This is a genomic window from bacterium (assembly GCA_037143175.1).
Lineage (GTDB): Bacteria > Verrucomicrobiota > Kiritimatiellia > CAIKKV01 > CAITUY01 > JAABPW01.
The window spans coordinates 1-45,058 of record JBAWZF010000023.1 but is presented as its reverse complement, the minus strand read 5'-3'; the positions used below and the strand labels follow the sequence as shown (position 1 = coordinate 45,058).

Genomic DNA, 45,058 nt, shown 5'->3' with positions numbered 1-45,058 from the left:
GAGTATTTGAGCCAGAAACGCCAGATTAAAGGAAAATTAGATGCGTCTGCCCTGCATTTCTAAGCGCATTCGAGTCAATCCGGTTGGTTGCACGACGAAGAGTTGATGTGGGGCGGATGTCCCCATCCGCCTGTCTGTGGATCCAACTGGCAACAAGGCGGATGGGACATCCGCCCCACAACGAGAGCCAAAACGCAGAGATGCGCCCATTCCAGAAGTCTCGACTATAAAAATGGGATCCATGATTTCACGGACGTCTGAAGCCGGACCCCAGAACCCCCACAACGAGAGCATACCCCGGTGCTTTTACAGCGGTAACACGGTACTGGGACAGACCCCTTTGCCGCATTTTATCAAGATTTGATTCATCAGCCATTTTGGAGAAATTACTAAATTGAAGGCGCGGAAGATATAGGGGAATACATAATCAGACGAGCCTCATCGGGGTCTTTGAATGCGTTACAGTTAGTCAAAGCGTTGATCGCCTCATCATAAGACGACATTGGCAAACGCGACGAGAAATCCTGAACGTAATCCATAGCTCTAACCAGGGGTACGGGGTTGCTGGAGCGGGAGAGGGCACGAAGTGCCAGCAGGTAATCGTCGCGGTAAACGGTTGGCATCACGATTCGGCTGAGCCCCCTATGCACCAGTTCCGCGTTCATCATCAACCGGGCAACACGTCCATTTCCGTCAACAAATGGGTGAACCTCCGCGATGAGAAACATCATGAAGATGGCACGCGGCAAGCCCGGCGTGATCGCGGAGGCCATTTCAAACCCCTTTAACAGCGTGCCCTGGACTAGACCGGGATCCACGAACACAGTCTCTCCGGCACGATTTCCATCCTCCTTGAACTCGCCCGGTGCCCTGTCAGGACGGCCTTCCATGATATCGTGATGCCGAGATTTCAAAATCCGGCAAAAATCGTCAAACGTTTCGGAAACGGACCGACTCTGCCCAATACTGGCGGCCACACGAAATGTGCCCATGACATCATGTGCATCTGCGGGACGGTTTCGAGGCACCTTATTGTGAAAGACAATGTCATAGGCTTCGGAAACCTTGAATTCGGTTCCTTCAATGTAGTTCGAGAAATAGGCCTCGAAAAAGGCCAGAAGCTGGCGTTCTCTTTCGGTCGTGCGGACTTCATTGCGGACTGGCAGTTCTGCCTGGGAGAGCGCTGTGAACAACGTATTGAAGAGATCCAACCGAAAAGAATCGTACGGCATCCCCATGGATCTTGCCCGTGCCGCAGGCGAAGAGAGCACGTTGGCCGGCCGTGTTCGCAGGATCGCCGCAATCAGGGCATTCAGTTTCCGGAAAGGTTCTTCCATGTGCAACGGCCCTGCCAGTTCACGCGCCGAATCACGCAGCGTATTCAAGGCGGCTGTCCCTTGCGCCAGACAAATGCGATCCAATCTCTCTTCGAGTTCCACTTTGGACAGGATTTTAGCAAGACCAGACCTCCCACGTGCGATCTGGAGATTTTCCAAAAACGACCGCGGCCGTGAGGAAATGAACAAACCATTCATAAAGGGTAAATCGGTACTCCCCGGTCCAGGCCCTTTCATTAAGTGAACACGGATACCAGGTAGTGCGACATGCCGGGTGTACGTATAGGTCAGAAATACATCCCCAGAATCCGTAGGGCGCCCTTCGAGTGCTGAACGATGACTCAGGAGCGCACCCGAGAACAGATGCCCAAGAATCGGATAAAGATTCCGCTTCACAATCTGATAGTCGCTGTCCGTGAAGTTCGATGTGTAGAGTTTTGGCGCAATCTTGCGGAGGCGACCAGATTTTACCCACCGACTAATACGCTGTGACAGAGTGCTGTCAGACGTTGAGAAAACTATTTCTGGTAGAATATTTCGCATAATACACGTATGCCGCGCCGTAATTGTCAAAAATATTATATATTAACTGCGATTGTGTCAAATAATTCAATATAGCGCCCCTCCCACAAGAACCCTCACCCTTGATAAACAAAAAAGGGTCGGATTGAACACTCAGGCCCTACTTACGCGAACCATCCTCATGAAAAAGCAAATCACCCAAGCAGATCATGCGGCAAATTAAAGGCCCGAATTATCTGAGAGAGGATCCGGGGCGATATATCGCGCCCACCATGGCGGGGAACGGGTACGGAAGCGGGACGACCGGCAAGGCTTTTGTGGTAGAGCATACAGTGGCTCCCCTTCCCTCGCCGCTCATGTATCTCAAATTCCCGATTATGATCCTTCAATCTGCGAACCAATTCGTGAAACTTGAGCGGCTTAGGCACAGGCCACCGCCCGGGAAGACGCGGAAAAGGCATTCCGCCTAGCCTTAGAGCGCAACAAAGCGACTTCCTTGGGCGTAATCTCAATGACTTTTGCGACCGCCTTGACGCGCAACGTATGGCCTTCCTTGGTCAAATCCTTGATACTCTGCTTATTGGCTTTCTCCCAGCGGGTAATAATGTCCGCCGGAGCTTCGCGCTGAATCATTCCCGTGTTACCCATCTGGATCGCGAAGGTAATCTGGGCTTCCATGGCATTCCGAAGATCCGCCATAGCCTTATTCGGGCTATTCCCCTCCCCGATCAGGTCGGTTTCAAGCGCATGGGCCACATAAGTCCCATCCCGTTCCTGATAAAGCAACACCCTGCTTGTCACACTGACATTGTGAATTGTGGTCATTTGGTCTTTTCCTTATAGCTCTAATAATTTTGCATATTTCTCGCAGGGGTGTCAATTCAAGCAGAAATTCAGAAGGCGGTTTTCAATACCCCACACACACCAATTTCACCATTCTGTCTTATTCTGTAAATTCTGTCTAAAAATTCTTTTCGTCTCCAAATGTCTTCAAAGTATAATCATTCACCATTCCAGAAGTCTCGACTATAAAAACGGGATCCATGACTTCACAGTCGCCTGGAGTCGAACCACCGTGGCCACCCAGGAAGGGTGCAGTCCCAACACATAATCAATCACGGCACGATATTGTTCAGTGACTTTTTGCTGGGAGAACTGGTGGCCTTCCCCGTTGCAACTTGAACAAGTCCCCTTAAATGTTTTCTTTCCGTCGCAATTTCGACACTTCAGCGTGCCTTTGCAATCAAGACACTTCTCTCCCATCCCTGTAAATTCCCCCGTATTCCGGATATCGCCACCAGAACCACTCGGCCTTGAATTCCCCATAAAAGTTGAACATTCCCCAGAACCCCCACAACGAGAGCATACCCCGGTGCCTTTACAGCGGTAACACGGTACTGGGACAGACCCCTTTGCCGCACAGGCAGGACACGAACCGTAAAATGAAGCCTCAGAAAACTGGCTTGCAAACCATGACGCAGGAAATTGCTGACAAACCTGCTTGCAATTACGATACCCTACTTCTCGTTGCCCCAGCCCCACCTTACGGATTGCCAAAACCCCCAAAAGCCCGCTTTTCAAGGAAACATTGCTAGCCATTATCATGAGCAGACCCGGAAATCTGGACGATATCGTATTCTTTATCCACCTGTTAGATGCCCAGGGACACACGGTGCATACCTTCAACTTCCCCCTCTGGCAAACTTTCGCCCTTGGCTCGCTGAATATCCCGTTCCGGTTTCAACCACCCGACCAAATACCTCCAGGCGCGTACGAACTGCAACTGGGTATGTACAATGCACGAATCGAAAAGCGACTCGCAATTGAGGGAGAAGGTTTATCAAAAAAAGAACGCCAGAAACGTCACCACGTCTTTAGCCCCATTACACTGACGGAATGACACGCTCAAGTAAGGGACTCCCTCTTCAATGTGGGAGGCGCAGTCCCCTGCGGCGACTCTTTCGAGCCTGTCGCGGCACGGAGTGCCCCTCCCACATTGGGCTCCGCTCCTCCCCATTGCAGTAAGGCTACACCCTGAAAGCTCCTAACGACTTTAACACTAGCAAGATATGGCCTGAAGCGATCATGGTGGCGACATGATTTTTGGTGAACCGATTCTGCCGGATATGCCAGGTAAACAGGCGACGCAGAATAACGAGATCCGCTTCTTTAAGTAAGGCAGGATCCCGGACATAGGTCATGGCCTCCGCCTCCCAGTTCTCCCAATCGAACCGGACGACGAACCCATTCTTATAGCAGGCATCCATGAAACGGGAGACCAACTTCATAAAATCTTCGTCCGGCCAATTATCCTCATCAACAGGAATCTGTCCGGCGGGGCAAAATGATGGATCCTCAAAAACAGGAATGAAATCAAGAAGGTTTGCCAACTGTTGCGGTTCAATCCCCTCAGATTCTTTAATGGAACAAGTTTTCATGGGTTCTTTCTAGCTAAAGCTTGCATCAGTTGACTTGAAGACAGTTGTCCTGGAGCGCTGGGCACGTCAAGATAACCATACGCAAGACAGGCCCCTAAGGTCGGAAAAAGAGTTCTTGTTTTAGTGCCCAGGCTTCCCATGCCGAGAATACAGATAGGTCGCACAGTGGTGATCTCAAGGAGCTTTTGCAAGGTCTCCACATCGACCTCAGTATTGATCATGGTCGTTATTTTGGGGATCGCATTCGGGATGGCCAGGATCTTATCCAGAATTCTCTTCAATACGGCGTAATCAGGGGTTTCTTGAAAATTATGCGAAGAGACGACCACGCACTTCCCGAGTTCCGCAGCCTGCCGACAGAGTGGCACACAAAGTTCACTGGCGAACTCTACGTCAATACAGGAGAGGTTGTTCAGTGCGGAGGAGAGAAAGGGTAACCGCTCAGCATCAGGCTTGACCCAGTTCCCCCCTTCAGAAGCTAACCGAAGAGTAAGCAGGACCGGGACCCCGGCCTCCTCAATCGCCAGACACTCTCCCAGCCACCCAGGAGTATCCGTGCCGACCTGATCCAACCTGACTTCCACCACATTGCAGGGGTAGTCAGCACCACTACGTTCAGAAGGAAGGGAGCTTCTCGAAGAAAGTGTTCCCACTACCAGCGGAGGAGTTCCAAGAACCAGTTTTCCAATGTGGTAAGCCATCATGAAATTCCACTTTCACGAACCATCCGCACCTGTAGGCGCCTTCCACAAGCGGCGGCAAAACGAGCCAACGTTTCAACGGATACATTTACTCCAGACTCAATCCGAGATACCACGCTCTGCGTCGTATGCATCCGACGGGCCAGATCGGCCTGGGTAAGCCCTGCTTGCGTGCGGATCGTCAGCATCTGTTGCGCCACTTCATATTCCACGTCAAACTCGTCCGAGATCCTCTGGAAGTCCGGATGCGCACGAATGCCCACCGCCTGCGCCTCGTGAGCCGCACGCATACGTTCCAATCCCCTATTTATCTTCGTCATAGTCTCCATCCTCGATTATCCGCCTGACTCGCAGTGCCTGCGACAGTTCCCGCTGTGGCGTCTGTTGCGTCTTCTTAACAAAGGCATGCACCCCGATCACGCGATTACCCATGTAATAGAAATACACAATCCGCACTTGGCGTCCTCGCCTCAACCGCATTTCGAACAAATTCCGGTCGAGTTTCTTGCCGAACGGTTCAACCAAATGCCCGTCAGATTCGATCCGCTCGACCAACTTAACGTATTCGACTTGAATCTCCGGTGGCTGCGTCTCGATGAATTCGCGAACCTTCCGTGTCGCCGAATACAGTTTCTTCATTACGTGTCCAGTATCGCACATATGCTATATCCCGTCAATTCTCTTGATGTAGATAACGCATAATAATGCGCCTCGCCCCCCCCTCCACCACCCTCACTTTTTCCAGGTGAGATCCATCACCCACTGCTCTCGATCATACTAATATAACTATAACGTATCTAGTTATATTTATATGATTAGATTTTGAATGCAGGGGATGAGTTTAGGAAAATGCATACAGTTTTGATTCAGATCAGGATTATCTTTCCTGCTGCTAAATGCAGCCGCCGGGACGTCGGCTGCCACCTTCGCGTGCTTTGCGACTTTTGTGCAAATACTTTTCAAATCTCTTGATTGGCCTTTGCTCAAAAAAACGGAATCCATGACTTCACAGTCGCCTGGAGTCGAACCACCGTTGCCACCCAGGAAGGGTGCAACCCCAGCACATAATCGATCACGGCCCGATATTGTTCGATGACCTTTTGCTTAGAGAACTGGCATCCCTCCCCCTCACACTTGGCACAAGTCCCGGAAAGTGTTTTTTTTCCGCCACAATACCGACACCTCATCGTACCTTTACAGTCGAGACATTTCTCACCCATTCCTTGAAATTTACCAGTATTCCGAATGTCGCCACCAGAACCACTCGGCCTTGAATTCCCCATAAAAGTTGAACATTCCCCAGAACCCCCACAACGAGAGCATACCCCGGTGCCTTTACAGCGGTAACACGGTACTGGGACAGACCCCTTTGCCGCACAGGCAGGACACGAACCGTAAAATGAAGCCTCAGAAAACTGGCTTGCAAACCATGACGTTGGGAATTGCTGACAAACCTGCTTGCAATTACGCAACCCTACTTCTCTTTGCCCCAGACCCACCTTCCGGATTGCCAAAACCCCCAAAAGCCCACTTTTCAAGGACACATTTCCAGGATCTACTGTTATCGCCAACTGCGCCAATGCGGCAGCCCTCACATCGTCGCCAGCAGCCTTTCGCAAGTCCGGCAGCAGTTCAGTCGCCGTAACCCATTGTCGATATTCAGATAAATCGAAATAGCAAAAAACGCCCAAAGGAATCAATATTAGCAACAATATCAGGAACAGTTGCCCGACCACCGTACCAAAGTTGTTTTTACGCCTTACTTTTTCCCCCAGCATGCGCGAAGGAAAATAATCCTGACGCGACACACCCGTTTCTTTGGGATCACCATTGGCAGCCTCTTCAGACGTATTGGAGGCTCCAACAACGGTGCGGTTGCGAAGCGACAGTTTCATTTTCTCAAGATTAGGACTGTTGATCATAATGAGAATTGCTTCGTACAGCTCGCAAAGGCCCTACCATAAACCAAAAAGGGGCAGGGCGAATTTGTTTCGCACTGCCCCCATACTAACTGATTAAGAATTACGGAGAGTTGGTCGAAGTACTACTTGATACCGTTATAGTACTAGAAGAACCGGCTATTCCTTTAATATCCCCCGTCTTACCTCCATCTTCTACCCAAGTACCAAGGATAACGCGATCAGACAAGGCAAAGGACGTTTTAATCGTTGTGGAATCACCACTCACTGAACTAACCGATGAGACACTTGCAACTGTCCCCTGAAAATTTCCAACTAAATTGACATACATTCCGGACTTACTTTTTCCTGATGCCGAATACGGTGCAATGACCTGATCTCCATTAGCAGGCGTACCACCTGTCGAACTAGAGGAAAGCCCACCCGTCGTTCTAACATCACCCATACTACCGGAATACACACTGCCATTATTGTCAACAATCGAAATCTTGTTGCCGCTCTGCTGAACATTAAAAGCATAGATGCTGACACCACCAGATGCACCAGAACCACTGCTACTACTCGACCCACTGCTTGTGGCGGCACCCGCCGCACTATAGTTTATCGATATAGACTGAGAAACAGGCAGACCTGGAGCGGCAAACTGCAACGTCCAAACACCTGTATCGTATTCAAAATGACCACCAGTAACAGGAAAGTTTGTCGGTCCTAAAACATATGAACCTTTCATAGCGCCAGATCCATCATCAAAGGCTGAACCGGAAACACCTCCGAAAATGATCGTGAAAGATCCAGGCTTAACCGAGCCATGCGATGTTTTTCCGGAAAGTGACACTCTGTTTGCGCCGGTGTTGCCCCCATCCTCTCCCGTATAGGTGTTATAGGTTACACCACCAGATGATGTTATAGGAGTAGAACTTGCGGTTGTCGAATAATCGCTAACCAAGTACCCACCTGACCCTCGATATGAGCCGCTAAAATTAGCAATACTCGAACTATCATTCCACGAACCCTCATCCCCACTTCCACCCCACTCACAGCCAACCAACGCAACGCCCATCGCTATTACCAATGCATTTTGAAACAGGTGCTTCATATCTATCTACCCTCTTTTTAGTTGAATATTTGCAAGTTACGAAAACGTGTCATACAGGTCAATGGTTATCCCAATTACTTCACGACCACACGGTAAAACCGCGACATTACTTTAGGAGCCTGATCCACAAAGTCATGTACGCCCTGCCCACTTCGATAACCGCCTATTGCTGAATGCCAGACTCTCAAATCATCACTATACTGGACTTCATAGATCATGCCTACTCTCCCAAGCCATGACAGCGAGAACTGCCCTTCTGAAGGCATTATAATCGCCGTCCGGGATATAAATGGAAGCCCGGGGATTACCTCTCCAGCCGCCGACGCCCGAGACATCTCCAAGGCCCCATCATTCGGGTTAATCGGATTAAGTCCATGGCTAAGCTCATATCCATCTGATAATCCATCACCATCCGTATCCCACTTCATGGGATTCAAGTCCACCCCAAGAGGATTCAATACGGGGGCATAGGGGTTATAATCACTAATATCCGGCGAGGTACCAGCTATACGGTCAGAATAACACACTTCATCAAAGTCGCTTACCCCGTCGCCATCCGTATCACCATTCACAGCGGTAGGATCAACATCCAGTGGATCAATCTCGTAACACCGGATTAACGGTATGTTTGTGGTACCCCACCAAGTCAGGTTCGCCGAGCTTTGATCATAGGCCCCCTTTCCTAGTGTTCCGTAATACATCCACTCCCAGCCGTCCGGTAACTGATCGTCGTCGGTATCACGATCTCTAATTACAATCTGCATCCCAGACTTCTGCACGCCTATGCTAGCGGACACATCAATTTCAACGGGGACCTCCCCTCCATCCATCGTCCGCTCCTGGACAAACCCCACAGGTTCCCATGAATCAAGCGTCCGATTCCCATTTAGGTCAATAAACGCTCGAACGTAAAAGGTCTGGCTATGAAGCCCCTTGATACTGTAGGCCCCTTTGCGCGAATTCGCTCCGGCACTCGGATCGTTCGGGAAATTGGTCGCACAGAAATAGGTAATTTGAACCTGTCCATCAGCCACTCCGCTGAAGCCTTTGTTTTCATAGGCCTGGACAATAATCGTCAAACGATTGGATGTAAGTCCTGCTCCATACCCATGCGCAACCTTACCAAAATAATACACATCCCCGGAAATCTCGGATTTTCCACCATTGGTCGGGCACCGGACATCCAAATTAAAAGCACTCCATGGGGATAAAACCGACAATGCAGGTGTAGCTGCCTGAACCCTTACCCAGTACCGCGAGTTGGCCCACACCGAAGACGCATAATTGCTTCCCACAGGAATATAATTATCCCCGGCGTAGAAGGGCAGTGTCACCTTGCAAACCCCGTTAGCATCTCTGTAAGGCACAATGTTAGTCGTATTGATAATCACCGCATTGGTAACTGCAGCAATCTGCAATCTATAGCTTGTAGCGTTAAGATCAGCCTTAAATTCAAGCTCGTTCTTAGCGTACTGATACACCGTGTCATGAGGCGTGACAATTGAAGGTGTACTCAACGTGACCGTCGGAATTTCGGTAGCCAACACCACCGCTAAAAAGTGATTGAGATCATTCTCATACACTTCAAAAGATGGAAAGACTGGCCCGAAGCCATAACGACCACTAACCAGGTAATCCCCCTCATGCAAGTAATTCCGGGGCCCAGTAATAACATTCGTCATTCCAGGATTACTTGATATCACAATATACTTAGTCGCGGTCGCGGACGCGACCCATGTAACCCGCGAATAACCCGGCATCGAATCGGTCATGCCGATTTCCACGTTGTTGAGCGCACCGAATCCGACATTAACGGGATTAAATTGCGCAAGGCCAGCTGGTTCGGAATCAGGCTCAAACTTGCTATTGCTGTTCCGATCCAGATAGGCGAACACATAATTATTGCCCTCCACCAGATGCCCCGAGGTAAGTTTAGAGGTCTTCACATAATCCCCAGTCATTTCGAGGGTGGCAATCGGCCACCCATCCATAGCCGCCGTCTTATAGAACGACAACTTAAGCTGACCGCCTGTCGTGTAGGTATAATTGGCCGCAACGGGTGTTGCCGCTGTAAAAGTTGCACCAGCAAGTGTCAGATACCAGCCCCCGGTCTCATAATTAATGGCACCGGAGACCGTGCCCCCACTATAAGTACCAGCCAGTACACCGTTTCCGTTATCGGTCGCAATCGCCACCCCAGCCACCATAAGCTTCAAGGAACCTGCCGTGATATTCGCAGTCTGGAGTATTCCGGATATATAGGTAGAACCTGCCGCAGCAGTCGCCGCCGGTTCTCCCACAATGGTACTTTGGCCTGCACCCTGTGAGGTCGACGCCTCAAGAAGCGTGTTGCCAAAACGTCCATAGTATCTTCCATGGATTTCTATTGCCGGCCGAGGGAAACTGCTGGCAACAATGGGGTCCGTTCCCGCAAGGTACTCGGCATAACTGCTCCATCCATCCTCATCGGGATCCAGTGAGGCATCGTAATAAGCCGGGTCAAGTCCACGCTTGCCTGTGGTCAGACAAGGCCCTTTGTAGAGGTTCTCCCAAGCATCAGGCATCCCATCTCCATCATCATAGATTTCGCCATAAGTGCGAGCCCCCGGACCGGTACGACTGTCGTAGTCATTAAAACCGTCGTGATCAGTATCTGTGACGTCAGGATCCGTCTTCGCCCAGTACTCATACAGATTGTTCAAGCCATCCCCATCGTTATCGCCGTAGGGATCGACATCAACACCGAAGAAGAATAGTTCCCACCAATCAGGAATGCCATCGGCATCGGCATCGTTCTTCATCTCAATGAGCGGGGCAGCATTCGTGCTGAACACACACCCCTTCAGAGCAAACGCCCAATCCAGTGGTTGCGCGAAGTCCTCAGTGCCATAACCCTTCACCTGTCCTGTAAGTTTGTTGGTGATGGTGGTGTTCTGTCCATCGTCAAACAAATAGTAGGATCTAAGTGTTTTCAGGGATTTTCCAGTGCCCTCGGTTTCCAATTTAAATCGAAGTTTACTCAAAAAGACCACGCTGTCATATGCGGTATCACCGGTATCGGCAATCACGAACTTGAGCGTATGAAGTCCCGGCTTCAGTGTCTTACTGGTGGTAAGCAACGGAGTCAATCCATCGTATTCGAACGGCAAACTCACCTGCATTTTACCCACACTTGCCTGATTGGCTGGATTCCACACATCGTTGTCGAGCTCAAAGAAGTTGTTGTTCACTGAGACGGGCTTATCGTTTTTGTCAAACGAGATGTTCACCCCATCCAAAAACACTCCAAAATCATCATTGAACGCCGTTCCCACCCATTCAGGAAACTCTTCCGAGCCAAAAAGGAAATCAAAGCTCACACCTTTAACCGACGAGTCGGACTTAAACGTCAGAGTCAACGACACGGCATCATGGGACGTCTCTCCTGCTAACAACGTCGTAAGATCCGCATCACCTGCTGTCCCGAATGAAGTTGTCTTTGAACCTGAAGTGTTGCTGGCTACTTCGGCATCCTTGACTTTACCCGAGCTCAAGATCACCCCTTTTCCAGGGCGAGACATCTTATTCGGTAATTCAGGGAATCCAATAAATGAACCTGCGGCTTCAGCAGCTCCCTTAAGACTGGCACTCAGTTCGGAAATTCCCGAGGGCAAAGCCTCACCTAAGAATGCATCAAATAACGCATTTGCTGCACTGTTCGAATAGACCGTTACCGTAATGGTATTCTTGATGTCCTCCACCGGTTCCCTGTACGTCTTATTGTACCAGTCAAGAATTTCGGAGTCAGTTCTGGCGACACTCCAGATTCTGACTTCATCAATGAGCCCTTGGAGCCCAGCACCCATCGCAGTCGTCCCCTCGCCCGACGCGCAGGTATCGATAGCTGTCAAGTTCGTCACCACGCGACCATTTACATAAAGCGTGAAACGAAGTGATTCGCTGCTGAAGGTTCCCGCCAGATAGGTCCAACTGTTAGTGCTCAGCGGCACACTTGCACGCTCCTTGTATAATGCCCCGGCAACAGAGGAAAATTCCACCACCGGGTAATTATTCTCCAGGCGCAAGGCGAAATTGGTTCGTCCATCACCCAGTGTTCGCATCACCACTGCACCTGTTTCGTTGGATGTCTGAGGCTTGACCCATGCCTCAATGGTCCAACTCCTCATATCAAACCGGTCGGCATCCCCTTGGAACTTGGCGGCAGGCACAACCTGGGCCACCCCATTCGCGACCATGCTCTTTGGCATCAGTGGACTCCGGGAATCCACCGGACTGGTCACACGTCGACCATCAGCTTTGGCAATGTTACGATCCACTTCAACGCCGTCAGCCGTGCCATCATCGTCCGTATCCGGATCGCCGGGATCCGTTCCATAGACATTGATCTCGATTCCGTTACTGAGCCCATCGCCATCGGAATCTTCATCCATATCCTTAACGCGATTACCATCACTATCCTGACTCCACGGATTGATCCCGACCAAATATTCATTTAAGTTCGACAGGCCGTCTCCATCGGAATCCGAGGTGACATCATCGGGAATAAGAGGATCAAATCCATACTGTTCTTCCCAGGCATCCGCCATCCCATCGCCATCAGAATCAAAGCCAGTCGTGGCGGGCACGGTGCCGTTATCCCACATCGGAACATCCTCGTCAGCCTGCGCCCAGCGTAACGGCAACAAATCATTCGCCACATCGTAGAAATCAAGCACCCCGTCAGGCGCGGTATAATATCGATAGCCGTACGGATTGGATGAATTCCAGAAATTCGCATATTGCCCGATCACATTGGTGCCATTCATCAGGGAGACATACCCATTGGTGGAGCCAATATCGGTGACCGGCATTTCCGGTGTATGCGCGGCGGCATTCTGAATCCACGGCACCATCCGGTAGTCGGAATAGATTTGCGAACGTTGCGAGGATGCACCCCAGAATCCTACTGTCCAATCTGATGGGAATATGGCGGTAGCGGTGGAATCAAACCCGACGCCGGTTCCCGTCGTGGTCGCGGCATGATCAGGATCGGTCAACGCATCAAAGCTGTAGAGATAGAACAGACTTGCTGACGCCGATTTGCTGGCCAGCACATCAGCCTGCTTCATCCTGATCTTCGAGCCTGCCAGGATCTGAGCACCATCCCGGACGCCGTCCCAAATACGGACTTCATCAATCCAGCCCTTGAAGAAGCGCTCTGGCTGAGGCTGTGATCCAGATCCTATCCTTCCATCCGGATTCGCATCCGCCGCCCCCACCACAATTGGGGCGCCATAGATGTGCCAGGAGGGATTAAACACGCCGTTAGCGGGTAATTCGCGGAAAATATCTTGCCGGGCGATCCTACCATCGACATACAGAGTAAAGACCCCGCCCACCAAAGGATTTATGGTGTCCGGCACTTGATAGGTTGCCGCAATATGCGTCCAGTTAGTAGCGGACAGCTTCGCCGAACCAGTGACCCGGGCTTCCGGAAAAATAAGCTGGGTTCCATTGCCATTATAACTGGCGTAGGGATAGCCATCGGCATTCAGCGCAATCCGGAAATTTAGGCGGATTCCTTGCACAAGACTCATCGGGTTGCCACTCGGCAGCATGATGGGACGTTCCACCACCACCTGATCCGTGCCGTTACTTGGAGTCAGCGGCCGCACCCATGCTTCCACCGTGAAACTGCGTAGGTAATCTCCGGAATACCCGATCACAGATGTCCCCGGCAAATAACCGCTCTTCGGGTAAGTCACGCCAGGCACATATCCTGGCAGAGTACGAGCATAAGCATCCTGACCTTCGGGAAGATAGAGCGCTCTCCGCTTCACCGGACGTTCGGGACTCATCGGATCCGTTTTGGTCACATTCAATTCCTCGTAATCGCTGCGTCCGTCTCCATCGGTATCAAACCCCTCATTACTCTCGAAATCAAACGCGTAAGTGGGCGGAGGCAATTTTCCAGACCAAAGCCAAACAGAAACATTAGGCCTGTAGTAGAGGTTCACCCAACTGGAGTCAGACCCCGTATCGGTCATCCACAACGGCGAAGGATCCGTATGATAACGCGGGGATTGTTTCTGGTAGTACCAGAGCGGTGCTTCCTCGGTATTCGGCAGACCATCTCCGTCGGGATCCGCCTCCGGTGTTCCTGCAATATAAGGCTTGAGGCGGTAGTCGGCCGCCACGGCCCCTACATACACGCGTGCATTGACATCGCGAGACGTTACCAGGTCAAACACGCCATAAGTTGGATTTAACCCATGATAGATTTCGTAATAATCATCCATGTTGTCTTCATCCGAATCCGCCATCGTTGGTCGGCATCCCGAATAGGCAAGAACCGAAATTCCCTTTTTCGGATTGAACAGAGGGATGTAACGCTTTTGCCACCAATCCCAACCCTTTGGCACGCCCTGGAAGAAAACGGCGCTATTGTAGAAAGGTTGACCATAAGTCCATACATCATGCTGCCAGTGATAGATGGCGCAGGAATAATATTCCTGATAATTCTTCAGGCGGTCGCCATCTGGATCCAGAAAGGCATCACCCAAAGTGCCATCAAGCCCCGTCGCATATGATGCCTCATAGGGATCCGGCAAGGTATCTTCGTCCGTATCAGAAGAAGTGGGATTCAGCCCGCCGCCCGTATAGCATACTCCATTCCAGACGCCTACCGCGAAAACCTGCGTGGATATATTGTTGTCTGCATCGAACACCAGATTGGTGGCGGCTAAAGACGTTCCGTTAAAGAGTGGCTTTTCCGCGCCATCCTCGATCCCATCCCCATCCGTATCCTTGCCATTGGGATCGGTCGGGAAAATCTTATTCTGCCAGGCCGTTACCGGCGTCAAGGCGGCACGGTTGGTGCTGGAGGTATAAAAACTCTGGAACTCTATTAAATTGCTGATTTTATCATCGTCCGGATCCAGCGGGGCATCGGTCGCCAAATTCGGATCCAAGCCCACATAGTTTTCCCAGCCATCCCAGATGCCGTCCCCATCGGAATCATAGTTGAACGGATTCGTGGCGTCATCCGCCTCAGTGCCCGGGCTGATCTGCATCATCCCGTTCGGTCCCCACAATTCTTCGCGATTGGAGTATTTAACGGTGTTCGGACTTGGCGTTGAGCCTTTCGCAGGTATGTCTGAGGCAACGGGGTAGACTTGATCCACCGCAACTCGGGGGTCGAAACCGTTCAACAAGTAGACTTCGTGGTTGCGCCAGGCGAGGTCATTGGTTGGATTCGACTTCGCCATCCAGTCGCCATCGGGATTATCCAGGCCATCAGCAAGCGTATGCCCCGGGGTAACCTTGCCCCAAGGATCATACCCGAAAATCACTTCGTAGCCGTCAGGAAGTCCATCCTGGTCAACATCCCATAGAAACGGATGGGAACTACGCTTGGTAACCACCCCTGCGGCCGCCAAGGCAGGGGGGATGGGGGGCGCTCTACCATCAATCACAATCGTGTGCGGGGCGGCAGCTATGCCCGGAGAAAATGCATTCGCCTGCCAAGCCCCGTATTCGCGATCGGCAGTATAGTAGTCCTCTGAAACCTTGCCCGTTTTATAATCGTACAGCACATCATAATCGGGCCCGCCACCGACAAGGGTGTCAGTCCGGTTTGGCTTGAAAACGCGAGTGGAAACACCCCACACGGGAATGGCATTGGTGTAATAGATCGGCACCTGATTCGTTACCCCAACAAGGTAGACCTCATTGGTGCTATCGCCGCTCCAGCTCACATTCGTACGGCCCCAATGCTGCCACTGATCCCAGGAGTACTCATAACCATCGTCAAAATTGTCGGTGTCGGAGTTAGCAGAGTTGCCCTTGCTTTGGTCATTAGAATCCACTTCTCCGGCAGGCCCAATATACGGAATACGCACAACCACATCAGGCCGGGAGCCGGTCGTGCCCAGCGGATGCTCCGTAATCGTCACACCATTCGTCACTATCGGAAACACACTGTTGGTTGAAACAGTAAGGAATGCGTAAGGCTTTACCCCATCGGGCCCCTCATACTCCTCGATGTTCATCAGAGGTTGCGTGGGCTGCATATATCCATCGGTGGTGCTCCAATGGTAGTCATGATCCGGATTACCGCTTGGGCCGTTATTAACTGATTTTATTCCACTATCAACGCCAGCAGGGTAATAATCTTTTGAGGCCTTGGCTTGATCAGTGAGATTGGTGGGATCCACGGAATAGACTTCATAGGCATCATCCATCCCATCGCCGTCAGTGTCAGCATTGATCGGATTATAGTACGACCCATTGTTGGTGTTGGACAATTGATACTCTTGGAAGTTCGAAAGCCCGTCGTTATCCGGGTCCGCGCCAGGCGCCATCGCACCGGACGCACTCGTGGGTAACCCAAAATGGTTCAAGAACGCCTGGTATCCAGGATCGGTACCAACGACGGCGACATAATAGGGGTAAATGGTCAAGGCATTGGTCACCGCCATCAAATCGACGTTGCCGTCGGTAGACGGATAGTAAGTTGCCCCACCAGGCATGACCACACACTTTTCAGGCGCATAATTTCCGATAGCCGCCATATGCGCAACGATGAGTTCATTGGAATCAACCCAAACAGGGGATTCCAAATCGTGCCCACTCACTGTTGTCACACCATTTGAGTTCGGGCTTATGCTCACCTTAAACTGAGTCTTCCACTTCCAATCCAGAGAAGTGTTGGTTTTCACCGTTATAGTAACCGAGTTAAAAGCAGGCCCCGACTGATTTGTTGGATTGATACTTCCCGTACCTCCAGCCCACCCATCACAACGCGATCTCTGAGTCTGAGCCGGCGGCGATGGTGTCTCTTCGGTAAATTTTGCGACAGATATATTGGTTTGTGTCCCGCTGAGTAGTCCCTTAACAGAGTTGTCGATATTCAAATCCGATGGGCCGGTCACAAAGGCTTGCGAGATGGTCCATGTGTTGCTGAAATTGGCTGTGACCGTTCTTCTGGGTCCACTCATGACCACCGTAATCGGATTGGCATTCCCAGATGCATCACCGGTCCAGTTTATGAATTCGTAACCGGACTGGGCCGTGGCCGTAATCTGATTGCTCGTGCCATTGAAATAGGTGTTGGTAAACGCGGTAAAGGCACCATTAGTCCCAACAATCGACACCGTTCCGCCATTAGAGGGACTGGCGGAAGCGACCAACTGGATCATATTATTCGAAAAAATAGCTGTCGCCAAAATGGTATTCACCTCGCCTGTCGAAACAATCCTTACCGAGATCCCTTGATCACCAAGATAAGCAGCCTCATTGGTATAATCTGCTCCATAAGTACCAGGATCCAGGGTAATATTTGTGGATCCTAGTTTCCACGCACTAAAATAATACAAAGGGTTAGGCGCCACATATGCGAGATCAAAAGAATCTCCGGGATTAACCATCACATAATTGGTCACCACGCTGTTAATCGACACTCCTGCCGCAGATATCGGTGACACAGCAACCCTGTATCTTTTCTGCGCCATAGCGGACGGGACAGGCAATAGACCCGTTATAATCAGCATCAGAGCCAGACTTCCACCAAAGGTGTGCATTTTTTTCATAGAACCAAGTTTGATTGAGATCATATCATCACTCCTTCTTATCATCCCGCATTGCGGTCAAATTGTTAATAATCGCCAATGCCTCATCCGCAGCCATTTTCGATTTTAGATATTCGTCGTTTTTCGCAAGAGATCGTTCATAGGCGGCTTGGGCATCTCTCACCTCGATCAGGGCTTGCCCCACCGCAGCATTGGAAAGATTGGCCGCCAACCGCATCTGATTGAACCGGGTAAAAGCTTGATTAAAATCCCTTCGAAGCACTGCCAGATCCTGTGTGGCTATGTTCATCCCCTGCCTGCGGCGGGAAAGGGCATCATCCAGTTGCCCCCTTGTCCGGTCAACCTCACGCACCACGTCATCATAACCTGAAATGGATTTCTTACACGTCTCCTCGTATCCGGAACGAACATTCATCATACTGGCATAGGCGTCCCGCACGGCCGGATCCTTTTCACGAATTTCAACTTCCTTCTTGTCTAATTCCAGTCGCTTCTGCTCATAGGGGACCTGTTTTCGCGCCAACTCCTGCTCAATCGCCTTCTTTGCAAACGCCCGCTGTCTTTCCCTCACCGCCTTCTGGCTTTCCGGGGTGCTGATGGAATTCTGTGGCGCCCGGTAGTGGGGGGAATTTGTGTCGATCTGGCGGACAATCTGTACCATGCCAGTGGAAGGGAGCGGCGTGGGGGCAATTTCAATGGTCCGGGCCTTTTTTTCAACCGCCTTCGGTTTTTCTGACCGGGAACAAGAGACAGAGACGGATAGGCAGAGCAATAGACAGGCACCGAGAACGGTGTCACGCAACGGCATTAATAACTTTCTATCTTTCATTCTTCCACCTTACCGCCGGAAACAGCGGCTTCTGCAATGTAATGTCTTTTTATTGTTGACCATTTTATCAAAATTAAAATTGTCTAATGTCAAATTCCTGTAAAAACATCAAGGGGTATTGGTCCACACTACCCTCATGAACTGCAAGCGATTAGTGTTCACAAACACATTGGTAAACGAACAAGGTCCATTTATCGACGATGTCACCGTCACGCCATCAGCCCAATTGTTCTGCACCAGATTCGTCGTACTCTGAACGCAATAAATGTAACCCGATCCTGCAGTCCAACTTAACACGGCTGGCTCAACCCCGATCGACAGAATGCTCAAAGGGATGCCTGGATCCATGCTGGCACGGAATTCCCCGATATTCCAGATACCATCCCCGTCCGCATCCCCAAAAGCATCAGAGGGGAGATCAGGATTAAACCAATGCTGGATTTCCCAGACGTCATCCATGCCATCCCCATCCCCATCCAGCGTCACCGTCAACCGCATCACTCGATTGGGCCCGTCGACCACGTACAAGTCCTTTCCTTCAGGACCCGGAACCGCGCAACGGGGAAGACTGATAGCGCCCAATACCGCTCCTGCATTGGAATACACGCCCACCACATGGACGGTTCCCCCCGTGCCCAGCACCTGAATCCGGTTATTGTAGTAGTCCGCAACATAGACAAGGCCTCCCACCGAAGGCTGGGCATCCCACACCCTCCAGAACGAACCCGTCGCCGTTCCAGATGCCGTCCCAACCGCAGGATAAGACCACTTATGACTGCCTGATCCATCAAATTTCTGAACCCGGTTATTGTCGGCATCTGCTGCATAAATCGATCCATCTTTCCCCAGCCCAACACCCAGAACATGATTAAATTTTCCAGCCGAGGAGCCAGCGGTTCCGAATTGAGACTGATAAATACCGGTCGCAGAGAAAATCTGGATCCGGTTGCTGCAGGAGCCGCTCTCCTGGCTGTCTGCCACAACAATCTCGCCCGTGGGCTTGAACGCCACCGCAAAAGGATCCTTAAACGAACCAACGGCGGCGTTGGTACTGGCAAAATTGAACAAATTCGACAGCACCCCATTCGTGGCCACAGAGAATACCCGAATCCGACGATTGGCTGTATCAGCCACTGCCAGACGTGCCCCGTCTAACGTCACCGCCACCCCGCGTGGCTTGCTGAAATTGGTATCACCTTCATAGCCCAAACTGTAAAGAAGCGTCGTCAACTCACGATTCCAAACCTGAACCCGTGAGTTTTCCGTATCCGCAACGAATACATGATTTGTACTGACGGTAACCCGGTCCGGATGATTGAAGCTTGTGACCGCCTTCGCCGAAGTGACCCGACTTCCCAGCGACTGAATGGGTAGACGTGGATCTGTCCCATTCAACACGCACCACCCATCGGGCAATGAGTCACCATTGCTATCACGATTAGTTTGAATCGGCGTCCCAACCGTCCAGACCCCGAAATCAATGAGTTGCGCGGCGGGATTGGTAATGGCAAACAGAGGTGAATCCCCATAGGCCACGGAGGATTCAAACGAGGACGAATCCCAAGCCCTGACATAGATCAAGTCATTGGAGCTAAGATTATGGAGAAAATTCTTACGAAATGCGCCTAGGCCGGGCGAACTTCCCTCCCCAAACCGCCCCCAAGGCAGCAACATATCCGAGCTGTAAAGCAACACATCGTCGCCCATCACCTGGCCGTTGGACAGGGGCGCATCATTGATCCGTCCGGATCCTGCAGAGATGACCTGGAAGAGGCATGAGGTCGCCCCGCCATCTCCCTGCAACGTTCGCCCCAGCCAATCCTTTATCGGGCCCAGGGTGCGCACGGTCACCACATTGGTTCCCCCCGAGATGGTAACCCCGTCAACGATCAAGGGCAGCCCTTCTAAGTTCCCGGGCACCGTCCCGATCATACCCTGATGGTACAAGATGACGCGGGGAGAAGGAAAGTTCTCCGGGGCCGCAACCTGCAATTGCACCGGCATCGGCGCGGTCGCAAAATCACCAGGCAAAATCGTGCCATAGACCAGCGGGTTCCCGCCAATCACCAGGACATTGGTATCAGGCGAACTTACGTTTCCATTCACATTCGATACCTCCGCTGTGCTGGAATTATAGATATTGATAACAACCTGCGTAGTTGTTCCTGCAGGGATATTGGTCGGGGTGTAGGAACTAACCCAGAGCCCGGGAACTCGCTGGCTCGTTATCTTCAAGTCGTCCACATACATTCCCGCCCTAGCCCCACTGGAATCGCTCGTTGCACGGAATCGCACACGGATTTGCCGATTGCCGAATTGGGCATCATCCAGCGCGATCTGCTGACGGATCCATCCCGCAGACATTCCTGAGTAGTAACCGCGCGGAGTCACATTTATCCACGCCGTCCCATTGTACACTTCAACGAAACCGAAGTCGGCGGGCCCCGACACGTATTCAAAATTATGCCACACATAAAAATCTAGCGTCGGCCCGGTCCCCACCTGAATCAGCGGAGACATCACCCAGGCGCCCATGCTGTTGGGATACTCACCCGTCAGTACCGTCCCCCAACAATGAGAGCCGCTGACCGTGTTCGACGGTCCGTCTACATAATTAGTAGAGGGAACGCCCCACTCCCAGGCGCGCGTAGTCAACTGGGCAAACACCTGGGTTGAGGCAATCCATTGTCCCGGTCCGAGCTCAAAGTTATCCGTAAAATCAGCCTTCTCGATCGGCACCACATAAGTTGCAGCCACAAGCGCATCATTGGAATTGGCCACCGGCGCCACCATATCACCCACGGCATCGCTCAAGACATTCATGGTGACCCGCCCGAGGCTTGCCAGGTTGATGACGTCAACAAAATATCGCATGCCGCCACCAGTAATATTGCCTACAATGATATTACTCACCGTGGAGTCACTCAATGAAATCCGGTCACGATTGAGGTCGAGTCCATCAACGGTTTCGTCGAATTTAATCTCGAAGGTGGCTTTCGCCCGCGAGCCACCCCATGTGCGCAGAGTCCCTGCAGGCTTTTTGGTATCGAGCGTCGGGTACTGCGTAAACAATAACGCCCGTTCATTAGCCAACCATCGCTCCCCATCAAAGGAATATTTCCGGTTCAATATCCCAAGTTCATCCTCGATCCCGATGGTGGCATCAATCCCTGATCCCACGGTTCGGTTGGTTTCAGCCACATCCTTGTATTGTATTACAATATCATTGTTAGCTCCGTTCGTAACTGAAGGATCCCAGGGGATACGTATTTGAAAACTGAAGGTGGCCGTCGGCTCGGTCTTGTGGGGAACATTGAGCCAAGTCACGACAAGCTCCTTTGCGACCACATGTATTACTGTATTAGTTACCTCATTGGTCTCCCCGTGGATTACCTCATTGGTTATTATGGTAGAAATCAAGTTGGTTGTGGGAAGTCCATAATAGACCTGCCCCGGGGCCGCCGCCCCCTCCACAACACTCCACAGCGGACAAATCATACCATTGGGCGCATCCATGTTCCGCAAATCGACATTCTTGTCACTCGCCATACCATTCGATACAAAACCGGCCATGCCATAAGCTGACACGTAAATATTGCTGTAGAGGCTGTCGTAGTAGCGAACAGGGAACGGAATCGCCTGAGAAGTACTGACTCCGGAACTTACATTCAGGAGCGTGTGCCCCCCTGCAACGGGATCCACCCAATCATAACTGATCGGACAGATGGTATAGTTATTGCCCACGCGCAAAACAATCTGACGTGTGGTATTGCCCACTCCGATGTTATTAGTAATAATCAAGGTGGCGCGATAGATGCCCCCCGTCAGAGTCGCCGCCACGGACTGATTGATGGAAACCTCCACAGAGCCCATCTCCCCCGCCACCAGCGGGATAGTAGGGGTTAAAATATCCAGCCATAAAGCAGGACTATCCGTCGCGACAGACCAAGTCACATTTGAGTCCGCCGGATTAATAACGGTATAGACCTTATTACTCGGAAGATAAGGACCACCACCTGGATCACCCCCGCTACCAAAGTCATCCTCAGGAATGACATAGTCCGCTGTACCAAGCCCCACTGCAACCCAGGCCAATTTGACAGAAGCTACCGCATTCGTTGTATCACCGAGTTCATCGGTCTCCATAGCAGCGTTCAACCACGCCTCACTGGCGGCAGTATAATCAGTATGAGGGGTTATGTAGCCGGTCAAAGCAAGATAGGCCAATTTTTCTCCTACAGATCTGCCAAGTCCAGGGACATTGTAAGTAATGACACTATCATTAACGCCATACCCACCTTCACAGAGCAGGTAGAAGAAAAAGTTCTGCACACTGCTGTTATAGTGCACTCCGCCCGAATCCAAGTCTCCGGAATACCAAAAGGTTCCCTTATATCGGGTCGGCTGCATTCCCGCCACTCCGACTGTATTACTGTTGGCAGGGTTACGCATATCCCGCATAGCAGTTGATGACAGCCAGCAATCTTCACCTATCAGCCAATCCGCCGTTCCCGCTACCCGGACAGGGTAATTAGATCCTCCATCCAGCTGGGAATCAAACTCCACCAACGCCCCGAAAATATCGGAAAAGGATTCATTTAAAGCCCCGGACTCATAAGCATACACCAGTCTTGCGCTGTGCTCGGTAACCCCGTGTTGGAACTCATGGGCAGCAACATCCAATACGGACAACTCACGGGAAGTTTTGCCATCCCCATCCCCGAAGGTAAAATAGGTTCCATTCCAAAAAGCGTTAGCGTAATTTTCAGAATAATGAACATCCACACGGGCCATCCCGCCCACATTATCAAAACTGTCACGTCCATGAACCGTGAGATAGTAGTTTTGAATATTTTCAAAAGCCCTTGCGGCCGACATTTCACCATAGTCTGAAGCAGCCCAGTCAGCGGTCGGCCGGTAGGCGTAAGTGAAGGCGTCAGGGGCAAAAGCATAAGGCCCGCCCCCGGCATTTTTGACATACCACCGGTTGACAGCACTATACATGTACCTGAGTCCATTGCTCTCCTTCCAACCTTGAACAGTGGTTGAGTCCATGCCTTCACGGATCAACGCATAACCCGTGAGAACCTCCGGCACCCCCACAGCGGGCGCCGCTATTTCTGGAATATCGTTGTAGCGTAACAAAATGGATCCATCTTGAGCATTAATCCAGTAACGCCATCGCCCCACATCGACAGCCTGCTGTTCACCATAAGAAACCACCAGCTGGTATGCCAGTAAAGGCACCACATCGCGGGCATAAATCACAAGGGACGGCCCTTCTGTCAACCGCCCGTCATTTTTACCCATGGCTTTTTGGTCCGCCATTGCAACAGCAGCCGCCTCATCCGGTGTCAACACCGGCGAGATGGCAACGTGATCCATCGCCTGATAGACCCCGTTAACCGAACGCGCCGTGCCTTTTCCATCAAAATGAACCACCATCTGGCCACCAAAGACAGGGAGCCCTTGGTAGGTCTGGTTCAGTCGGACATGGCGGTAACCCGTCGCACTTGACTCGAGGGACTGAAAAGAGAACTCCTGCCCCGCATTCTGGATCCCGTAAAGCCCGGCGACTGCACGCATCACGTCCACAGCCTTGGCACTGAAGTCCGGAGCTGCGGCGACGCCCACGCCCTTGCCTTTAGGCGCAGACGAGCCCTGAAGAAGATCAGCCCCATGCACCGAGGCGGGAATGCCACGCTTGGTGTCCCAGTTGATTCTGAGCAGGGGATTCTTCTTAGCCTCGGCCATCCTGATTTTCAGTGCGGCGACGACCGCCGTTTCAGAGGGTTTGTCACCACCCGCAATCACAAGCGAATGACTATCTGGCATGAGGGCGAAAGAGAGAGAGGCAGCCCCCAAAAAAACAAACCCCGCAATCCAGAGTTGAATAAACTGCAAACGTGTCAAACGAGCATAAAGTGTCACCGAACAGCCCTCCATCGTGGCGCCTTGCAAAAAATAAATCTTATCTGGATACAATTATTTTTGAACTTAACACTACTTATCTGTATCTTCAATAAGTAAAATCAGACTATTAAACGTAATATCGACAGCACCCCCCCCATCCCTATAGCCAAATCCTCGCCCACTAGCAGGATCACGATTTATGAACGCCTACTGGGCCCCACAATGGACGCGGCTCACGCAAGGTTCGCCCTCCAAAAAGAAAGATCGAGAAGATAAAGATCATTCTGCTGGAGGGCGAACCTTGCGTGAGCCGCGTGGGCAGGGTGTCAAATACGGGTTACTACAAAGAAGACATGTCCTTAAGCGAGAATTTGGGCCTATGGCCCCCCCTTGTTAATCAAAATAAATTCATATAGTATATAGCCCATGAGCAAATCAAAAGTCGCTATCCTCAGGACGTCACCAGCCACCGCGCTGGCGGATTATCACCGGGTAATGAATCTGGCCGGGTACCAGAATGTCATTTCCAAAACTGCCGACACCGCCCTGAAAGTGAATATCAGCTGGCATTTCTTCTATCCGGGAAGTTCAACCACCCCCTGGCAATTGGATGGCGTCATCCGGGCCATGAAAAAGGACGGCTATTCGACCTCAAATATCCATGCTTGCCATAACCGAACCGTTGTCATTGACGCTCATCTCGGGGAACGTGAAAACAAGCAACTCAACGTCGTCCAAGCCCATGGGCTCCGCAATGTCCATCTCTATGAGGGAAACGAGCCTTGGATCAATGTCCGGGATGCGGTGGGCTCAATTGCTGATAAGTTCCTCTGCCTGAACGAGGTATATCCAAATGGATTCATGATTCCGAAGCGGTTTATCGGGGAGAACATCATTCACCTTCCCACGGTAAAAACCCACGTTTTCACGACCACAACCGGTGCCATGAAAAATGCCTTCGGCGGCCTGCTTAATGAACACCGTCACTGGACGCATCCTGTTATCCACGAAACACTTGTGGATCTGCTAAGAATCCAGCAGAAAATCCATCCGGGCATCTTTGCCGTCATGGATGGCACGTTCGCAGGGGATGGACCCGGCCCCCGTTGTATGATTCCGCATGTCAAAAACGTGATTCTGGCATCATCGGATCAGGTTGCGATCGATGCTGTTGCCGCTAAACTTATGGGCTTCAACCCTTTACAAGACATTAAGTTTATCCGATTGGCGCATGATGCCGGGCTTGGCTGCGGGGATATTCGCGATATTGAGATTGTGGGCGATCCTGACGCATTGAAGGAAGATTGGCATTTCGTCGGTCCTTTCAAAAAAATGACATTTGCCAGCAAGATGCAGCATAAAATCTATTGGGGCCCCCTTCGCAAACCTATCGAATGGTCGTTAAAGACTGTTCTGGCGCCTTGGGCTTACATTGCAAGCGTGATTTATCACGATTCGTTCTGGTATCCCACCCATCAGAAACTGGTTCATGACATTTTGCATAGTCCCTGGGGCCGGCTATTCCATAATTGGGACAAAGTGGCCATCCCCCCGGATGACCTGACAACTCCCGGCTGGGCGAATGTCGGGGAAGATCCGCTGGAGTTGAAACGGGATAGCTGGAAGTTATTCAAGAAATCCCTCTCAATCCTCGGCACCTGCATCAAAGAGGCGCCGGAATTTGCGGCGAAGAAGAGAAATAAAAATAGTTAATCGTTATCTGTTATTGGTTACTGGAAAGAATACACTATGCCCAAAGTTCAGAATTCCTTTTCAAAACCATTAACTAATAACCAATCACCAATAACAATTCGCCCCCTCCCCATGTCCCGCCGCGAAATGGAGCAGCGGGGATGGTCCCAATGCGATGTCATTCTGGTGACAGGTGATGCCTATGTGGATCATCCGTCATTCGGGGTACCCCTGCTTGGACGGTGGCTGGAGTCCTGCGGCTACCGTGTAGGCATTATTGCCGCACCTGACGCAAATGATGTGGAAGCATTTCGCGTCCTCGGCCCACCCCGCCTGTTCTGGGGTGTCACAGCCGGGAATCTGGATAGTCAGCTCGCACGCCTGACAGTAATGCGTAAGCGTCGCCGGGATGACGCCTACCTACCCGAAGGGGAGGGAGATCTCCGCCCACCTAATGCCACCATCGTGTACGTCACCCGGGTGAGACAGGCGTTTAAGTCAGTGGGCAGTGGGCAGTCGGCAGTAGGCAGAGGGCAGAGGACAGTAGGCAGTGAACAGAAGGTTCCTGTCATTATTGGAGGGATTGAGGCGTCGCTGCGGCGTTTACCTTACTATGACTATTGGACTGACAGCATCAAGCGCTCCATTCTTTTTGACTCCAAGGCCGATCTGCTGGTTTATGGAATGGGCGAACGCGCCATCGCTGAAGTCGCCCACCGCCTCGAGCAAGGCGACTCTCTCACCGGCATCCCAGGTACTGCTGAAATTAAAAGAGTTGAGCGTGGCGACCTGAGCGGCGTTCTGCCAACTGCCCACTGCCCACTGCCCACTGTCCTCTGCTCCCTCCCCTCCTACGAAATCGTCTCCGCCCCGACGGCCGAAGGAAAAATCGCCTTTAATGCCATGACGCGTGAGGTTCTCCTTAACGCCGCCACCGACAGACCCCAGACGTTCATGCAGTCACATGGCGACCGGCAACTTGTTGTTTATCCCCCGGCCACCCCGCTTCACACCAGAGAACTCGATACCCTCTACGCCCTGCCCTTTACCCGCAAGCCACACCCGGCTTATGCAGGCAAACGCATTACCGCATATGATATGATCAAGGATTCCGTGACCACCCACCGCGGGTGCTACGGCTCCTGCGCCTTCTGCGCCATAGCCGCACATCAGGGAAAAACCATTAATTCCCGGAGCCGCAAAGGCATTCTTGACGAAATCCGGCATCTGGCCTCGTCACCCGACTTTCACGGCACGGTCAGTGATCTGGGAGGGCCAACCGCCAATATGTACGGCACCTCCTGTAGTCGGCATGGAGCCAACTGCAAGCGACCAAGCTGTCTGTCACCGGATCTCTGCCCTAATCTCATCACGGATGCGAGCGCCCAACTGGAATTGCTGCGGGAAGCCCGCACGTTACCGGGCGTTAACCACGTCTTCATCACCAGCGGCATCCGCTTCGATCTCGCGTTGGCCCAGGATTCACGCGGTTACATCGCAGAACTGGCCCAGCATCACGTCTGTGGCCGCCTGAAAATCGCGCCCGAGCATGTTACCGCCAACGTCCTGCGACTGATGCGGAAACCCGGCGTCCAGGCTTATCGCGGATTTGTAAAGCGGTTCAAAGAGGCCGATCGGGCGGCTGGCAAGGCGCAACAAGTGATTGAATACTTTGTCAGTGGCCATCCGGGCTGCACCTTAGCGGACATGATTGAACTGGCGCTCTATCTCAAGAAAGAGAATATCCGCGCTGAGCAGGTTCAGGATTTCTATCCGGCTCCGCTGACAGTAGCTGCGGCCATGTTCTATACAGGCCACGACCCCATGACTGGGGAAGCCGTTTATGTGGCCCGCACCGATAACGACAAAGCCATGCAGCGTGCCCTGCTCCTTTGCCACGATCCCAAATTCCACCGCAAAGCCCGCGAAGCCCTGATGGCCGCCAACCGCGAAGACCTGATCAAAGTGTTAGGGTGTTAATGTGTTAGAGGTTTAGAAGAAATTTATCATGCCAAGCCCTGCCCTCTGAAATTTCATCTTTACTGATTTTCAGTAAAACCGTATTTTTTTATGAATATGATCCTAGAACTTAATTCCCGCGGCACTTTAACGCTTCCAAAGGCCATGAGGCACCTGCTCGGTTTAGATCATGGTGGAAGGATTATTGCAGAGACATCGGAACAAGGAATATTGTTGCGCCCTGGCGTAGCATTCCCCATTGAATTATACACCAATGCCCGGGTGGACGAGTTTGATGCTGCCGATGCCGAACTTGCAAAACATTTGAAACGGCGAAAAAAATGAAGGTCTTTGCCGATGCCAACGTTCTGTTCTCGGCTGCCGATCCCAACAATGCCACCAGAATTTTACTGGATGCCCTCTTCCAACACGCAACGGTTGTAATCAATGAGCATGTCTGGGAAGAAGCCCGGCGAAATGTTGAAATGAAACGACCCGGCCTGCTAAACAGCCTTGAGAAACTAAAGCCGAAATTTCACCTCAGTTCACAAATGACTACCGTCACGGACTGCCCGCTACCTTGCTTGCCGATGAACTGAGTCGCAAGGGATGGATTGCCTAATTGAGTGATTTCAGAATTCCACACGCAACCACGCCTTTGATCGCCACATTCATGGCCTCCACCGCTTTTGGGGTCAGTGTTTTTGCAATTGAATTCTTTGCTGCCCTTTGGGCAATCCCTGACTATTTTCCCTTCGCGGCCTTGCCCTCCTGCTTTGATTTGGCCAGTTCGACGAAATCCATCGTTGGCAGTAGAAATTGACCATGAACGGATTGTGCCGTAATTTGCGCCACCTGGGCACGGAGCAGTCCATACAGGATGGCGGCGCCATTAACGCGAAGCGTATGTTCCGCTTGGTCAGCTAAACATGGCTCCTTGAAGGAAAAAAAGGCACGCCCCCTGATCGAGACTCCATAGGGAAAGAATTCCTTTTCCTTTTTCGACTTGGGTTTGACCTGAACTTCGAGGGTTAGTCGATATTTACCCGGCTCTTTCAGGTGTGGCGCTATGTTAATCGCAGAGGAAATGTCGCCCGTATGAACCACCAACGAGGAATCAAACGCCTCGTTCTGAGCGACGGCAACACTTTCAATCTGGTAATGGTCAAGCCGAAAGAGGCAGTTCATAGCGTGTACCTTTCGCATATTGGGCATTTTCGTCCGGAGTGGGATCTCCGCCCAGGCCCTCAATGGTCGCCGTTTCTACCGTCCGAATGGCTGACCCGCCGGATTCGCCTGTCACCGCGAGAAGGCTCACTCTGGCATGTTTGGGAATCAGAATGCATTCCCATTTCAAGTCGAGAACGAAGGCGAGCTTCGCCAAACTCTCCAGACTAAGATTAGCGTGACCGCGCAAGATTTTGGTCACATAGGCAGGACTTACCTTTAACCGACGCGACAGTTCACTGCGAGTTATGCCGGAGGCTTCCATGGCATCAATAATGCGTGCGGCCACTTCAATGACAAGGCCCTCCTCATAAAACTCGAGGTGTTTCTGTGCCCGTTTCAATCCTTCCGCAAAAGTGTATCCACCGCTTTTTCGTACGATCATGGTATTCAAGGCTGCCTCCTGGGCTCTGCTTGTTTCTCATCCCGATGTATTTCAAACCCTAAACCTGCTTCCTTACAGGAAAAATAGCTACGTTTACGACTCATGGCGGTTTCGATTTCCCTTTTAGGCGTCTTCTGCCCCTGTTTATCAAAAGCATGTGCGCATATGACAACCCGGTTGTCATCGTAGAAGAAAATCACGCGTGGCCCCTTCTTAGCCTTCGCCTCATAGAGCTCATGCCCCAAGTCATTGAATTCATCCTTTTTTCTGGATGATCCACGCTCCGCCAGTTGCAGTAACCTCCGCGCAATCTGGTCATGTGCCTGAACATTGCGCTGTTCCAATTCCTCCAGATATTCGGCCACATTTTCTCCCTGCACGATGGCGTACAAAGTAAATGCTGAACCTTCCAGCAGAAACTCCAATTTCATATTTAACCTATAGGTTCAATGTCTGCAACATTATTCAATGCCTTTTGTTTCGATCCAAGATCCACATTAAATCACAAATGACTTATGTGTATAGTACTTATTTAACTATTAAATCACAGGAGGTATACTGGCAGAAACGATCACCACCAGTCGTCCGTTTTTTCGGACAACTGAAATTTTCCGTTCGGCGGGATTCAGAAAGGGTCTGAATCATTTTCCGGAATGCGGCGGCTTACCGTCCGGAGCTTTCATTCTGAACTGTCCGTTTTTTACGGACAGTTCAGAATAACCTTCACCAGAGATTAAGGATTAGCTTTCAGTTTCGCTTCCTCATCGATTCCGGGCGGGAACTGAATGTCGAGGTCTTCGACAACAGTGGCTCGATTTTCTCATGGAAAAGCATTCTGGTCATGGTTTATCAACTCCCAGAAAGAATCTCATTTAGCGGCAGAAAGATAGTTATGCGTTCACCAAAAAACGACCCTTCTTTTAATGAACGCGGCCGTTACATTGGTGCCTGATCACCACCCACTCCATCAGCAGGGACTTTGCCGTCAGGAGCTGGCTCATCCGCGGCAATGCCTTCTGTTTGGGGATCTGCCCGAGTGTTGACTTCAGGTGATTCTGGTTCGGGTGGTGATGGCGGGGGGATATTCTCCAACGGAGTTATCACGACTGGCGGCGGCTCAGGAGCCGGTGCCTGTGTTTCCGGCTCAGGGGGAGTAGGAGTTGTTGAGTTGATAGGTTGCTGGTTGCTGGGAGTCGAGGCTGAGGCAGGAGCAATGACCGGACCAGGCTCCACAATCGGTGTCGGCTCGATGAAGACTGGGGCCGGTTCCGGCGGCGGTGGTTCGGGCTCCACCGGGGTTATCACCACCGGCGTTGGCTCGCTTTCAGGTGCCGGTGTTACTGGCGCAGCAATTTCTGGCTCGGGTTCCAAGACCGGGGCAACCGGTTCGGGCTGGGGCTCTGATATTGGTGGTGGCGTGTAGGCCAAATCAGCTTGAACAGGTTCAGTGATTATCGGCGTAGGTTCCGGTGTTGGGGTCACAGTAGGGGCCGGCTCGGGGCCGGTGCCGCTGGGGACAGCGGCTACTACACCAGAAGACGGCGTGAGAACCGGCCCGGGTTCCACGGCGAGGATCGGCTCCATAAAGTCCGGTTCTGGGTCGCGGCTCGGATAAACCTCGCTCTCCAAAGAACTGTCTGCCTGCGGTAAGCCTGTTAAACCGTCCGAGCCGGATCCTGCTGGAGAAATAGGCGTGACTGGGGCAGACAACGGTTTAGGTTCCGGCACGATCGGGCGTGATGGCGGTGGTGTTGGAATGACCGACGTCGCTGTCACCGGAGTCGGTGGCGTTACCACAGGAACAGGCAGCGGCGTAGTCTCCGCCTTGCTCGGCGCTCCTTGCTCCACGCTCCCCGCTACTACCACCTCTCCACGCAGTGTTGCCAGTATGGTTTTGCCCGCCGCCGGACTCAGGCCAATGACAGGACAGTTGCTAGCCGCCATCTTAACCGCAACCGGCATGGCGGCAGAACTGCACACCAAACCGGCGACCCCGTCACGGAGCAGATCGGCAACCTGAACTGAAGCGGCATTGGGATCGGCAGGGACCATCACCAGAATAAGCCGGTAGCCAGCCGTAGTGATCAATGGTTCCAGTTCGGGAAGCAGCATGGCCGCTTCGGCCAGCCCGGTTACGGATAGAACGAGACCGATAAATGAACGTCTTCCCAGCACCATGTCCCGGGCCATCCGGTTAGGTACAAAACCGGTTTGGCGGATAACCGTCAGCACTCGCGCCTGAGTTTCCTTACTTATCCGTAACTCACCAGCCCGCCCATTGAGCACCTGAGAGACCGTTGAAACCGAGACTTCCGCCGCTTCAGCAACGTCCTTTATCGTCACTCGATAATTCATACTAAAACGTTTTAGCATTGCTGTTATTAATATTCAACGAGGTATTTATAACAGAAAGCGCGTCAAGCCGCGCCGATGAAAAGCGCAGGTCAAGCCGCCGCACTCCAAAACCAAGTGCTATCGCCTTGCCGTGGCTACCACAATTAGGTATCTTTACTTCCATGGATGACACCTCATATGTAATCGTCACAACGACCGTTGAGACCGAAGACCTGGCGGTGAAACTTGCGGAACTTATCACCTCCACCAGACTGGCTGCCTGCGTTCAGTTCTGGCCCATTCGCAGCGTCTATTGGTGGCAGGGGAAAATGGAGTCGGGCACTGAGTTTATCCTCCAATGTAAAACCCCGGCCAACCTTGCTCCTGAACTTCAGGACTTCATCCGTACCCATCATCCTTACGAGATCCCTGAAATCATTGTAACCCCAATCCTCGGGGGTCACCCCCCCTACCTCAACTGGATCCACCAGGAAACCTCAAAGAGGTCCTGAGACTGTCGGCTGTAAAAAGAGCGAAGCTCAGGTGGCAGCCGACGTCCCCGGCGGCTGGGCGATATGGGGACTTTAAATGGACAATGCGTTCGCCGAGGACGTCGAACGCCACCTTTTTCAGCTTTGGCGTCCCGCCAAGATGCCAGTGTTTGACTTTTAGCTCTCTGACCGCTAGATAAGAAGGTTTCCGGAACGGATTTGAATGCAGTTATTAAGTATCAGGTCATGGATAAGATAAATCTCGAACAATCAGTCGGGCTGGTGGAGACGAAGCTGGCCACCATTACGCTTCCTCCGGGTGGGTTCACACTCGAAGGCGGGAATGCTTTGCCAGAATTGACTGTTGCTTACGAGACCTATGGCACATTGAATCCCGCCAAAGACAACGTGGTTTTCATCTGTCACGCCCTCACTGGAGATGCCCATGTCGCCGGGTATCATTCTGCAGACCCGAAAACCCAAGGTTGGTGGGATGCCATGATCGGCCCGGGGAAAGGGATTGATACCAACCGCTTCCACGTCATCTGCGCCAATATTCTGGGCGGCTGCAAGGGGACCACCGGCCCCGCCTCGATCAATCCGGCCACGGGCACCCCCTATGGCGCCGCCTTCCCGAACATCACCATCGGCGACATCGTCCACGCGCACTATCTGCTGCTAAACCATCTCGGAATTGACCGGCTCTACGCCATTATCGGCGGCTCCTTTGGGGGCATGCAAGTTCTGGAGTGGAGCATCCGTTACCCCGATATGCCTGAGCGCTGCATCTGTCTCGCCAGCGCGGCCTCACTTTCGGCCCAGGCGCTGGCCTTTGATATCGTTGGCCGCGAAGTGATCACCAGTGACCCCGGCTGGGCGCAGGGCGATTATTATGGCACCGGCACACAACCCAGCAATGGATTGGCCGCTGCCCGTATGCTGGGCCACATCACCTATCTTTCCCCGGAAATCATGACTCGCAAATTCGGGCGGAAGAAAAAAGAGAACCCGGCAGGGGAACGTTTCAGAACCCGTTTCGAGGTCGAAAGTTATCTTCAATATCAAGGCGAAAAATTCGTCGAACGGTTCGACTCCAACTCCTATCTGCACATTACCCAGGCCATGGACAGCTATGATCTGGCTGAATCTTATGGCGACCTCAAAACCGCCTTCCAGAATGTGAAAGCCCGCTTCCTGATTGTGGCGTTGAGTTCCGACTGGCTATTCCCGCCCGAACAGTCATTGGAAATCGCCTCAGCCCTGGTCCAAATCGGAAAACCCATCTCGTATTGCCTGCTCAAGGCGCCCTATGGCCATGATGCCTTTCTGGTGGATATCGACCAGACCTCACAGGTCATCTGCACCTTCCTGGGCGGCTGTGCTCAATGTGCCGCGCCCGTCAAGGCGGTCAAGCGTGACGATTACGACCTGATTGCCTCCCTGATCGAACCCGGTTCACGGGTACTCGATCTCGGCTGTGGCGATGGCGATTTGCTCTCCCTTCTGACTGCGAACCGGCAAACTTCCGGCATGGGTGTGGATATCGAGTTGAGCCATCTGATCGCCGCCATGGGTAAGAATCTCGACGTTTTCCATAGTGATATTGACCAGAAACTCGACATGATTCCCGACCAGACCTACGACTTCGTCGTATTAAGCCAGACTCTTCAGGTGGTGCGACATCCCCGTGAAGTCCTCCATGAGATGCTGCGTATTGCTCGTGAAGGGATTGTCAGTTTCCCGAACTTTGCCAACTGGCATAACCGGCTCAGACTGGGCGTCACCGGACGGATGCCCAAGACCGATGCGTTACCGTTCGAATGGTACGATACGCCCAATATTCATCTGGCCACCTGGCAGGACTTTCTCAACCTTTGCCGCAAGGACAACATCCGGGTCAAGCGGGTCATTCCCCTGGCTGAACGTCGACTCAGCAAGCTCCTGATCGCAGCAGGGCTTGAAAATCTCGGTGCCGAGCGAATCCTGGTAAACATCACGAGGGCTTAATTATGAACACGACCATGCCAACCCCATCTCATAATCGTAATCTTAATCGTAATCGTAATCTCTTTTTTTCAGCGACAATGACCCGGAACCGATTAAGATTATGATTAAGATTACGATTAAGAGTTAAATCATGAACACACCCCCCCTCACTGCCTCTGACCTGAAATCGCTTGCGGAAAGCCTCTGCTCCTGCGAGTCCTGCTCCTCGTCCGCCAAAAACACACGGGGCTTTCATCTGGCGGGCCGGAACTCCATTTATCAGGCGCTTGATGACTTGATTGCCATCCTGTTCCCCGGCTGTCATGGGCGCGAACCTATGCCACCCAAGCTCCTCTGCGAGTTTATCGCGACAAAACTCGCGTCTGTACACGCCATTCTTTCCGAACAGATCGAGCATGCCTTTCGCTATCAATGCCAGTTCGATCAATGTACGGATTGCGGGGATTGCCCTGAAAAGGCAGCGGCCGCGGTCAAACGACTGCTGGATTCCCTGGCCGATCTAAAGCAAACCCTCCAGCAGGACATCGTGGCGGCCTACGAAGGAGATCCCGCCGCACGCTCCATCATGGAGGTGGTAATGAGCTACCCTGGACTTCAAGCCATCATGGTTCAACGGATCGCCCATGTCCTGTATCAGGCGCAGGTTCCGCTGATTCCCCGCATCATGACTGAACACGCCCATTCCCAAACTGGGATCGATATTCATCCCGGTGCCAAAATAGGACCCGGTTTCTTCATCGATCACGGTACCGGCGTCGTGATCGGCGAAACCAGCACCATTGGCAAAAACGTAAAACTTTATCAGGGCGTAACTCTGGGCGCGCTCAGTTTTCCCAAGGACAAAGACGGCCATCCCATCAAGGGGATCAAGCGGCATCCGGCCGTGGAAGACGATGTCACCATCTATGCCGGGGCCACCATTCTTGGCGGAGAAACCACCATTGGCGCCGGTTCAGAAATCGGCGGCAATGTCTGGCTCACCCATTCGGTCCCCCCACATTCAAAAGTTTATAACCAACAACCCAAACCGCTCATCACCAGCAAAGAGTCTCATAAATGACCATTCCACATAATCTTCATATCTTCAAGGGCGGGCCAGTTTTCTCGGCCTTTCGCATCCACCAACTCACCCGGGATCTCACCACGGAACTCCCCGATTGCAGCATCGATTCCATTGAGGCCGTGACCATCACCCTCGTGGAAACCGTCCCTCAATTCACCGCTGAACTCTGGCCGCGGGTGGCCGCGCTGCTGGATACCGATTGCTACATTCCTGCCACCACTACTGACGGCTTCTTCGTGACTCCCCGCAAAGGGACGCTGTCGCCGTGGGCCTCCAAAGCAACCGACATTTTCCACAACTGCGGGCTTTCTGATGTACAACGGGTCGAACGCGGGATTCTGTTCCATGTCCGGCTGAAAGACGGCCGTTACGCCTCCGTGGCGCAATTACAGCTTGCACTCCATCTGTTCCATGACCGCATGACCGAGGGGCTATACAACGATATCTCAGATATCTTCACCCATATTCCCCCTGCCGCTCTGGTGACCGTTGACATTCTTGGCGGCGGACTTGCAGCGCTGCAAACGGCCAACGTCACCCTGGGGTTGGCCCTGTCGGATGACGAAGTCCGGTATCTCTACACGGTTTACTCCAAAATCAAACGCAACCCCACCGATGTTGAACTGGTCATGTTCGGCCAGGTGAACTCTGAACATTGCCGCCATAAAATCTTCAAGGCTGACTGGATCATCGATGGCCAGCCCCAGACGACCAGTCTCTTTGATATGATCCGGAACACCCATCAACACCACCCGCAAGGCACTCTCGTCGCGTACGAGGATAACTCTGCGGTCATGGAAGGGTTTCCCGGAAACTGGTTTGAAGTTCACCCCAGCGGCTCAAACCACTACGGCGGACTGCCGGAACAAATTGATATCCTGATCAAAGTCGAAACCCATAATCATCCCACGGCGATTTCACCCTATCCCGGCGCGGCCACCGGTGTCGGCGGCGAAATCCGGGATGAAGGCGCCACGGGAATCGGCGGACGCCCGAAAGCCGGGCTCTCCGCTTTCTTTGTATCCAACCTTAAGATCCCCGGCTTTGTGATGCCCTGGGAAAAAGATCATGCCGAATTCCCCACCCGGCTCGCCACCCCGCTCGAAATCATGACCGATGGTCCACTGGGCGGCGCACGGTTCGGCAACGAATTCGGACGGCCTCAGTTAACCGGTATTTTCAGGACGTATGAACACCGCCACAATGAGCGTGACCGTGGCTATCACAAGCCCATCATGGTGGCGGGCGGCATGGGTAACATCAAGCGCCAGCACGTGCTGAAAAAGCCCATCCAAACCGGCACCCATATCATTCAGCTAGGCGGGCCGGCCTTACGAATTGGACTGGGTGGCGGAGCGGCTTCATCCATGGGCAGTGGCAGCAACGCCGAGAAACTCGATTTCGATTCCGTGCAACGCGACAACGCCGAAATCCAACGCCGGTGTCAGGAAGTTATCAATTCCTGTATTGCACTGAATGACGCAAATCCCATCGTAAGCATCCACGATATCGGGGCTGGCGGACTTTCCAATGGCTGCCCCGAACTCGTCTCAGAAACCGGGGGCCGCTTTGAACTTCGCAAGATCCTGAACGAAGAAATGTCCATGAGTCCGATGGAAATCTGGTGCTGTGAGGCCCAGGAACGTTACGTCCTGGCCGTGGCCCCTGAAAGCCTGGATTGCTTTATGGCACTCTGCCGGCGCGAACGCTGTCCTGCGGCTGTCATTGGTCAGGCCACAGATGACAAACGGCTCGTACTCCATGATTCCCATTTTAAAAATAATTCCATTGATATCGACCTGCAGGTCATCTTCGGCAAGCCGCCCAAAATGCTGCGGGATGTTCAACATCGGCAGGAAACCCACGCCGAGCTGGATCTCTCCGGAATTGACTTGAACGAAGCCGTCGAGCGGGTTCTCCGCCTGCCGGCAGTAGCCAACAAAACCTTTCTCATCACCATCACCGACCGGTCCGTAACAGGAATGGTCACCCGTGACCAGATGACGGGGCCCTACCAGACCCCCATCGCCGATGCCGCTGTGACTGCCGCCATGTTTGACGGCTATGTCGGCGAAGCCATGTCCATGGGCGAAAGAACCCCCATCGCCATCCTTAATGCGCCCGCCTCAGGCAGAATGGCTGTGGGCGAAGCGTTGACCAACATTGCAGGAACCTTCACCGGGCCCATCGGCAATGTGAAGCTCTCCGCCAACTGGATGTGCGCCTGTGGCGAGAAGGGCGAGGATGCCGCCCTGTTTGATACCGTCCGGGCCGTGGGCCTGGAACTGTGCCCGGCACTCGGGATCTCTATCCCGGTGGGCAAGGATTCGCTCTCCATGCGTACTACCTGGCAGGATTCAAAGGGGAAAGCCGAAAAACAGGTCGCCCCCCTCAGCCTGGTCGTTAGCGCCTTCTCCCCCGTGCAGGATGTCCGTAAAACGGTTACCGCCGAACTCAAGCCTGTTCCGGATTCCGTGCTGATCCTGTTGGATCTCGGGCGAGGGCAGAACCGGTTAGGCGCCTCGGCGCTGGCCCAGGTTTACAACCAGGTGGGGGCCACGCCACCGAATCTGGATTGCCCGGCGGACATGGTGAATTTCTATGGAGCGATGCAGGAATTAATTCGCGAAGGGCTCCTGTTAGCCTATCATGACCGTTCGGATGGCGGACTGTTTGCGACTTTAGCCGAGATGGCCTTTGGAGCCCATCAAGGCCTCCGGGTTCAAATCGACGAACTTGGCGATGAACCTTTCTCCATCTTGTTCTCAGAGGAACTCGGGGCCGTCATACAGGTATCCGATCAACACATTGCCCACGTCAACGAGATCCTCAAGCGCCATGAACTCGGCGACCTTGCCTTCATTCTGGGCAGTCCCGTGGCAGACAAATCGCTTTCCATCCAAATGGGAGATGCCTCCATTTTTCAGGGTAATGTCATTGAGCTCAAGCGTATCTGGTCGGAGTTGACCAGTGAGATGCAATCCCGCCGCGATAATGCCGAATGTGCGCGCCAGGAATTCGATGCCCTCAAAGACGAATCAGATCCCGGCCTCTCATTTAAACTGACCTATGATCCCTGCCAGCCCTTTAATATTGGCGGAAATAGGCCCAAGATGGCCATTTTACGGGAGCAAGGAATTAATGGGCACATAGAAATGGCAGCCGCGTTCGAGCGGGCAGGTTTCACCAGTGTGGATGTACACATGACCGACTTGCTCTCCAGCCGCGTCAATCTGGCCAACTTCTCAGGGCTGGTCGCCTGTGGCGGATTCTCTTACGGTGATGTCCTGGGCGCCGGCGCCGGGTGGGCGAGAAGCATTCTTTTCAATGAACGCCTGCGCGACATGTTCCAGACCTTTTTCCAGCGGCCGGACTCCTTTACCCTGGGCGTCTGTAATGGCTGCCAGATGGTCTCTCTGCTCAAGGACATCATTCCCGGTGCCGAGGCGTGGCCGCGCTTTACCCGCAATAAGATCGAGCAGTTTGAAGCCCGCTTCGCGACGCTCGAAATTCTGTCGTCCCCCTCGATCCTGTTTAAGGGAATGGAAGGCTCCCGCATTCCCATTCCTGTCGCCCATGGCGAAGGGTTCACCAACTTTGAGCGAACAGGGTCTGCGGCAGAAATCGCCTCACGTAAACTGGCCGCGCTCCGCTTTGTTGATCACTATGGACGGCCCACGGAAAACTATCCACTCAATCCGAACAGTTCTCCTGGCGGACTCACTGGCGTCACCACCCTGGACGGGCGCGTCACCATCATGATGCCCCACCCTGAACGGGCTTTCCGTGCGGTACAGTTGTCCTGGAAGCCGCAAGGCCTTTTCAAGGGCGAAGAAGGCCCCTGGCTGCGCATGTTCCAGAACGCACGCAAGTTCGTTGATTAGTTTTTGCGGCGGGCAGCGGATTGCCTCGAAGTGGATTGCCAGAATTTCTGAAAATCAGATTGAAGCTTTCTCAGGTCAACACCCTCCAGCATGTCGTCCGTTGCTATCTCGGCATTACCGCCGTTGCGGAGCATCGCGGCAACGTATTTATCAAGCAAACCGGGATAGAGACAGGACACGTCTTTTTTCAAATAGTAAACCAGTGCCCAGGATAGGATATAATTATCAAGTCGAACTTTTTCATTGGGATCATAAAAGGCCTCCCTGGTAAGTTTGAAAAGTCGACGGAGATCCATACGGTTTTCCACCTGCATCTTGTTGAGATAGGAAAGCACCCTGGGGGACTCCTCAATCGTGAGCCGTCCGTTAGACAGAGAAGCGTTCTCGAAAAATTGGGCATAACCTTCATTGAACCACATGGAGGCATTCGCCTGCCCGAGGGCATAGAATGCGTATTGATGAAAACCCTCATGAAATGCCACACGTAAAATGGATTCGCGTTTAGCATGGGATCCCTGGTCAGCCGCAGGACAAATCACAAGCTCTTTCCTGGCGGGCATCCAAAGTCCCTGAGTCCAACCGCTTTCCTCCCCCACATATTCGCGATATTCCAACTGAGTAGCCGGAATACGTATAACTCCAATACCTGCCGCCTCAGGCTCCGGGATGCATTGCTTGTAAGCAGATCTGATCGCTTTCATGGAGCCCTTAAGCTGCTCAACCAGCGAACCGGAGCCCCCTTTCAGGTTCGAGAGGATGATGTAGTCTGGAGTGACGTCATACCACCATCCTTTTAAATTGCGAATACTGTTAAGTACCTGTTGCCGGGAAACCGCCATGGAATCAGAGTCCACAAGCCCCTTCTCCATCTTGGTCAAGGTCTCACGCACCACCGGCTGAGTCATGGTGATTGTGGAAATGGAACCCAGAAATTCTCTTTCTATAATTTCGCACGCCGTGTCCATGCGAATTTCCGGATTGAGATCAAACTGTGCACACACCCAGGGGGATGCACTGGCTTTTCCAGCGCCACGAGCCAAACGAAAAACATACGCAACGCGATTCGGGAGGTGGGCCTCCATGAGATAAACCCACACAGGCGAAATGCGGGAGAATTGTTTATTTAACCGCTTACCCAGCGGGTGCGGACAGCCGGTAAATCCGGCAACCCAGCGGGTAAGATCCGCTTCGGTAGCAAACCGGGTAACATTGGTTGTCAGAAGACTCTGCTGTTCGAACACAGCCTGGGTCACATGTTGGCCGGGGTCTACGTCTGGTGGAAGACGGGACATGAACGCCAGAAGAAGTTTATTGTCGTCGTGCCCCACCCATTGTCCGGCATATTGCCCCTGTCTCCAGAGCTCCAGAGGCGAAAAGCGATCCTCTTTCCAGGTCTCCCCACCCCGGTTAAACTGGTAAACGCAAACAGAGGGAGAGGCGGGGGGGACTTCCCGTGCCCCGGGCATTAATTTCAATTGGATGCCAAGCTCCGGCAAATCCGTCGGCTTCACAAAGGTCAGTATTGGACGCGCGATCCCACAAACGGGCAGACCGGCCATGACGATCAGAATCGGGAGAAGCGGCCATCGGAATAAATTCATAAACGGAGACTCAAGTATTGCACAACGAAGCTGGCGAAGACCCCATCCCCCTGGCCGCGAAAGGCCACGTCATATTCCCGGCGTAACCGCTTTAACTCCGTCCGCGTAAGCGACACAGACGCCCGCGACACAGCCCCTCCGGTTAACCCCTGGGCATGAATGGTACTTAAAAAGTCATCGGCAGAATGGTAGCGGGTTTGAATGCTCTCCTCCTCGCTGGTCACAACGGTAAACCCGGCGGCCCTTGCAGCCTCCAGAACCTCTGCAGCTGTTGATAACCTGCCAGCCGGGATCTTTCCGGGCGCCACTCGCCGGCGTAACGCATGGAGCTCCGCCAGCGTCCCGTCTATCATCAAAGCCACATAACACTTCCCCTCGGGAAAAAGATGCCGCTTTAAATTTGCAAAAGTCCCTTCCAAAGGGGTCGCCCAATGAAGCGCTGAACTGCTGACCATCAGATCAAAGGGACGCGGGGTGGAAAACTCCCGGACATCTGCAACCACAAACTCCATGCGGGGATCATGCCCCCATCGTGATCGGACTGCCGCGACCATTCCCTCTGCCACATCCAAAACGCAAAACGAGGCCTCAGGGTAACGCTGGCGAAGCGGCTCCGTAAGAATACCTGAACCACAGCCCACCTCGAGAATACGGCCGCTCCCCACCTCCCCGGGTTCAGGCAAGGTCTCAATCAGACGCGCCGCCACATGCCGGTGCAAAGAAGCGCCCCGTTCATAGGTCTGAGCCGCACGGGAAAAACGATTAGCGACAGATGTCATTTGATAATTCCTTCACGTTGTGCGGCCTCTGCGATCACACCAGCCACGCGATTCAAAATCTCGGGGGTATGTTCCAAGCTCACCGAGAGCCGCAACCGGGCTGAACCCCGGGGAACCGTCGGGGGACGGATGGCCACCGCCAGAATGCCCCACTCCACCAATCGGCGGTGGAGCCGGACCGCACGCTCATTATCCCCTACCATCACCGGAATAATCTGACTTTCCGAGGAACCGGTATCCAGCCCCAGTTCCCTCAGTCGTACCCGAAATTTTGCCGAATGTTCAAGAAGCTGAAACCCCATCTCTGGATTATTGCGCAGACACTGCAAGGCCCCAAGTGCCGCCCCGACCATGGCTGGTGGTAATGCCGTTGAATAGATGAAAGACCGCGCCTTATGAATGAGCCACCGGCGCATGTCCCCTGAACAGGCCACAAACCCGCCATATCCGCCCAAAGCCTTACTCAAGGTTCCCATGGAACAATTGACCTGCGACTCCGAACTGGACTGCCGGACTACCCCCGCCCCACCCGAGCCGAATACCCCCGTTGCATGCGCCTCATCCACCAGTACCATTGCGCCCCCCGCTTCAGCCACTTCCGCCAAAGCTGCTACCGGCGCGATATCCCCATCCATACTGAATACGGACTCCGTCACCATCAGGCGCTTTCCGCCCGAAACGCACGCCCGGATCAAGCGTCGGAAGTCTTCATGGTCATTATGATGAAAACGATGCACTTTTGCCCGGCTCAGCACCGCGGCATCCAATAAACTGGCATGAGCCAACCGATCGATAAAGATATGGTCATCGCGGCCTACCAAGGCGCTAATGATGCCAACATTCGCCGCATAACCGCTACCGAACACCAGTGCGGCAGGATAGCCTTTCAACCCGGCCAACTGTGTCTCCAGCTCCTCATGACATTCCAAGGTACCTGTCACAAGCCGAGATGCCGTGGATCCGGCTCCGTAACGCCGGGTCGCGTCTGCCATGGCGGTAAGGACCACCGGATTCCGGGCAAGGCCGAGATAATCGTTACTTGAGAAATTGACAAGCATCTGCGCTCCGGCCGTGATGTTCACCCCGGTATTTTGGTAGGTAACCAACTTTCTTTCGAGCCCCCCCGCCTTCAGGGACCCAAGTTCATTTTCCATCCATATTTCCGTAACTCGCATATCCCGTATCCTGCTTGGAGGAATCCACCATGTCCAGAATTTAAGTGTGTAATTTATGTGTATAATTTATGTTGCAGGCATAAGGACAATGCTATAGCCTCTTCTGCTGTGGACCGATATGCGGTCTGGTGATTTACGGAGGTGAATGGGCAGGAAGGTGACCGAATATATATAGTTTTTGTCGATTGTTTTTTGTTTTAGAAGTGTTTTTGAAATAGTTTTTATTTTTTGGAGTATAGAAAAGTGAATATTTACGTTGGAAATCTGCCTTATCAAACGACTCAGGATGATCTTAAAGCCCAGTTTGAACAGTACGGGGTTGTAGAATCCGTCAACATCATTCAGGATCGCGAAACCGGCCGTTCAAAAGGTTTTGGCTTTGTCGTCATGCCCGACGCCGCTGCTGCCCAGAACGCAATCGATTCCTTGAACGACAAGGATGCGGGTGGTCGCAAAATGAAGGTGAACGAAGCTCGTCCCCGCGCCGAAGGTGGTGGTGGTGGCGGTCGCGAAGGCGGCTTCGAGAGCCGTGAACGCCGCTGGTAATTTAACCAGTATTGTTGAGTGATCTAAGGCCGGGGCCAAAACCCCGGCCTTTTTTGTCTAAAGGCTTGACCTCGGCTGGCTCTCGGACTATATTTTGCTGGCTTGTGGAAAAGGGTATTATGCAAAGAGTGGGCATGTCCCACTCTTTTATGTATGGGTTGATCGCTAAGTTTTGGTGAGGTGTGACTATGAATGGTGAATTATCATCGGTACTGAGTTACCTTGAAAAAGAACGTGGCATTGACCGTGAGACGCTGTTTCTCACGGTTGAAAGTGCCTTGTTGTCAGCCTCTCGAAAAAGCGTGGGGCCCGCCAAAAATATACGTATTCACATGGATCGTAAAACCTGTGATATCAAGGCTTTCGCCACCGTCCTCGTCGTTGAAAAGGTGGATAATCCTCACGATGAAATCAACCTTGCGGGAGCTCGCCGGGTTAAATCAGACGCGCAACTTGGAGATTCCGTTGAGATCGAGGTAACCCCTAAAAACTTTGGCCGGATTGCCGCCCAAACAGCGAAGCAGGCTATTTTACAGAAAATCAGGCAGGCCGAACGTAATATCGTTTTTGAAGAGTATCGGGACCGGGTGAATGATATTGTTAGCGGAACCATTCGCCGCTTTGAACGGAACGACATTGTGGTCGATCTGGGCCGAGCCGAGGCAATTCTGTCATCCAAAGAACGTATTTCGACTGAAATGTATCAAATGGGCGATCAAGTTCGCGCCTTGGTGCTGTCTGTTCAGGATAACGCTTCAGGCCCCTGCATCATGCTCTCACGAAGTCACCCCGACTTTTTACGCCGGTTATTCCAACTTGAAGTGGCTGAAATCTCCGATAACACTGTGGAAATTAAGGGAATTGCCCGTGAGGCTGGCTTCCGGACGAAAATTGCGGTCGTGTCCCGCGACGCGAAGGTTGACCCCGTTGGGGCCTGCGTCGGCATGCGGGGTGCGCGTGTCAAAAATATCGTGCGCGAACTGTCTGGCGAAAAAATTGATATTGTGCGGTGGAGCGATGACATCAAAACCTATGTCAGCAACGCCCTCTCCCCTGCCAAACTGTCAAAAGTTGAGATTGACCCGGACAAACCCCGAGTCATCCATGTGACGACCGAGGCGGATCAACTTTCGCTCGCTATTGGAAAGCGTGGACAGAATGTCCGGCTCTCCTCAAAATTGACCGGCTGGAAAATTGATGTCCAGAAGGATGAAGGTAATATTTCGTTTGAGGAGAAGGTGGCAAAGGCCGTCTGTGATCTTGCCGCCATCACCGGCATTGGGCGCGCCAATGCAGAGAAATTGGTTCAGGCCGGTTTCCTGAACATCGAGGGCATTTTGGCCGCAGAAGTGGCTGACCTTGAAGCAACTGGCGAATTCGACCAGGCAACTGCCAAAATCATTTACGAGGCCGCGGCCGCAGCACAGCCCGCCGTACAGGAGAACATCGAATAGCCCATGAGAGTTCATGAATTAGCCAAAGAATTAGGGATCCACAGTAAAGACCTGCTGGATCAGTTGACCGCCATGGGCCTGCAACCCAAGAACCACATGAGCACATTGGAGGCTGATGTTGTGGCCAAATTAAAATC

The 45,058-nt window shown here is 52.5% G+C and carries 32 protein-coding genes; 11 read left to right on the top strand and 21 right to left on the bottom strand.

Annotated elements, in window-relative coordinates; all coding sequences use genetic code 11:
- Nucleotides 1-389: 389 nt before the first annotated feature.
- The 4 genes from WCI03_08940 to WCI03_08925 all read right to left on the bottom strand — a co-directional run bounded on the left by WCI03_08940 (nt 390) and on the right by WCI03_08925 (nt 3,458).
- Nucleotides 390-1,880 (bottom strand): Fic family protein, encoded by a 1,491-nt coding sequence (locus WCI03_08940; GenBank protein MEI8139979.1) that lies wholly within the window; start codon nt 1,878-1,880, stop codon nt 390-392.
- A 173-nt stretch (nt 1,881-2,053) separates the two neighbouring features.
- The gene (locus WCI03_08935) at nt 2,054-2,320 is read right to left on the bottom strand and encodes a type II toxin-antitoxin system HicA family toxin (protein ID MEI8139978.1); all 267 of its coding nucleotides are present in this window, start codon (nt 2,318-2,320) and stop codon (nt 2,054-2,056) included.
- Entirely contained in the window at nt 2,280-2,684 is a 405-nt protein-coding gene (locus WCI03_08930) for a hypothetical protein (GenBank protein MEI8139977.1), read from the bottom strand. The genes WCI03_08935 and WCI03_08930 overlap by 41 nt, the downstream gene beginning before the upstream one ends.
- 201 nt (nt 2,685-2,885) lie before the next feature.
- Nucleotides 2,886-3,458 carry a hypothetical protein gene (locus tag WCI03_08925; GenBank protein MEI8139976.1) on the bottom strand — a complete coding sequence of 191 codons (573 nt, stop codon included), beginning with the start codon at nt 3,456-3,458 and terminating at the stop codon, nt 2,886-2,888.
- A 4-nt stretch (nt 3,459-3,462) separates the two neighbouring features.
- Between WCI03_08925 and WCI03_08920 the strand changes: the two genes are divergently transcribed.
- Nucleotides 3,463-3,759 carry a hypothetical protein gene (locus WCI03_08920; protein MEI8139975.1) on the top strand — a complete coding sequence of 99 codons (297 nt, stop codon included), beginning with the start codon at nt 3,463-3,465 and terminating at the stop codon, nt 3,757-3,759.
- Nucleotides 3,760-3,886: 127 nt separating this feature from the next.
- Here WCI03_08920 and WCI03_08915 read toward each other — a convergent pair whose 3' ends face one another.
- From WCI03_08915 to WCI03_08875, 9 genes are all read right to left on the bottom strand, one after another.
- Entirely contained in the window at nt 3,887-4,297 is a 411-nt protein-coding gene (locus WCI03_08915) for a DUF6508 domain-containing protein (protein ID MEI8139974.1), read from the bottom strand.
- The gene (locus WCI03_08910) at nt 4,294-5,001 is read right to left on the bottom strand and encodes a type I 3-dehydroquinate dehydratase (GenBank protein ID MEI8139973.1); all 708 of its coding nucleotides are present in this window, start codon (nt 4,999-5,001) and stop codon (nt 4,294-4,296) included. The genes WCI03_08915 and WCI03_08910 overlap by 4 nt, the downstream gene beginning before the upstream one ends.
- Nucleotides 4,998-5,318 (bottom strand): helix-turn-helix transcriptional regulator, encoded by a 321-nt coding sequence (locus WCI03_08905; protein MEI8139972.1) that lies wholly within the window; start codon nt 5,316-5,318, stop codon nt 4,998-5,000. Before WCI03_08905 ends, WCI03_08910 begins: the two co-directional genes overlap by 4 nt.
- Entirely contained in the window at nt 5,302-5,637 is a 336-nt protein-coding gene (locus tag WCI03_08900; protein MEI8139971.1) for a type II toxin-antitoxin system RelE/ParE family toxin, read from the bottom strand. Before WCI03_08900 ends, WCI03_08905 begins: the two co-directional genes overlap by 17 nt.
- 344 nt (nt 5,638-5,981) lie before the next feature.
- Nucleotides 5,982-6,920, bottom strand: coding sequence for a hypothetical protein (locus WCI03_08895; GenBank protein MEI8139970.1), 939 nt, complete (start codon nt 6,918-6,920; stop codon nt 5,982-5,984).
- Nucleotides 6,921-7,020: 100 nt separating this feature from the next.
- Nucleotides 7,021-8,013: a hypothetical protein gene (locus WCI03_08890; protein ID MEI8139969.1), complete on the bottom strand. Its 993-nt coding sequence runs from the start codon at nt 8,011-8,013 to the stop codon at nt 7,021-7,023.
- A gap of 74 nt (nt 8,014-8,087) precedes the next feature.
- Complete coding sequence (locus WCI03_08885; GenBank protein ID MEI8139968.1) at nt 8,088-17,606, bottom strand: choice-of-anchor L domain-containing protein; 9,519 nt, start codon at nt 17,604-17,606, stop codon at nt 8,088-8,090.
- Nucleotides 17,607-17,610: 4 nt separating this feature from the next.
- Nucleotides 17,611-18,411, bottom strand: coding sequence for a hypothetical protein (locus tag WCI03_08880; GenBank protein ID MEI8139967.1), 801 nt, complete (start codon nt 18,409-18,411; stop codon nt 17,611-17,613).
- 108 nt (nt 18,412-18,519) lie between these two features.
- A complete protein-coding gene (locus WCI03_08875; GenBank protein ID MEI8139966.1) occupies nt 18,520-24,246 on the bottom strand; it encodes a M4 family metallopeptidase in 5,727 nt (1,908 codons plus the stop codon).
- Nucleotides 24,247-24,750: 504 nt separating this feature from the next.
- Here WCI03_08875 and WCI03_08870 point away from each other — a divergent pair.
- From WCI03_08870 to WCI03_08855, 4 genes are all read left to right on the top strand, one after another.
- The gene (locus WCI03_08870; protein ID MEI8139965.1) at nt 24,751-26,037 is read left to right on the top strand and encodes a DUF362 domain-containing protein; all 1,287 of its coding nucleotides are present in this window, start codon (nt 24,751-24,753) and stop codon (nt 26,035-26,037) included.
- A gap of 111 nt (nt 26,038-26,148) precedes the next feature.
- Nucleotides 26,149-27,996, top strand: a complete 1,848-nt coding sequence (locus WCI03_08865; GenBank protein MEI8139964.1) for a YgiQ family radical SAM protein — start codon at nt 26,149-26,151, stop codon at nt 27,994-27,996.
- Between the two features lie 90 nt (nt 27,997-28,086).
- Nucleotides 28,087-28,320 carry an AbrB/MazE/SpoVT family DNA-binding domain-containing protein gene (locus WCI03_08860; protein ID MEI8139963.1) on the top strand — a complete coding sequence of 78 codons (234 nt, stop codon included), beginning with the start codon at nt 28,087-28,089 and terminating at the stop codon, nt 28,318-28,320.
- Complete coding sequence (locus WCI03_08855; protein MEI8139962.1) at nt 28,317-28,574, top strand: hypothetical protein; 258 nt, start codon at nt 28,317-28,319, stop codon at nt 28,572-28,574. The genes WCI03_08860 and WCI03_08855 overlap by 4 nt, the downstream gene beginning before the upstream one ends.
- A 145-nt stretch (nt 28,575-28,719) precedes the next feature.
- On the opposite strand, the gene WCI03_08850 is transcribed toward WCI03_08855, so the two are convergent.
- The 5 genes from WCI03_08850 to WCI03_08830 form a co-directional block, all read right to left on the bottom strand.
- Complete coding sequence (locus tag WCI03_08850; GenBank protein ID MEI8139961.1) at nt 28,720-29,163, bottom strand: protein-export chaperone SecB; 444 nt, start codon at nt 29,161-29,163, stop codon at nt 28,720-28,722.
- A complete protein-coding gene (locus WCI03_08845; GenBank protein MEI8139960.1) occupies nt 29,141-29,587 on the bottom strand; it encodes a helix-turn-helix transcriptional regulator in 447 nt (148 codons plus the stop codon). Before WCI03_08845 ends, WCI03_08850 begins: the two co-directional genes overlap by 23 nt.
- 5 nt (nt 29,588-29,592) lie before the next feature.
- Entirely contained in the window at nt 29,593-30,018 is a 426-nt protein-coding gene (locus tag WCI03_08840; protein MEI8139959.1) for a type II toxin-antitoxin system RelE/ParE family toxin, read from the bottom strand.
- Nucleotides 30,019-30,523: 505 nt separating this feature from the next.
- Nucleotides 30,524-31,942 (bottom strand): LacI family DNA-binding transcriptional regulator, encoded by a 1,419-nt coding sequence (locus tag WCI03_08835; GenBank protein ID MEI8139958.1) that lies wholly within the window; start codon nt 31,940-31,942, stop codon nt 30,524-30,526.
- Between the two features lies 1 nt (nt 31,943).
- Complete coding sequence (locus WCI03_08830; protein MEI8139957.1) at nt 31,944-32,105, bottom strand: hypothetical protein; 162 nt, start codon at nt 32,103-32,105, stop codon at nt 31,944-31,946.
- Here WCI03_08830 and cutA point away from each other — a divergent pair.
- The 4 genes from cutA (at nt 32,104) to purL (ending at nt 39,366) form a co-directional block, all read left to right on the top strand.
- Nucleotides 32,104-32,433, top strand: a complete 330-nt coding sequence (gene cutA / locus WCI03_08825; protein MEI8139956.1) for a divalent-cation tolerance protein CutA — start codon at nt 32,104-32,106, stop codon at nt 32,431-32,433. The genes WCI03_08830 and cutA overlap by 2 nt on opposite strands.
- 225 nt (nt 32,434-32,658) lie before the next feature.
- Nucleotides 32,659-34,419, top strand: a complete 1,761-nt coding sequence (locus tag WCI03_08820; GenBank protein ID MEI8139955.1) for a homoserine O-acetyltransferase — start codon at nt 32,659-32,661, stop codon at nt 34,417-34,419.
- A 130-nt stretch (nt 34,420-34,549) separates the two neighbouring features.
- Complete coding sequence (epsC, locus tag WCI03_08815) at nt 34,550-35,479, top strand: serine O-acetyltransferase EpsC (protein ID MEI8139954.1); 930 nt, start codon at nt 34,550-34,552, stop codon at nt 35,477-35,479.
- Entirely contained in the window at nt 35,476-39,366 is a 3,891-nt protein-coding gene (purL, locus tag WCI03_08810) for a phosphoribosylformylglycinamidine synthase (protein ID MEI8139953.1), read from the top strand. The genes epsC and purL overlap by 4 nt, the downstream gene beginning before the upstream one ends.
- On the opposite strand, the gene WCI03_08805 is transcribed toward purL, so the two are convergent.
- Genes WCI03_08805 through bioF form a run of 3 tightly spaced genes read right to left on the bottom strand, consistent with a single transcriptional unit; the run spans nt 39,363 to nt 42,921 of the window.
- On the bottom strand, nt 39,363-40,967 hold the full coding sequence (locus tag WCI03_08805) for a DUF1570 domain-containing protein (protein MEI8139952.1): 1,605 nt from the start codon (nt 40,965-40,967) through the stop codon (nt 39,363-39,365). The genes purL and WCI03_08805 overlap by 4 nt on opposite strands.
- Nucleotides 40,964-41,746, bottom strand: coding sequence for a methyltransferase domain-containing protein (locus WCI03_08800; GenBank protein MEI8139951.1), 783 nt, complete (start codon nt 41,744-41,746; stop codon nt 40,964-40,966). The genes WCI03_08805 and WCI03_08800 overlap by 4 nt, the downstream gene beginning before the upstream one ends.
- Nucleotides 41,743-42,921, bottom strand: coding sequence for an 8-amino-7-oxononanoate synthase (bioF, locus tag WCI03_08795; protein MEI8139950.1), 1,179 nt, complete (start codon nt 42,919-42,921; stop codon nt 41,743-41,745). The genes WCI03_08800 and bioF overlap by 4 nt, the downstream gene beginning before the upstream one ends.
- Nucleotides 42,922-43,164: 243 nt before the next feature.
- Between bioF and WCI03_08790 the strand changes: the two genes are divergently transcribed.
- The gene (locus WCI03_08790) at nt 43,165-43,467 is read left to right on the top strand and encodes an RNA-binding protein (protein ID MEI8139949.1); all 303 of its coding nucleotides are present in this window, start codon (nt 43,165-43,167) and stop codon (nt 43,465-43,467) included.
- 188 nt (nt 43,468-43,655) lie between these two features.
- Nucleotides 43,656-44,921: a transcription termination factor NusA gene (nusA, locus tag WCI03_08785; protein MEI8139948.1), complete on the top strand. Its 1,266-nt coding sequence runs from the start codon at nt 43,656-43,658 to the stop codon at nt 44,919-44,921.
- Nucleotides 44,922-45,058: the final 137 nt, after the last annotated feature.

Coding starts and splice junctions, on each gene's coding strand:
- WCI03_08855 (MEI8139962.1), top strand. CDS start 28,317: ATGAAGGTCTTTGCCGATGCCAACGTTCTGTTCTCGGCTGCCGATCCC.
- WCI03_08860 (MEI8139963.1), top strand. CDS start 28,087: ATGAATATGATCCTAGAACTTAATTCCCGCGGCACTTTAACGCTTCCA.
- WCI03_08910 (MEI8139973.1), bottom strand. CDS start 5,001: ATGATGGCTTACCACATTGGAAAACTGGTTCTTGGAACTCCTCCGCTG.
- WCI03_08925 (MEI8139976.1), bottom strand. CDS start 3,458: ATGGCTAGCAATGTTTCCTTGAAAAGCGGGCTTTTGGGGGTTTTGGCA.
- WCI03_08850 (MEI8139961.1), bottom strand. CDS start 29,163: ATGAACTGCCTCTTTCGGCTTGACCATTACCAGATTGAAAGTGTTGCC.
- WCI03_08895 (MEI8139970.1), bottom strand. CDS start 6,920: ATGATCAACAGTCCTAATCTTGAGAAAATGAAACTGTCGCTTCGCAAC.
- cutA (MEI8139956.1), top strand. CDS start 32,104: ATGGATGACACCTCATATGTAATCGTCACAACGACCGTTGAGACCGAA.
- WCI03_08930 (MEI8139977.1), bottom strand. CDS start 2,684: ATGACCACAATTCACAATGTCAGTGTGACAAGCAGGGTGTTGCTTTAT.
- bioF (MEI8139950.1), bottom strand. CDS start 42,921: ATGCGAGTTACGGAAATATGGATGGAAAATGAACTTGGGTCCCTGAAG.
- WCI03_08865 (MEI8139964.1), top strand. CDS start 26,149: ATGTCCCGCCGCGAAATGGAGCAGCGGGGATGGTCCCAATGCGATGTC.
- WCI03_08920 (MEI8139975.1), top strand. CDS start 3,463: ATGAGCAGACCCGGAAATCTGGACGATATCGTATTCTTTATCCACCTG.
- epsC (MEI8139954.1), top strand. CDS start 34,550: ATGAACACACCCCCCCTCACTGCCTCTGACCTGAAATCGCTTGCGGAA.
- WCI03_08845 (MEI8139960.1), bottom strand. CDS start 29,587: ATGATCGTACGAAAAAGCGGTGGATACACTTTTGCGGAAGGATTGAAA.
- WCI03_08870 (MEI8139965.1), top strand. CDS start 24,751: ATGAGCAAATCAAAAGTCGCTATCCTCAGGACGTCACCAGCCACCGCG.
- nusA (MEI8139948.1), top strand. CDS start 43,656: ATGAATGGTGAATTATCATCGGTACTGAGTTACCTTGAAAAAGAACGT.
- WCI03_08835 (MEI8139958.1), bottom strand. CDS start 31,942: ATGAATTATCGAGTGACGATAAAGGACGTTGCTGAAGCGGCGGAAGTC.
- WCI03_08830 (MEI8139957.1), bottom strand. CDS start 32,105: ATGGAAGTAAAGATACCTAATTGTGGTAGCCACGGCAAGGCGATAGCA.
- WCI03_08935 (MEI8139978.1), bottom strand. CDS start 2,320: ATGCCTTTTCCGCGTCTTCCCGGGCGGTGGCCTGTGCCTAAGCCGCTC.
- WCI03_08940 (MEI8139979.1), bottom strand. CDS start 1,880: ATGCGAAATATTCTACCAGAAATAGTTTTCTCAACGTCTGACAGCACT.
- purL (MEI8139953.1), top strand. CDS start 35,476: ATGACCATTCCACATAATCTTCATATCTTCAAGGGCGGGCCAGTTTTC.
- WCI03_08805 (MEI8139952.1), bottom strand. CDS start 40,967: ATGAATTTATTCCGATGGCCGCTTCTCCCGATTCTGATCGTCATGGCC.
- WCI03_08915 (MEI8139974.1), bottom strand. CDS start 4,297: ATGAAAACTTGTTCCATTAAAGAATCTGAGGGGATTGAACCGCAACAG.
- WCI03_08890 (MEI8139969.1), bottom strand. CDS start 8,013: ATGAAGCACCTGTTTCAAAATGCATTGGTAATAGCGATGGGCGTTGCG.
- WCI03_08875 (MEI8139966.1), bottom strand. CDS start 24,246: ATGCCAGATAGTCATTCGCTTGTGATTGCGGGTGGTGACAAACCCTCT.
- WCI03_08905 (MEI8139972.1), bottom strand. CDS start 5,318: ATGACGAAGATAAATAGGGGATTGGAACGTATGCGTGCGGCTCACGAG.
- WCI03_08880 (MEI8139967.1), bottom strand. CDS start 18,411: ATGAAAGATAGAAAGTTATTAATGCCGTTGCGTGACACCGTTCTCGGT.
- WCI03_08800 (MEI8139951.1), bottom strand. CDS start 41,746: ATGACATCTGTCGCTAATCGTTTTTCCCGTGCGGCTCAGACCTATGAA.
- WCI03_08900 (MEI8139971.1), bottom strand. CDS start 5,637: ATGAAGAAACTGTATTCGGCGACACGGAAGGTTCGCGAATTCATCGAG.
- WCI03_08820 (MEI8139955.1), top strand. CDS start 32,659: ATGGATAAGATAAATCTCGAACAATCAGTCGGGCTGGTGGAGACGAAG.
- WCI03_08885 (MEI8139968.1), bottom strand. CDS start 17,606: ATGATCTCAATCAAACTTGGTTCTATGAAAAAAATGCACACCTTTGGT.
- WCI03_08840 (MEI8139959.1), bottom strand. CDS start 30,018: ATGAAATTGGAGTTTCTGCTGGAAGGTTCAGCATTTACTTTGTACGCC.